Origin of the sequence: Azospirillum picis, from assembly GCF_017876115.1 — a bacterium.
Taxonomy (GTDB): Bacteria; Pseudomonadota; Alphaproteobacteria; order Azospirillales; family Azospirillaceae; genus Azospirillum; species Azospirillum picis.
This window is the reverse complement of sequence record NZ_JAGINO010000010.1, coordinates 109,690-164,749: the sequence shown is the minus strand read 5'-3', so window position 1 is coordinate 164,749 and position 55,060 is coordinate 109,690. Positions and strand designations below refer to the sequence as shown.

Sequence of the window (55,060 nt, the reverse complement as noted above, 5' to 3'; positions counted from 1 at the left end):
ATCGGTGGCTGGTAGCTTGGTGGCTGGAAGATCGGGCGCGAGCGGTGTTTTTGGGTCGGGCGGTGCCGGCGCCGCGGCGCGGCGGATGGCGGCGGCGAGCGCGGCCATTCCCAGAAGGGACAGCAGCGTCATCACGGCCACCGCGAGCGCGCCGTCGCCGGCCGCCCCGTCCCGTGCACGCACGCGGCGGGCGACGTCCTGCTCCACCGCCGCCAGATGGTCCGACACGATGATGGCCATGCGGTCCGAAATCATCCGGCTGCGGGCCGCCGACCGCTCCGCCGCACGCCGCAGCGACAGCTCGGCCGCGCGAAGGGTCGCCAGGGGGGCTTGCCCGAAGGCCGCCCCGAAGGCCGCCGCCTCCAGCCCGTCCTGGACCGGCTTCAGCCGTGACGCGCGCTCCGGCGGCAGCAGGGCCAGCTCCCGCGCCGCCGAGCCGAGGGCTCCCCGGGCGTCGGCCTGCAACCGGTCGAGCTGGGTGTCGCGCTCGGCATGCAGCACGGCCAGCAGGAGCGACGACGCGGCGTTGATCTCACGGCGCCAGCGCTCCTGCGCCGCCCGGCCCAAGCCATCCGCACCGCCGCCCCCGGCAGCGGCGGCGCCATCCCGGTCCTCCGCCGCGAGGGCGCCGAGGCTCGCCGCCACGGTGTCCAGCGACCGCGCGCGGGCATCGGCCTCGGCGGTCAGGACGAGCTGCTGCCGCACCTGGGCGTTCAGCGTCTGCAGGACGCGCACGAGTTCGTTCTTGTGATGCTCCAGCGCCTCCAGTCCCCCGCCGGGGTCGGCGGACGGCCCCGCGGCGACCCCGTCGGCGATCAGCCGCGGCACCAGCTCGTCGAGACGGGCGATCCGCTCGCCCATCCGTGCCATCTCGGCCTCGCGCGCCGTCTGGTCGGGTGCTGCGACCAGGGCGGCGGTGGCTTCGGCGATGGCGCCGCCTTGCCGCACCAGTCTTGCGGCATCGCCCAGGTCCGGCACGGCGGCTGCGATCCGCTCGATCTCCCGGCTGGAAGCGGACAGCAGCGACACGGCGACCGCGCCGGTCGCCGCGGACAGCCCGCCGATGACCGTCATTCCCGCCAGGATGCGGAACGTCACGGCCCGCCGGGGACCCCGCGTCATACCCCCTGCCCCCCTGCCCTCTGGCACTCCGTCCCCCGCTCCGGCGGGTGGCGCTTCGGCGCCATCATGCCACCAACCGCCCGGCCGCGGCACCATGGTTCGCCGCTGCCGGCCGGTGGGTGCCGGTCAGGAGGTGCGGGGCAAGGAGGCGCCGATCAGGCAACCCCGGTGGAGCCGAAGCCGCCGGTCCCGCGCGCGGTGTCGTCGAGCGCCGCGACCTCGACCAGCGCCGCCTGCGGCGCCGGCGCGATCACCGCCTGGGCGATGCGGTCGCCGCGGGCGATGGCGAAGGGCTCCTCGCCGAGATTGATCAGGCAGACGCCGACCGGCCCGCGATAGTCGCAGTCGACCGTCCCCGGCGTGTTCAGCACCGTCACGCCGTTCTTCACCGCCAGCCCGGAGCGCGGGCGGACCTGCATCTCCCAGCCGGCCGGCAGGCCGACGGCGAAGCCGGTCGGCACCAGCATCCGGCGGCCGGGGGCCAGCACCACCGGCTCGCCGGCCGGGACCGCCGCGCGCAGGTCGAACCCGGCCGCCCCGGCCGTGGCGTAGGACGGCAGCGGCAGGTCGTCGTTGCCGGGCAGGCGGAGGAAGGCGACGGTGGGGGGCATGAAGGCTCCTGGATGGACGGGAGAGGAATCCGCGCCGGTCAGCGGCGCTCGAACTGCCCGGCGATGGCCTCCGCCAGCCTCGCGGCGACGGCCTCCTTGCTCATGGTCGGCCAGGAGTCGCTGCCGTCGGCGCGGATCAGGTGGACGGTGTTGTCGCTGCCGCCGAAGGTGCCGGTGCCGGGGGAGACGTCGTTGGCGACGATCCAGTCGCAGCCCTTGCGCGCCCGCTTGGCGGCGGCATAGGCCAGGACGTCGCCGGTCTCGGCGGCGAAGCCGACCACCAGGGCCGGACGGCGCGGGCCGGCCTGCGACAGGGTGGCGAGGATGTCGGGGTTCTCGGTCAGCGCCAGCGCGGGCGGGCCGGAGCCGTCCTTCTTCAGCTTGCGGTCCGCCTCCGCGGCGACCCGCCAGTCGGCGACCGCGGCGGCGCAGACGGCGACGTCGGCCGGCAGCGCCGCCTCGCAGGCGGCCAGCATCTCGCGCGCCGTCTCGACATGGACGACGCGGCAGCCGGCCGGGTCGGGCTGCCGCGTCGGGCCGCTGACCAGCGTCACCGCGGCGCCCAGCCGGGCCAGCGCCGCGGCGATGGCGTGGCCCTGCTTGCCCGAGGACCGGTTGGCGATGTAGCGCACCGGGTCGATCGGCTCGTGGGTCGGGCCGCTGGTGACCAGCGCGTGCCGGCCCGCCAGGGGCTGCGGCCCCTCCCCCTCCGCCTGTTCGGCGAAGAAGGCGGCGACCGCGTCGACGATCTCCATCGGCTCCGCCATGCGGCCGGGGCCGTATTCGTTGCAGGCCATGACGCCGTCGTTGGGTCCGACGCGCCGCACGCCGCGGCTCTCCAGCAGCGCCATGTTGGCCCGGGTGGCGGCATGCTGCCACATGCGGACGTTCATCGCCGGTGCGACCAGCACCGGCTTGTCGGTGGCCAGCAGCACGGTTGCGGCAAGGTCGTCGGCCATGCCGGCGGCCATGCGTGCCAGCAGGTTGGCGGTGGCGGGGGCCACCACCACGAGGTCGGCCTCGCGGGACAGCCGGATGTGCCCCATCTCCGACTCGTCGGTCAGCGACCACAGGTCCTGGTAGACGGTGCCTTCGGTCAGCGCCTGCACCGACAGCGGCGTGACGAAGCGGGCGCCGGCCTCGGTCAGCACCGCGCGGACCGTCACGCCGCGCTCGCGCAGGCGCCGGATCAGGTCGAGCGACTTGTAGGCGGCGATCCCGCCGGCGATCACCAGCAGCACGCGCCGCCCTGACAGGACGGCGTGATCGGGGTTGGCCTGACCGGGCATGGCGGTTCTCCTCTTCCGGTCCCTCGTCCCCGCTGCTGATAGTTCATCGCGCCTCCCCCGGCAAGCGGCGGAATGCCCGCCCCGCCTCGCCCGACACCGCCCCGCCCGGTGCCGCGGCGCGCTCCTCCCCCGGATCGCCCGGCGCTGGTTTCCGGGAGCGGGGCTTTCAAACGGGTTTTTCGGGCCGGGCCGGGCGGCCCCTCGCTACGGGGTAGGATTTTCAGAATAATCTGTTAGAGAATGGGAGCCGTCCTTTCCCTGAATTTGCGTGCCGCCCAGCATGCCAACCGGCTCCATTCCCGTCCTTCTGATCGAGGACACCCCGTCGCTGGCCCGCGTCTATGCGGAAATCCTGAAAAAGGAATCCCACGCCGTCATCGCGGTGGAAACCGGGGCGGATGCGCTGGAACAGTTGAAGGACGGCGCCCCGAAGGTGGTGCTTCTCGACCTCCAGCTCCCGGACATGAACGGGATGGAGGTGCTGAAGCGCATCGCCGACCAGGGCCTGCCCTGCGCGGTCATCGTCATCACCGCCCACGGCTCGGTGAAGGCGGCGGTCGAGGCGATGCGTTACGGCGCCTATGATTTCCTGGTGAAGCCCTTCTCCGCCGACCGGCTGGCGGTGACCGTCCGCAACGCCATGGAGCGGCTGCGGCTGGCCCAGTTGGTCGACACCTTCGAGAAGGACCTGAACCGCGCCCGCTACCACGGCTTCATCGGCTCGTCGCTGGCGATGCAGGCGGTCTACCGCATCATCGACAGCGCCGCCTCGTCGCGGGCGACGGTGTTCATCACCGGCGAATCCGGCACCGGCAAGGAGGTGTGCGCCGAGGCGATCCACCGCCAGAGCCAGCGGGCCGCCCGCCCCTTCATCGCCATCAACTGCGGCGCCATCCCGAAGGATCTCATGGAAAGCGAGATCTTCGGCCACATGAAGGGCAGCTTCACCGGAGCGGTGTCCGACCGCGAGGGCGCCGCAGCCCGCGCCGACGGCGGCACCCTGTTCCTCGACGAGATCTGCGAACTGGCGCCCGACCTGCAGACCAAGCTGCTGCGCTTCATCCAGACCGGCACCTTCACGCCCGTCGGCGGCTCGAAGCTGGAGAAGGTCGACCTGCGCATCATCTGCGCCACCAACCGCGACCCCCTGCGCGAGGTGGAGGAGGGCCGGTTCCGCGAGGATCTCTACTACAGGCTGCACGTCATCCCCATCCACCTGCCCCCCCTGCGCGAGCGCGAGGACGACGTGCTGGGCATCGCCCGGCACTATCTCGCCGAATTCGCCCAGGAGGAGAAGAAGGGGTTCAGCCGCTTCTCGCCGGAGGCGGAACAGTCGCTGCGCCACTATCACTGGCCGGGCAACGTCCGCCAGCTCCAGAACGTGGTGCGCATCGTCGCGGTGCTGCATGACGGCGACACCGTGACGCCCGAGATGCTGCCGCCGCCGCTCGCCATGCCCCACATCGCCGCCGCCCCGCCCCAGGCGGCTGCGCCCGCCGCCGTCCCCGTCGCCCGCCCCCCCTCCCCGCCGAGGCCGGAGTCGATCAAGCCGCTGTGGGAGGTCGAGAAGGACGCGATCGAGGATGCGATCACCGCCTGCGACGGCAACATTCCGCGGGCGGCGGCGCTTCTGCAGATCAGCGCCTCGACGATCTACCGCAAGCGCCTGGCCTGGCAAGCGGAAGGCAAGCTCTAAGCCTTTATTTCGGAAGAAACTTCATTTTTCACGAAGACGAGGGATAATACCCTTTGCCGTCGAAGCGGCGCCTTGGTCGTACTTCTCCATAGATCATCGCGGTCGATAGTCCTATGCCGTGAGACGGAATTGCCTGCAACCGCAGCCTGCGGCTAGCCTCCCCGCACAATGTCTTGGTTCCGCTTGCCCGGCAGACCTCAAGGCGCGCCCGACGCCGGCGATCCGCGACCCATCGACTTCGTCAATCCAGGGGGAGGCACATGACCAACGGTACCGTGAAATGGTTCAACACCACCAAGGGATACGGCTTCATTGCGCCGGAAGCCGGCTCCAAGGACGTGTTCGTCCACATCACCGCGGTCCAGCGCTCGGGTCTCCACGCCCTGTCCGAAGGCCAGCGTGTCCAGTTCGAAGTCGCCCGCGGAACCAACGGCAAGGACGCCGCGGTGAACATCAGCCTGATGGAATAGCCTCCAGCCGGTTCAGACCGGATAGCCGGCCGCCCGATAGGCCGCGATGGCTTCCCCGGCCAGCCGGGGGATCTCGCCGCGCAGGCGGTCAGCCTCGTCCGCCGGGCCGCCCGCTTCCGCCTCGCGGCAGGCCGCTTCCAGCGTCCGGGCCGCGGCGCACAGTGCGCGGGCGCCGAATGTGCCCGCCGTACTCTTCAAGGTGTGCGCCTCGCGCATCAGGATGGCGGTATCGGCCGCCGCCGCCATGCGCTCCACCCGCTCCCGCGTCTCCGCAACGAACTGCCGCAGCACGTCCTCCAGCAGGTCGGCATCCAGATCCTGGGCAAGCTGGGCCAGCACGTCGTGGTCGAGGACCTCCCCCTCCCGCGCCGCCGGCACGGCGTTGCCGGGGCCGAAGCCGGCCGGCAGCGACGCCTGCAGCCATTTCCCCACCGTCGCCAGCAGTTGCGCCCGGTCGACCGGCTTGGCGACATGGTCGTTCATCCCGGCGCCCTGGCAGCGGGTGCGGTCGGCCTCGTCGGTGTCCGCCGTCATCGCCACCACCGGCACCCGCCCCGCCGCTCCCGGCAGGCCGCGCACCAGCCGCGTCGCGGTCAGCCCGTCCATCTCCGGCATCGACAGGTCCATCAGGATCAGGTCGTACCCCCCGGCCTGGGCCGCCATGACCGCCTCCAGCCCGTTGTTGGCGATGTCGGGACGGTGGCCGGCCTGGACCAGGATGGCGCTGACCAGCATCTGGTTCAGCGGGCTGTCCTCCACCACCAGGATGCGGCCGCCGACGGGCCGGGGCTCCGGCCGGGCTGCCGGCTGGGGGTGCGGGACGGGAGGCTGCGGCTCTGTCGGCGGCATCGGACGGGCTCTGCGCGGGGACCGAAGCCGCAGTGTAGGGGAGAGCGCACGCTCCTGCAAAGCCCCGCGCCGTCCCGCCGCCCCCGGGACGGGGTCCGGCGCGGGGAACGGCCGCCGGCCATTTCCGCCCCCCTGAATTTTCCCCCTGAATTTTCCCCGAATTCCGCCTGGCGATCTCTGCTCCGTGATTTCTGCGGCCATCCCCGCGGCCCGGCGCTTCAAATCGGCGCGGCGCACCGGTATGGTGGCGCGTTCGGCCGGTTCGCGGGCGCGCTTGCCGCCCGCGATGAGTCCGGCCCCCTCGACCCTAGGCAGTGTCGCAGACGATGACCAAACTCAACACCTACCGCTCCGGTCCCGACGAGCGCGGGCATTTCGGCATCTATGGCGGGCGCTTCGTCGCCGAGACGCTGATGCCCCTGATCCTGGAGGTCGAGAAGGCCTATCGCGAGGCGCGCGCCGACCCCGCCTTCGAAGGCGAGATGCGCCAGCAACTCAAGCAGTATGTCGGCCGCCCCAACCCGCTCTATTACGCCGAACGCCTGACGGAGCAGCTCGGCGGTGCCAAGATCTACTTCAAGCGCGAGGAGCTGAACCACACCGGCGCGCACAAGATCAACAACTGCATCGGCCAGATCCTGCTGGCCCGGCGCATGGGCAAGACCCGCATCATCGCCGAGACGGGCGCCGGCCAGCACGGTGTCGCGACCGCGACGGTGTGCGCGCTCTACAACATGCCCTGCGTCATCTACATGGGCGAGACCGACATCGCCCGCCAGCAGCCCAACGTCTTCCGCATGAAGCTGCTGGGTGCGGAGGTGCGCGCCGTCACCTCGGGCGGCCGGACGCTGAAGGACGCGATGAACGAGGCGCTGCGCGACTGGGTCACCAACGTCGCCGACACCTTCTACATCATCGGCACCGCCGCCGGCCCGCACCCCTACCCCGGCATGGTCCGCGACTTCCAGTCGGTGATCGGCGACGAGGTGCGCAGCCAGATGCAGGAGCTGGAAGGCCGGCTGCCGGACAGCCTGGTCGCCTGCGTCGGCGGCGGGTCGAACGCCATCGGCCTGTTCCACCCGTTCCTCGACGATCCCTCGGTGCGGATGATCGGCGTCGAGGCCGCCGGCCGCGGCATCGAGAAGGGGCCGCTGGACCATGCCGCCTCGATCAACGGCGGCCGCCCCGGCGTGCTGCACGGCAACCGCACCTACCTGCTGCAGGACGAGGACGGCCAGATCCTGGAGGGCCACTCGATCTCCGCCGGCCTCGACTATCCCGGCATCGGGCCGGAGCATAGCTGGCTGCACGACGTCGGCCGCGTCGAATACGCCCACGCCACCGACCAGGAGGCGCTCGACGCCTTCCAGCTCTGCGCCCGCACCGAGGGCATCATCCCGGCGCTGGAGTCCGCCCACGGGCTGGCCGAGGTCATCAAGCGCGCACCGGCTCTGCCCAGGGACCACCTGATGGTGCTGTGCCTGTCGGGCCGCGGCGACAAGGACATCTTCTCCGTCGCCAAGCATCTGGGAGTGGAACTGTGAGCGCCGATCCGTTGTCCGATGGCCGCATCGCCCGCCGGTTCAAGGCGCTGAAGGCGGAGGGCCGGGCCGGCCTGGTCACCTTCGTCACCGCCGGCGACCCCGATCCCGGGACCGCGCAGGCGCTGCTGAACGGCCTGCCGGCCGCCGGCGCCGACCTGATCGAGCTCGGCGTCCCCTTCACCGACCCGATGGCCGACGGGCCGGCGATCCAGGCCTCGTCGCTGCGGGCGCTGAAGGCCGGGATGACCGTGCGCAAGACGCTGGACCTCGTCCGCAACTTCCGCAGGCTCGACGCCGACACGCCGATCATCCTGATGGGCTATTACAACCCGATCCACGCCTACGGGGTGGAGCCGTTCCTGGCCGCCGCCCGCGAGGCCGGGGTCGACGGGCTGATCATCGTCGACCTGCCGCCGGAGGAGGACGAGGAGCTGTGCATCCCGGCGCTGAAGGCCGGCATCAGCTTCGTCCGCCTGACCACCCCCACCACCGACGACGCGCGCATGCCGGCCGTGATGCGCAACACGTCGGGCTTCGTCTACTACGTGTCGATCGCCGGCATCACCGGGACCGCCAGCGCGTCCGGCACCGCCATCGACACGGCGGTCGCGCGGCTGAAGCGCCACACCGACCTGCCGGTCGCCGTCGGCTTCGGCATCAAGACGCCGGAACAGGCCGCCGAGGTCGCCCGCATCGCCGACGCCGCGGTGGTCGGTTCCGCCATCGTCAGCCGCCTGGCCGGCGGGCTGGACGCGGCCGGCACCGTCGGGCCGGGCACCGTCGAGGACGTGCTGGGCTTCGTGCGCGAGCTGGCCGCCGGCGTCCGCGCAGCGCGGGACTGAGGGGCGGACGGTTTACAAGAACGGCAAACAGCTTTACGACACCCGCAACACGATCGCTCGCGGCGACAGACGGCCGGAAGGCCCGGCGCGGTTCCCACCGCCGCCGGGCTTCGGCCTACCGCCGTGCCGTTGAAAGGCGTTCCATGAACTGGCTCACCAACTACGTCCGTCCCAAGATCCGCGCGCTCTACGCCCGCAAGGAAGTGCCCGACAACCTCTGGCACAAGTGCCCGAGCTGCGAGTCGATGCTGTTCCACCGCGAGCTGGAGGAGAACCTCAACGTCTGCCAGCACTGCGGCTTCCACATGCGGCTGGAGCCGGTGCGGCGGCTGGAATCGATGTTCGACGGCGGCGTCTATGAAGCCGTCGAGCTGCCGAAGCCGGTGGTCGACCCGCTGAAGTTCCGCGACCAGAAGCGCTACACCGACCGCCTGAAGGAAGCCCAGACCAAGACCGGCCGCAACGACGCCATCGTCGTCGGCGAGGGCCGCATCGGCGGCCAGCCGGCGGTCGTCGCCGCCTTCGACTTCGGCTTCATGGGCGGGTCGATGGGCATCGCCGTCGGCGAGGGGCTGCTGACCGCCGCCCGGCTGGCGGTGGCCAAGCGGGCGCCGCTGATCGTCGTCCCGGCCTCGGGCGGCGCCCGGATGCAGGAAGGCATCCTGTCGCTGATGCAGATGCCGCGCACCACCATCGCGGTCGAGATGGTCAAGGAAGCCGGCCTGCCCTACATCGTCGTGCTGACCGATCCGACCACCGGCGGCGTCACCGCCAGCTTCGCCATGCTGGGCGACATCCACATCGCCGAGAAGGGCGCGCAGATCGGCTTCGCCGGCGCCCGCGTGATCGAGAGCACGATCCGCGAGACCCTGCCGGAAGGCTTCCAGCGCTCCGAGTACCTGCTGGAGCACGGCATGGTCGACATGGTGGTCCACCGCCGCGACCTGCGCCCGACGCTGGCCCGTACGCTGGGGCTGCTGATGACGCCGCGCGTCGATGCGGAGGAACCGGTGGATGTCGACCTGACCGCCGCGCCGCCCGCGGACAGCGAGCCGGCGCAGCCGGCCGCCGCCCAGCCCGTGCCCGCCGCGGCACCGGCAGCGGTGCCGGCCGCGGCACCGGTCCAGGCCGGCGACGACTGACCCGGCTCCGCCAGACGCGGCGCCCATCCCCTCCCGGCCCAGAGACGACCATGACCGACGCCCGCCCGTCCCCCGCGGCAAGCCGATCCGACCCCGTGCTGGACCGGCTGAAGGGGCTTCATCCGAAGGTCATCGACCTGTCCCTGGACCGGGTGCACCGGCTGCTGGCGGCGCTCGGCAATCCCGAGCGCAAGCTGCCGCCGGTGGTCCATGTCGCCGGAACCAACGGCAAGGGATCCACCGTCGCCTTCCTGCGCGCGATGCTGGAGGCGGCGGGCTACCGCGTCCATGTCTACACCTCGCCGCACCTCGTGCGCTTCCACGAGCGCATCCGCCTCGCCGGCCGGCTGATCGACGACGATCACCTGGCCGCCCTGCTGGAGGAATGCGAGGCCGCCAATGCCGGCGGCCCGATCACCTTCTTCGAGGTGACGACGGTCGCCGCCTTCCTTGCCTTCTCCCGCGTGCCGGCCGACGTGGTGCTGCTGGAGACCGGGCTCGGCGGCCGGCTGGACGCCACCAACGTGGTGGACCGGCCGGCGGTCACCGCCATCACCCGCATCTCCTACGACCACCGCCAGTTCCTCGGCGACTCCCTGCTGGAGATCGCCAGCGAGAAGGCCGGCATCTTCAAGCCCGGCGTCCCGGTGGTGCTGGCGCCGCAGCCGGAGGCCGACGCGCTGAAGGCGCTGACGCTGCGCGCCGGCGCCATCGCCGCCCCGATCCAGCCCTGGTCGGTGACGGAACGTCCCGGCGGCTTCCGCTTCGAAAGCGCGGCCCGCCGGATCGACCTGCCGATGCCGGGCCTTGCCGGTGCCCATCAGGTCACCAACGCCGGCGTCGCCATTGCCTGCCTCGACCATCTGCCGCTGGCGGTGGACGACGAGGCGGTGCGCCGCGGCCTTGCAAGCCCCGAATGGCCGGCGCGCCTGCAACGGCTGACCCGCGGCCCGCTGGCCGATCGCCTGCCGGCGGGCTGGGAGCTGTGGCTGGACGGCGGGCACAATGATTCCGCGGGCGAGGTTCTCGCCCGTCAGGCGGTCGACTGGTCGCATGGCTCCACGCCCGCTGCAGGGGATGGGAGCGCACCGGCCCTGCCGCTGCTGCTGATCTACGGCATGCTGTCGAGCAAGAACCCGTTCGAGTTCCTGGGACCGATCGCCCCCTTCGCCCACGCCCTGCGCGCCGTGGCGATCCCGGGCGAGGAGGCCAGCTTCAGCGCGGAGGAATCCTGCGAGACCGGACGCCTGTGCGGCATCCGCGACAGCGCCGCCGCCGACAGCGTCGATGCCGCCCTGGCCGACCTCCTGGCCGGCCGATCGGGACCGGCACGGGTGCTGATCTGCGGTTCGCTCTATCTCGCCGGCACCGTGCTGGCCCAAAACGGCTGAACCAAGAACGGCCGAACCCGGAACGGCCCCGCCTGCCGCCCGGGCGACTCCCCGGCTCCCGGCTTGTCCCAGGACCGGTTCCAGCGTTTCGGCTTGAACCGGTCAGGCTTGCACCGATCAGGCCCTACCGCTTGCGCCGGCCGTCCAGTTCGAGCATGCCGCGCAAGGCCGCGATGGTCTTGCTGAGCGGCGTGGCGTCGTCGCCGCCTGCCTTGGCCGGTGCGGTCCCGCTCTGCCCGGTCTTACCCAGCCCTGTCCTATCCGCCGGAACCGCCGCGGGATCCGCAGTGGGATCCGCCTGCAGCGCGGACGACCCGGCGGAGGGGGTGTGGCGCGTCTTGGCGGCACGCGGCCGGGGCAGGGGAGCCGCTGCGGGCGGGTCGGGATCCTCGTCCTCCTCGATGAAGCCGCGCAGCGCCCTCATCGCCTCTTCGATCTCGCGTTCCTGGGCGGAGCGGCGGCCGGACGCCGGTTCCGGTTCGGCGGCCGGCTCTTCGTCGACCTCCTCCGGCAGCGGCCCGGCGGCGGGAGCGGCCTGGGGTCCGGGATCCTTCGGAACGTCCCAATCATCGCCCGTCGAGTCATCGCCCGTCGGCGCGCCACACGCCGCCTCGCCCCCGGCACTCCGGTCGGCAGGCTTGGGCGCCGCGCCGCGTCCCTTGCGGGGGGAGGGGGAGGCCGGCTGGTCGCCTGCCGCATCCTCGATCATCGCGCGCAGGGCCGCCAGGGTCCTGTCGAACCCATCCTCCTCATCGGGCAGCGGGGCCGGGCGCTGGGCGCGCCGCTCCGCACGGTACTCGTCGAAAGCCGCCGGCGGCTCGCCTGCGGGAGGATAGGCGGCAGGCTTGTCGGGGCGGCCGGCCGAACGGTCGGGATCGCGGATGGCGAAGGACAGGATGTCGTCGTCGGAGGGGTCCTCGTCCCAGCCCCCGTCGGTCCCATGTTGGGGCTCGGGCTCGGGCCGTTCGCGGCTCCCCCCGTCCCCGTGGCGCCCGCCGGGCCCCCTTGCGAAATCACCGCGGACCATGACCCTGTGCGTGAAGACCGGCGGCTCAGGGTCGCCATCCTCGTCGTCTTCGTCCACCGGGTCCGCTGCATCGGGCCATGGCGCAGACCGTGGTGGAAAGCCGCCGTCGCCGTCCGGCCCGTCGTCGGGCCATTCCGCCTGTGCCTCCGCCCGCGCCAGGAGGCGCCGCATCGCCGTCAGCGTCTCGTCGGCCTCTCCATCCGGGTCGCCGTCGCGGTCGGCATCATAGCTGGCATCGTCCGAACCGCTGCCGACCAAACCACTATCGGCCACACCGGTGTCGACCCAGCCAGTGTTGGCGGCAACCGCGGTGCTTCGGACCGGCGCGATGTCGTCCTCGTCCTCTTCGTCGGTCCAGCCTTCGAAGCCGAGCCGGGCGGCCATGTCGACGGGCGAGACCGGTTTCCAGGGATGCCCGGCATCGTCGTCGGGCGATCTTCCGGCCCTCGGGTCAGGCATCGGCTCCGCGGAGGACCGTGCGCGGAAGGGCGACGGGCGCTCCTCATGGTCCACGGCCCGCGGGGCAGGGGCAGGGGCAGGGGCAGGGGCAGGGGCAGGGGCAGGGGCGTCGTTGCCGCCGCGCAGGGAAGCCAGCAGGCCGTGCAGTGCTGCGAGCGGCGCATCGAACGAGGAGTCGGCGCCGGCCGGGGAGCCTGCACCGGCCGCCACCGGCTCCGGCGGGACCGGCCGGCTTTCGATGTCGCGGGAGTCGCACCGGGAACACCGGTAATGCGGCGCGATCGACAGGACGGGATAATTCGGGCCGAAGCGGCGCTCCAGGACGGCGCGGGGCAGTACGCCGCCATGGCCGCAGGCGCGGCAGCGCAGTTGCACGTCGGCGTCGATATCGCGAAGGAACAGCATGCGGGCCATGGCCCGCAGTATAGCGGTGCTCCCGCGGCATTCCCAATCGATTCAGCCCGGTCCAGCCGTGCTGAACCGCTTCAGGCCCAACCGCATCCGTCCCAACCGGTTCAAGACCGGCCGGCAGGCCGATGCGGTCCGTCCGTCATTGCGGAGGCAGGACGGCCCCCGGCCCGCCGGAGCCGCTGCGGCCGTCACCCTGTGCCTGGGGGGAGAGAGGAGCCCGGCGGCACCCTGCGCCACCGCCGTGGCGCGGCGCTGGCCGGTGTGGGCCAAGGCCGTGCCGCGGCGGCGGGGAAGGGGCGATCCGCCCGGGCAGACGGCGTCACGCCGAGCGGGTGACGGTCAACCCCTGTTCGGAAAGGCTCTCGGTGAAGTCGCGGAACTTGCGCAGGTAGCGGATACGGTAGGCGTCGAAGTCGGCGGCGATCGCCGCGTCGGCATTGTCCGACTTCCTGAATTCGGAGACGCGGTGGGCGTTCTCCGCGCGATAGAGGGCGAAGGCGCCCTCGGTCACCAAGTCGTCCGAGACCGCACCGGCGGCTTTCTTGTCAATGCTCATCACTCATGTCCAATTGGGGGCTGCATCCGGCGCCGCGGGCGGCCCGGATGCACAGTGCTGTGGTAGGACCACATGACAAAGCTACGCCCCGCCAGGACACCCTTCAATGCTGCGCCGCATCATCATGCCACCACATTGCGCAAGGCGGCCATGCGGTCACGGTCGACCCGGATACGGTCCAGGTGCTGGGCGATGACCGCGGTCACCGGCAGGGGCAGTTCCTTCGCCATCGCGTCCTCATAGCGGCGCAGGCACTCGGTCTCGCCCCGTTCCACCTCGGTGATGACCGCCGCCCGGTCATGGCCGAGGACCGCCGACTTCAGCTCCAGGAAGAAGCGGTGGGCGCCCCCCAGCATGGTGCCTCCCATGTCGGGGGCGCCGCCCTGCTCGGCCACCAGCCGCTGGATTTCGCGGACGATGGCGCCGCGCTGGGCGGCAAGGTCGTTGAACAGCGCCTTCAGATCCTCCTCCTGGGCGCTCTCGGCAGCCTGCCGGTAGCCCTCGTGGCTGTCTTCGACGATGCGGATCAGGTCATTGAGGGTATCGACGATCTCGTCTTTTTCCATGGCGGCAGGTCCTCCGGTGCATCCCCGTCGTTGGCACAACCCGGCCGCCGGACCGAATGTTCCCGACGGCCCCCGGGGCCGGCCGGGAATGTTGCCTCGCGGAAAGCCGATCCTTAGGCCGGGATGGCGTTCCCGGCGTTCCGCCCCCGCAGCAGGGACCGGCCGATGCCGCCCCGCCACAGGCTGACGCCATGTCCGGTGAGCGACATCGCGTCGGACGCCAGGCCGAAGCCGGAGCCGGCCAGCAGGTTGTGCCCGGCGCCGACCAGCGTCGCCGCGATGAAGCACAGCCGCATCGGGCCGACGGCGCTCTGCCAGCGGCCGAGCGTGGCCAGCAGGAAACCGCTGGCCGACAATGCCGACATCGGCCCCTGCCACGTGAGCGCCGCCACCGCCAGCGCCGCCGGCACCGTCAGGGCGTAGGCGACGGCCAGTGCCGGACCGATGCGCCGGGGCAGGCGCAGGACCATCTGGATCAGCCCCAGCCCGCACATCAGCATGCCCGTATGGGCGCCGAGCAGCAGGAAATGGACCAGGAACAGCGAGGATGCCGTCGCCTGCGCCGCGAGGATCGCCCGCCGGTCGCCGAGCAGCGTCGACAGCACGCCTGCCAGCAGGCCGGCGACCCCGGTCGCAGCAATCGGAGAGATGGCGGTGAATGTCGGAAGATAATCCAGCAGAAAAGCCGTCATGGAACGCCTTCGCACGAAGAACATGCCGCAATGCAGCGAAGGCGGCGGACGCTAGTCCCGTCTGGTTAACTGGATATGAACACTGATGTGACCGGAAGCAGACCAAAGATGGACCTCGTCACGCCACCGAATGTCCGCGAGAGCAACCATGTCTTCATGCGGGAGTGGATGTGGCGATTATTGTGAAAACTCTGGAGCAACATTGAAGCAGACATGCTCCTGCACTCTGCGGGTATATGCCCTACCGGCAGAGTGCGCGGATTCCCGACCTGTCCATCAGTGACGTTGGCAACGGCCGCCGCTGACGTCATTCTCGCAGCGCTTCGGTTCCGCTGCTGGGTGCGGAACCTGTGACGGGGAGAGGCCGCTGGTCGGGGGAAAAGGCCGGGGAAGACCAGGAAAGGGGACAAGATGGGGGAACCGATAGCCCGGTATGGGCACCACCCGGCATCGCCCGGATGCATCGGGGCGGGAACCGCCGGAGGCGGGCTTTCCCGGCGCGAACGGCCGCTATGCTGCGCCTGCGGCCGAACGATCCGTCTGGGGGAACCGCATTGGGCCGGCCATGGCGACCAGCGCCCCTGGCATTACGGCTGTGCCGAACGGGCCGGCCTTACATGGCCGTGGACTGCCCGGCCGTCGCGCCGGGCCGCGGATCGTCCTCAAAACGCCGATTGAGCGTGCGGGCCGTCTCACCCCGCAGACCACCGGCCTCGCCGATGGCCGATGCACCGCCGACGCCGGCACGGAGATCGGCCAGCGCAGCCTCGCGGCCCCGGCGATAGGCGTCGCGCTCCGCTTCCAGGATGGTGTCGGCAAGCCGCTTTTCAAAGTCCCGCTCCACCAGGGCGGAGAACAGGTCAATGCGGAAGCGCGCCTGCAGCAACCGGCTCAGGTGGCGGGCTCGTTCGATCGGCGGCATGGCATTCCCCTTTGCTGCTTGCGGTCGACACGGCAAGCATCAGGGATCGATCCCCTCCCCGCAACCACGCGTGCGGCGACGCTGCAACGCAAAAGAGTGTGCCCATCCGCATGCCCAAGGCAGTACGGACCGTCGCAGGCTCTCTCGGAGGTGAGGCTGATTTTTTAAAAGGGAGACCGGATTTTCCGGAAGAAAGGCCACAGCCATGCGGCACTTGGAGCGGGTGAAGGGAATCGAACCCTCGTCGTAAGCTTGGGAAGCTTCTGCTCTACCATTGAGCTACACCCGCGCGCCCGCTGTTTATAGGCGACCGCCGCAGCAGATACAAGAGCGGAATCAAGCACTCCCGTGCGCGGTGTCGCCGACCGCCGGAGCGGCGGCTTGGCCGGCGGAATCGGGAGAGACGGCAGCAGTCGCGCCGGCCTCGGAAACCGCTGCTGCCGGGACGGCGGCGGCTCCGGAAGCGACCGCCGCCGGGGCATCGGCCGGCGGAGCCTTGGAGACGGTGGAAGAGGCGGCGTGGGAGGTGGCATGGGAGGTGGCGGGGGTGCCGTCGCCGGTGCGGCCGGAGATGGCGCGGGCCACCCCCTGGCCGATCGCCCGCTGGCAATGGTCGGCCAGGGCCTTGCGGCTGGTGAATTCCTCGATGGTCACCGGGCGGTGGAACTCGACCTCCACCGTCATGCCGCCCAGGCGGAAGGCCTGCCACAGGTGCGGCACGAGGTCCATGTCGCCGTACCAGGCGTAGAAGGGCCGGAAGGCGAAGCCCATCGGGATGCCGTCGAGCTGGGTAGGGGCGATGCTGACCGGCTGCACCGTCAGGGGCCGGCCGTCGATCCGGCGGGCGGCCACCGCGAACAGCGCCGTCTTGAAGGGCAGGGTGCGGTTGCCGTCGCTGGAGGTGCCCTCCGGAAACAGGATCAGCTTGTCGCCGGCGTCGAGCCGGCCGCCGATGTCGTCCCGCTGCTTCTCCACCGTCGAGCGTGCCTTGCGCTCGACGAAGACGGTGCGCTGGAGCTTGGCGAGCAGGCCGAAGAACGGCCAGGAGCCGACCTCCGTCTTGGCGACGAAGGATCCCGGGATCAGCGAGCCCAGCACCGTGATGTCGAGGTAGGAGGAGTGGTTGGAAACGAACAGCACCGGCCCGTCGACCACCCGCTCGCCCCGGACCACCACGTCCAGCCCCATCAGGTGGGTGCAGGTCCGGTGGTAGAAGGCCGGCAGCGTGCGGCACAGCCGCCAGTCGCGGGCCACCGCCAGCGCCTGCAGCGGGATCAGCAGCAAGGTCCACAGCAGGTACAGCGTCAGGCGCAGCAGGCCGCGGCCGGACGATCCCAGGGCACGCGCCGTCGGGGTCATCGGCTCAGCCGGCCTGGCCGTCGCGGCTGCGACGTTCGTAGTGCTTGTAGTATTTGTCGGTCACCAGGTCGGTCTTCACCACGATGCAGACGTCGGTGGTGTTGAACTGGTGGTCGATGACCGCCCCGTCGCCGATGAAGCCGCCGAGCCGCAGATAGCCCTTGATCAGCGGCGGCAGGATGTTCAGCGCCCGCTTCGGGTCGACCTGCTCCTTGGGCATCAGGTCGAGCGAGACGTAGCGTTCCGGCAGCGCCGTCGCCCGCAGCTCCGGCGGGGCGAGATGGTGGTGGTGCAGGTAGGACAGCGGTTCCGCCAGGGCGCCGGGGTCGGTGCCCGGCAGGCTGGCACAGCCGAACATCAGGGCGATGTCATGCTGGAAGACGTAGGCCGCGATGCCCTGCCACAGCAACTGCATGCTGCCCCGTGTGCGGTAGCCGGCGTCGACGCAGGACCGCCCCAGTTCCAGCACCTGGCCCGGATAGGCGGCAAGGGGGCCGATGTCGTATTCGTCGCTGGAATAGAAGCGGCCCATCTTCTCGGCCGCCGGGCGGCGGATCAGGCGATAGGTCCCCACCACCATGTCCGGTCCGTTGCCGCGCGCATGGTCGATGACCAGCAGATGGTCGGCGACCTCGTCGAAGCCGTCGAAGTCGCGGCGGGCAGCCTGCATGGCGGGGGTGGGGATGGCCGCCATCTCCTCGTAGAAGACGCGGTAGCGCAGGGCCTGGGCCCAGTCGATCTCCGCCGCGGACTGCGCCAGCCTGACCTCCAGGCTGCCCAGGCGGATGCCGTCCGGCATGCCTTCGCGATCTGCTTCCACGAGGGTCTCCTCGCTCCGCTCCGGGCTCGTCCGGGCCATGCCCGTCTGCTCCAAGCTTGCATCAGCCATGTCGACGGTCCGCTGCGGTGGTTCAGGACGATGCGCGGCACCGCCGCCCGTTGCCGGAAGTCTTGGCCCGGCAGGCTTCGGCCGGGCAGGTCGGAACGAGCGGCGCCGCACGCAAGGCAAGGCATAACACGACCCGACGGTTGCCGGTCAACCGACATCATGTGCGTGCATATAGGGTGAAAGCGGAACTGGCGGTGCCGCAACAGGCGCCCGCCGCAACCCATGGTCGGCCCGGGCGGCGGTCGCGGCGGCCGGTTCGGGACTCCGAGTCCGGGCCTCCGGTCCGGCGCGAAGCCATCGGACGACCTGCAAGGGGAGATGTCGGCGGACAGGCGGCGGACGGACGGGTGGACGGGATCGTGGTCGCCGAGGATCGGGCGCCTGTCCTGCGGCATGGCGTGGCGGCCCGGTGAGGGCGATCCCGAAGGGCAGCCGTGTAAGGATGGGCAGGTAAGGATCGCCCGGCCGGGCTGGCCTGGTCGGCGTGGCCCGATCCGTGGCCCGCAATCCGTGGCCCGTGGCCCGTGGCCGGTCGCTCGAACCGGAGCAGGAAAAACCGGGCAGGCGAAACTGGGCGGTCAGGCCCCGACGGTCTGGCGCCGGCATCCCTGCCAGGGTCTCCGGCAGGCGCGGCGGCCAATGCATGTCCCGCCATGGAAGCCTGCCCGGCCATCAGGCCGCCCACCGGGCGCGGCAGGCGGCAGCGGGCGGCGGGGGATCAGGCGCCGCGGCGGGCGCGGGTGCCGAGGCCGATCTGCTTGGCCAGCGAGCTGCGCTGGCGGGCGTAGTTCGGCGCCACCATCGGATAGTCGGTCGGCAGGCCCCAGCGGTCGCGGTATTCTTCTGGGGTCATATTGTACGCCGTCTTGAGATGGCGCTTCAGCATCTTCAGCTTCTTGCCGTCTTCCAGGCACACAATATAGTCCGGCGTGACCGACTTCTTGATCGGCACCGCAGGCTGCGGCCGCTCCTCCGCCACCGGCGGCTCGGTGCCGACGTTGGCCAGCGACTTGTAGACCTGCTCGATCAGGGTCGGAAGATCGGTCAGTGCCACTGTATTGTTGGAGACATGCGCCGCCACGATCTCCGTGGTCAGAGACAACAGCGCGTTGGAAGGGGACCCGTTGCTCATGTAAGCTTGCTCCGCGGCATTCGTACCTCTCCATATAAAGAGGTTTTCTGCGGCGTGCAATATCCATCCTTTGAAACAAAGAGGAATCGGTGACAGAAAAAAATTCCGCAGACTTGTTTCTCGACATCACCTCACAGGTTTGTCCGTTAACCTTCGTCAAAACCAAGTTGATGGTGGAGCGGATGGCCGCCGGGCAGACCCTCGAAGTCCGGCTGAATGCAGGCGAACCCTTGGAAAACGTACCGCGATCCTTGAGGGAGTTGGGACACAGCATTCTGTCTGTCCACCCCGAACGAACGGATGACCCGAACGGAGTCCATCGACTGGTGGTGCAGAAAAATTAACCCCTACGCTCCGTCCAGATTGCGGCGCAGGACAAGCGCCGCGACCCGGCCATCCGGGCGCTTATAGTATCCAGGCCTCCGGCCGACGGAAAAAAAGCCGCAGGCCTTGTATAGAGTCGAAGCTGCCGGGTTATCCTCGGCCACTTCAAGAAACATCGCAGTCGCGCCGAGGTCCCGTGCTCCCTCGACCGCCGCCTCGACCAGCAGGCGGCCGACCCCGCCGCGCCGGGCGTCCGGCATCACGCCGATGGCAAGGATTTCCGCATCCTCGGCGGCGACGCGGGTCATCACGAAGCCGACCGGCGCCTGCGGCCCGGCCAGCGCCAGGACCGCGAAACCGCCAGGCGGGGCGATCAGCGAGGCGACGGACGCCTCATCCCAGGGTTCCTCGGGGAAACACGCCTGCTGGAGGGCGGCCACGACGCCGGCCTCCAGCGGGCCGGCGCGGTGCAGGCCGACGGCGGCCGGGGCGTTCATGCCCCGGCTCTCGATGCCGTCCCCTGTGCAGCTCCCTGTGTAGCTCCCTGGGCAGCTCCCTTCGGCAGCGTGACGTCGGGCGGACGCAGATAGAAGGGCTCCACAGGCAGGCCGGCGGGGCGGGAGGCCCCCAGCGCCGCCACCACCGCGGCGTCGGGCAGCCCGTCGCCGGCGGCAACCGCCAGGTCGGCCCGGTCGCGCAGCAGGGGAAGCAGCGCTGCCACCCCGTCCCCGGCCAGCAGCAGCGGTCCCGCCGGGTACAGCGCCGCCAGCCAGCCGGCAACCGCCGCCGGATCGGGCATCGCCGGCTCGCCCAGCGGCGCCAGCGCCGCGTCGTAGAGCTGCAGGAAGGGCTCGGCGCGCCGGCTGTCGACGGCGACCAGCAGCGGCCGTCCGGCGCGGTCCGCCGCCGGGATGCCGTGGGCGATGGCGTCGAAGCTGGTGACGCCGACCACCGGCAGGCCATGGGCGACGGCGATCCCGCGCGCGGCGGCCAGGGCGATCCGCAGGCCGGTGAAGGCGCCCGGCCCGACGGTGACCGCGACGCGGTCGAGAGCGGCGAAGCCGGTCCCGGCCTCGGCCAGCACCTCCTGCGCCAGCGGCACCAGCACCTCCGCCTGCCCGCGCGACATCGGCGGGCTGCGCCGGACGGTGATCCGCGGCTGTCCGCCGCTCCCGTCGTCCCACAGCGCCGCCGAGCAGCCGGAGGTCGCGGTGTCCAGACCCAGAACCTTCATCTCTCCACCTTCCTCATCGTCCTCTCCGCCGGCTGTCCGGCGGGGCTCCGCCTGCGGCCGTCCCGCAAACCCCCGCGTCGCGGGCGGCATCCCCATGGCGATCATTGCGGCCACCATCACGGCCACCACCAAGGCGTCGTCACGCCATCGCAAACATGCTAGACGAGCGCTCCCGTCTCCCGTGGACAAACGATCGCCCGCCTCATGCTGACCGAAATCGCTCTTCCGGACTTCGACGTCGATCTGGAGCTTCTCTACGCCACCGCCGACAACCTGTCGGGCAGGCCGATCTACCGGGCGGCCGTCTGCCTGCTGCATCCGGAGGCGGCCCGCCGGCTGCAGGATGCCATCAGGCTGGCCCGCGGCATCGGCTGCCGGCTGCGGGTGTACGATGCCTTCCGCCCGGCCGAGGCGCAATGGAGGCTTTGGCGGGCGTTTCCCGACCCGACCTACATCGCCGATCCCCGGCTGGGCTCGAACCACACCCGCGGCGTCGCCATCGACCTGACGCTGCTGGACGCCTCGGGCCGCCCGCTGGACATGGGAACCGGATTCGACGCGATGACCGAACGGTCGCACCATGGCCGCAGCGACCTGACCGGCGAGCAACAGCGCAACCGCGCCCTGCTGCTCGGCGTGATGACCGCCGCCGGTTGGGAGCATTACGCCTCGGAATGGTGGCATTACCAGCTCCCCGACCCCGAACGCTATCCGCTGCTCACCGACGCCGCGGCGGGCGGGCGGCTGATGTAGCAGCGGGGACGGGGTCTTCGTCACGAGGACGATTGCCGTGACGGCTATTTTGCGGGGCGGTTGTTGCACGCGCGCACCGCATCGCTCCCCGTCTCCAAAAGGGCATGGTCCGTGCTTGTTCGGCTGGCGCCGGTTGTGGCACACCCTTTGCGTCGGGGCGACGGTCGCCCCGGCCAGCCGTTTCCGTAGGCCGCCATGCCGTTCCGTCGTGCCGTCAGGATCATCGCCGCCGCCGCCTTGTCGGCCTGGACCGCGTTCATTCCGGCCCTGCGGCCGGCCGCCGCCGACGGCACGGCCGGCGGCGGGCCGAGCGCCGTCGTTTTCGCCTATGACCGGTTCGGCGAGGACCAGAACCCCTCGATCAGCATCCGCCTCGACCAGTTCGAGGCGCATCTGGACGAGCTGACGGACGGCGACTACCACGTCCTGCCGCTGCCCGGAATCCTGGAGGCGCTGCGCGACGGCAGGACGCTGCCCGACCGCACCGTCGCCATCACCATCGACGAGGCCAGCCGCTCCGCCTTCACCGAGGCCTGGCCGCGGCTGAAGGCGGCGGGGCTGCCCTTCACCCTGTTCGTCGCCACGGACGCCGTCGACCGCGGCTCCCCGGCCCACATGACCTGGGCGGAAATCCGCCAGCTCGCGGCCGCCGGCGTCACCATCGGCGCGCTCGGAACCTCGACCCAGTCGATGCTGGCGCGCAGCCCCGACCAGCTCGCCGCCGACCTGCGGCGCATGGCCGAGCGGTTCCAGGCGGAACTCGGCCGTCCGCCGGCCCTGCTGGCCTATCCCCAGGGCGAATACTCGCTGGCGGTGCGCCAGCAGGTGATCGACCTCGGCTTCACCGCCGCCTTCGGCCAGCAGTCCGGCGTCCTGCATGCCGGGGCCGATCCCTGGAGCCTGCCGCGCTTCGTCATGAACGAGACCTACGGCAGCGCCGACCGCTTCGAACTGGCGGCCAACGCGCTGCCGCTTCCGGTGTCGGACCTCACCCCCGCCGACCCGCTGATCAGCGTCAACCCGCCGCCGCTGGGCTTCACCATCGACGGCAGCGTCGGCAGCACCGCCAAGCTCGCCTGCTTCGCCACCGGCCAGGGCCGCACCGCGCTGGAGCGCATCGCCGAGGACCGGGTCGAGGTCCGCATCAAGGAGCCGTTCCCGCCCGGCCGCGCCCGCGTCAACTGCACGCTCCCGGCCGACGACGGACGCTGGCGCTGGTTGGGCGTGCAGTTCCTGATCCCGGAATGACCCGCCGGACCTCGTTCCGCGCCCGCGTTTCCGGGTTGGCCCCCCGGCCGGCCGCGCCTATGGTGCCGCCCTCGGCGACATGCGCCGGGTGACCGGTCCAGGCAGGAGGGGACGACGGCGATGACGGACGGGACGAACGGAACGGATTTCGGCGGCGCGCCGGACGGCCGCGACATCGGCTGGGCGGACACGGTGCGGTTCCGCCTGCCGCCCGGCTGGGCCGTCGATGTCGAGGAGGTCGAAGGGCAGGCGGTCGGCACCTTCCGGCCACCGCCGCCGGCCGCCGGCGTGCTGCGCCTGGTCACCGACCGCGTGGTGCCACGGCCCGATGCCGGCGGCGTTGCCGGGACCCTGCGGGAAATGGCGCTGCGCTTCGTCCGGCCCCAGGATCCGCGGGCCGGCGATCGGACGGTCGAGCAGCGGGAGGACGGTGCGGTGATCGCCCAGGCGATGATGCGGACCGAGGAGGACGGCCGGGCGGAGACGCATTACCTGTGGCTGGTGGGCGCCGAACGGGACGCGGTCGCCGCGGTCGCGATGTTCAGCTTCGCGCTGCCCGACCTGATGGACGGCGACGAGTCCTGCGCCGACATGCTGGGCCGGATCGACGACGCCATCCGCTCCGCCGAGATCCTCTGAAGCCGGGTTTCCGGACCGCGCCTCCCGGGATGCCGGAGCCTTCGGAGCGGAGGCCGTCCGGCCGCCGGCGATCCTCGGACGGCCGGGATGTCCCGGCGGCGGCCCGTCAGCAGTGGCCGGCGCCGCCCGCCATCAGGGCCTTCAGCCTCACGGCCTTGGGGTCGTGCGCGACGGCCGCCTCTTCCGCCGCCAGGGCGGCAAGGCCGAGGAACCGCGCGAGATCGTCCAGGTCGCAGCGCGTCGCATCGCTCAGCAGGCTGTCCAGGCAGGATTTTATGGCCAGGGCCACGTCGCGTCGTTCATCCATCATCGCGCATCCCTTTCACAACGGTACGACCGGCTTCGCTGCGACCAGCTCTTCACGGGTCTTTCGGCGGCGGCGCGCCGCGGGCCGGCGCGACGGCATGCGCGCCATCGCTGTCTGGCTTGTCGGTGATAGCATATTTATTCCGCATTTTCACTATTAGATTTCCCGGTTCTTGAATAGACACAACAACTGTCAATTGATTGACGCGTGGTTTGCACGCCGATGCTTATTAACGGAAAGTTAATGACGGTGGTTGGTTTGGCTTCTAACGATTTTGCACTTGTAACCACGGTGACGATTTGAATCAGGATTTCTGAATACCCAGGTATTCCGTCCCTGGCGATCCTATACCCGGGTATTCTATTCCAGGACGTGGACCCGGCCCGGCGGATGCCGACGCCGGCCGGTGCCTGTGATTTTTCCCCGCTTTTGCGGAGCGAAAGCCCCGGCACCCTGTTGCAGGCCGAAACGGCTCCGCCTATATCTCCGCCAGCACGGGCCGGACCCATGGACTAGACCCCGCGGGCCGGACCCCCAAGCGCTCCACCGACGTTTCACCGACCCTATGGGGATCGCGGCGGTGCCGGACCAGACGGGCCGCCACGCATCTGCCGAACGAAAGAGGCTGAACATGAGCAAAGTGATTGGTATCGACCTCGGCACCACGAACTCGTGCGTCGCCGTGATGGAAGGCGGCAGCGCCAAGGTCATCGAGAACGCCGAGGGCGCGCGCACGACGCCGTCCATGGTCGCCTTCACGCAGGGCGGCGAGCGGCTGATCGGCCAGCCCGCCAAGCGTCAGGCGGTCACCAATCCGGAAAACACCCTCTTCGCGATCAAGCGTCTGATCGGCCGCCGCTTCGACGATCCGCTGACGAAGAAGGACCAGGGCCTCGTTCCCTACCGCATCATTTCCGGCGACAACGGCGACGCCTGGGTCGAGGCCCACGGCAAGAAGTACAGCCCGAGCCAGATCAGCGCCTTCATCCTCACCAAGATGAAGGAGACGGCGGAGAATTATCTGGGCGAGAAGGTCACCCAGGCGGTCATCACCGTCCCGGCCTACTTCAACGACAGCCAGCGCCAGGCCACCAAGGACGCCGGCAAGATCGCCGGCCTCGACGTCCTGCGCATCATCAACGAGCCGACGGCCGCCGCACTCGCCTACGGCATGGAGAAGAAGGGCTCCGGCACCGTCGCGGTCTACGACCTCGGCGGCGGCACCTTCGACATCTCGGTGCTGGAGATCGGCGACGGCGTCTTCGAGGTGAAGTCGACCAACGGCGACACCTTCCTGGGCGGCGAGGACTTCGACAGCCGGGTCATCGAGTATCTGGCCGACGAGTTCAACAAGGAGCAGGGCATCGACCTGCGCAAGGACAAGCTCGCGCTGCAGCGCCTCAAGGAGGCCGCGGAAAAGGCGAAGATCGAGCTGTCGTCCACCACGCAGACCGAAGTCAACCTGCCCTTCATCACCGCCGACCAGACCGGCCCGAAGCACCTGAACATCAAGCTGACCCGCGCCAAGCTGGAAGCCCTGGTGGACGAGCTGGTGCAGCGGACGATCGAGCCCTGCAAGGCGGCCCTGAAGGATGCCGGCCTGAAGGCCAGCGAGATCGACGAGGTGATCCTGGTCGGCGGCATGACCCGCATGCCCAAGGTCATCGAGGCGGTGAAGCAGTTCTTCGGCCGTGAGCCGCACCGCGGCGTCAACCCGGACGAGGTGGTCGCCATCGGCGCCGCCATCCAGGGCGGCGTGCTGAAGGGCGAGGTCAAGGACGTCCTGCTGCTCGACGTCACCCCGCTGTCGCTGGGCATCGAGACGCTGGGCGGCGTCTTCACCCGCCTGATCGACCGCAACACCACGGTGCCGACCAAGAAGAGCCAGACCTTCTCGACCGCCGAGGACAACCAGAACGCCGTCACCATCCGCGTCTTCCAGGGCGAGCGCGAGATGGCGGCCGACAACAAGATGCTGGGCCAGTTCGATCTGGTCGGCATCCCGCCGGCCCCGCGCGGCGTGCCGCAGATCGAGGTGACCTTCGACATCGACGCCAACGGCATCGTCAGCGTCACCGCGAAGGACAAGGCGACCGGCAAGGAGCAGCAGATCCGCATCCAGGCCTCGGGCGGCCTGTCGGACGCCGACATCCAGAAGATGGTGAAGGACGCCGAGGCCCACTCGGCCGACGACAAGAAGCGCCGCGAGCTGGTCGACGCCCGCAACCACGCCGACGCCCTGGTCCACACCACCGAGCGGACCATCAAGGAGAACGGCGACAAGATCCCGGCCTCCGACAAGAGCGCCGCGGAGGCTGCCGTTGCCGAGCTGAAGTCGGTGCTGGACGGTGATGACCTGGAGGCGATCAAGGCCAAGACCGAGGCGCTGGCCCAGGTGTCGATGAAGCTGGGCGAGGCCATGTACAAGGCCGGCCAGGGCGAGGCGCCGGGTGCCGGTGGCGAGGCCGCCGGCGGCGAGCAGCCGAACGAGCCGGGCGTGGTCGACGCCGACTTCGAGGAAGTCCAGGACGACAAGAAGAAGTCGGCCTAAGACGGTCACAGCTTCTTTTTGATACGGATCTGACGCGAGCATCGACGGCCCGCCGCCTTTTCCCGGCGGCGGGCCTTCGGTATGCTGGGGTCAGTCTCTCGGCAGCGATGCGGACAGTTAGGTCCAGAACGACTGAAAAGGCGGTCGGCCCCCATGGCGAAACAGGATTATTACGAGCTGCTCGGTGTGGCGAAGAGCGCCAGCGCGGATGAGCTTAAGAAGGCTTATCGCAAGATGGCGATGCAGTACCACCCGGACCGCAACCAGGGTGACAAGGACGCCGAGCAGAAGTTCAAGGAAATCAGCGAAGCCTACGACGTCCTGAAGGACGATCAGAAGCGCGCGGCCTACGACCGGTTCGGCCACGCCGCCTTCGAGGGCGGCCGCGGTCCGGGTCCGGGCGGCGGGGCAGGCGGCTTCAACTTCGATTTCGGCGGCGGCGGCGGTTTCGCCGACATCTTCGACGAGATGTTCGGCGAGTTCATGGGCGGGCGCCGCGGCGGCGGCGGCGCGTCGGGCCGCGGCCAGGACCTGCGCTACAATCTGGAGATCGGGCTGGAGGATGCCTTCAAGGGCACCCAGACCACCATCCGCGTCCCCACCACCGTGCAGTGCGACAGTTGCAACGGCTCGGGTGCCGCGGCCGGGACCCAGCCGATCACCTGCCCGACCTGCCAGGGCCACGGCAAGGTGCGGGCGCAGCAGGGCTTCTTCACCATCGAGCGCACCTGCCCCGGCTGCCACGGCGCCGGCAAGGTCATCAAGGACGCCTGCAAGAGCTGCGGCGGCTCCGGGCGGCTGCGCAAGGAGAAGACCCTGCAGGTCAACATCCCCGCCGGCGTCGAGGACGGGACGCGCATCCGCCTGGCCGGGGAAGGGGAGGCGGGCCTGCGCGGGGCGCCAGCCGGCGACCTCTACATCTTCCTCGCCCTGGCGCCGCACCCGATCTTCCAGCGCGACGGCGCCAACATCCACTGCCGGGTGCCGATCCCGATGACCACGGCGGCGCTGGGCGGCTCGGTGGAGGTGCCGACCATCGACGGCACCCGCACCAAGGTGACCGTGCCGCCGGGCACCCAGTCCGGCCATCAGTTCCGCATCAAGGGCAAGGGCATGTCGGTGCTGCGCAGCGCCCAGCGCGGCGACATGTACATCCAGGCGGTGGTCGAGACCCCGGTGAACCTGACCAAGCGCCAGCAGGAGCTGCTGCGCGAGTTCGAGGGCGCCGCCAAGGAAGGGTCGAACCCGCAGTCGGAAGGCTTCTTCGCCAAGGTGAAGGAGCTGTGGGAAGACCTGAAGGACTGAACGGTCCGGAGCAACCGCCGGCTTGATGGCCGGAGCGGCGGCCGGAGCCGCCAACAAACCCCGGGCGGCGTGCCGATGGCGCGCCGCCCGTTATTTTTCGTGGACGGCGGGCCGGGCGCGCGAAAGCCGTTGAAGGGCTTGTCATGCGCGTGTAATCACTCTTGATGGCTAATCCTTTGGCGACATGTCCGGCCGGTGCCGGGGGCTGGCTGACGCATGCTGGGTGACAAGCTTCATGCCGCCTTCGTCCGCGGCGACGAATTGCCCAACCTGATCAGCCCGGCCGGCCACACGCCGATCCTGCAGCGCCGCCGCGCCGCGATGATCCAGTCGCGCGTCCGCATGGTCGCGGTGGTGTTCGGCGTGCTGACGCCGCTGTGGATCGTCATCGACGTCACCGTCTTCGATTGGACGCTCGCCGTCTGGCTGATCCTCCTGCGTCTGGCCGCCAGCGCCGCCTTCCTTGCCCTGGCGCTGGACCGGCGGACCTGCGACGACCTGCCGGGTGCCTGGCGCCGGCTCGCCGCCCTGCTGGCGATCCCGACCCTGTTCTTCGGCATCTCCCATCCGCTGCTCTACAACCAGGGCGTCGACGACCTGCGCATCGCCGTCAGCGCCGGCTACGGCTACCTGCCCTTCGTGATGGTGGCGGGGCTCAGCGTCTTCCCGCTGACCGTGGTGGAGGGCGCCCTGTTCGCCGCCCCGATGCTGGCCGCGCATCTCAGCGCCGGCTTCTACGGGTCGCTGGTGATGCCCTTCCCGTCCTACATCAGCGCCCTGTGGCTGCTGGCGCTGATCGCGGTGGTGGCGACGCTGGCGGCCATCAGCCAACTGCATTTCATGATCGCGCTTCTGGAGCAGGCGGCGCACGACGCGCTGACCGGTGCCTTCTCCCGCCGCATCGGCGAGGAGCTGCTGAAGCTCCAGGTCGCCCATGCCGAGCGGACGGCCCAGCCGCTGGCGGCGATCTTCGTCGACCTCGACGACTTCAAGGCGGTGAACGACCGCTTCGGCCATGACGAGGGCGACCGCGTCCTGCGCCACGCCGCCAACACCATCCGCAGCCTGCTGCGCCAGTCCGACGCCCTGGTGCGTTGGGGCGGCGAGGAATTCCTGGTGATCATGCCGGACACTGCCGTCGACGGCGCCATGATCGCGGTGGGCCGGATGCGGCGGGCCGGCTTCGGCCGGCGGCCCGACGGCAGCCTGCAGACCGCCAGCATCGGCGTCGCCGAGCAAACCGCCGACCGGGCCGCCGATTGGGAATCCCTGGTGGAACTGGCCGACCAGCGCATGTACCGCGCCAAGCAGGACGGCAAGAACCGCGTGGTCGCGACCGGTGCAGGTGCAGGTACAGGTGCCGGTACAGGTACAGGTGCCGCCACCGCTGCTGGCGGCTCCGATGCCGACCCCTGGGACAGCATCGTCGCCTAGCGTCCGTCTGGTGCCGTTTCAAGCGATACCGCTTGAAACGATCACACTCTAACTCCGTCGAGTCCCGGCGTCCGCCGCCTCGTCCTTGGCCCTCTGAGCGACCAGGGCACGGATCCGGTCCTTGACCCTCTCGTCGAGCGGATTGTAGACCAGCAGGCCGAGGTCCGGGCGGCCGTCGACGGCGAAGGCCGAATATTCCATCTCGAAGGTGCCGAGCTGCGGGTGACGGAGGTGTTTCACCCCCTCGCTCGGCGCATACACGTCGTTCTCCTTCCAGAAGGCGGCGAAATCCGGGCTCGCCCGGCACAGCTCGTCGACGAGGTCGGCGATCTCCTTGACGGCGCCGGCGCGCGCGGCATCGACGCGGAAGGCGCCGACCAGGAACCGCGCCACTCCCTCCCAGTCCGTCTGCTTGGCGCGGATCGCCGGGTTGCAGAACACCAGGCGCAGGATGTTGCGCCGGTCGGGAGGGAGCTTGCCGTAGTCGGTCAAAACGATGGCGGCGGCGCTGTTCCAGGCGACCACGTCCCAGGTCGCGGTCTTGATGAAGGCGGGACAGGCGTCGAAGGCATCCAGCAGCCGCTGCAGCCGCGGGCTGACGCCCTGCGCCGGCCTGTACCGCATTTCCGGCGGCCGCCCGAGCGCCAGGATGAACAGGTGCTCGCGCTCCAGGTCGGTGAGCATCAGGCCGCCGGCGATCCGGTCCAGCACGTCGGCGGACGGCGCGCCGCCGCGCCCCTGCTCCAGCCAGGTGTACCAGGTCGGGCTGATGTTGGCACGCTGCGCCACCTCCTCCCTGCGCAGGCCCGGCGTGCGGCGGCGGCCGGAGAAGCCGAAGGCGGCCGGGTCGAGACGCGTGCGGCGGTCCCTCAGGAAGGCGGCAAGCGTGCTGGCATTATTGGCCTGCTTATTGGTCTGCATGGGCTCCGTCCGCACCGGCGATCCTGGTAATCATTATAATAGGAAACCGTCACTACTTTAACAGGATAGCACCGGCCGGCAGTCTGGGGGGAGACGAGATTGGAAAGGTGGTCCCCCATGCGCATTTTCCTCACCGGCGCGACCGGCTTCATCGGCTCGGCCCTGGTTCCCGAACTTCTGGACGCCGGCCATCAGGTCGTCGGCATGACCCGGTCCGAGGACGGCGCCCGCCGGCTGGCCGCCGCCGGCGCCGAGCCGCACCACGGCACGCTGGAGGACCCGGCAGGCATCCGGCGCGGCGCTGAAGGCGCCGACGCGGTGATCCACACGGCGTTCGACCACGACTTCTCGCGCTTCGTCGAGAATTGCGAGAAGGACCGCCGGGTCATCGGCGCCCTCGGCGAGGCGCTCAAGGGATCGGACCGCCCGCTGCTGATCACCTCGGGGATCGGCATGGGCGGTGCCGGCCATGGCCGGCCGGCCCGCGAGGACGTGTTCGACGACAGCCATCCCAACCCGCGCGTCGCCTCCGAACGTGCCGCCAACGCGCTGCTGGATGCCGGCGTCAACGTCGCGGTGATGCGGCTGCCGCAGGTCCACGACACGCGCAAGCAGGGGCTGATCACGCCGCTGATCGCGATCTTCCGCGAGAAGGGGGTCGCCGCTTACGTCGGCGAGGGCCGCTCCCGCTGGGCCGCCGGCCACCTGGGCGACGTCGCCCGTCTCTATCGTCTGGCGATCGAGAGGAAGGAACCGGGCGCGCGCTACCACGCGGTCGGCGAGGAGGGCGTCGAGATGCGGACGATCGTGGAGACGCTGGCGCGCGGCCTGAAGATCGAGGCGATCTCGGTCCCGCCCGACAAGGTGGCCGAACAGTTCGGCTGGATGGCGATCTTCGCGGGCATGGACATGACGGCATCCAGCGCCTGGACGCAGGCCGAGCTCGGCTGGCATCCGACGGGGCCGGGCCTCATCGCCGACCTCGAAGCGATGCGCTACGCCTGACGCGTGGCCGGTCCGACGTCCGGTGGGCGCTTTGGTGGGCGCCGCCGGGCTTCAGGCGGTTTCCGCCAGCGGGTACTCCCGCAACGCCTCGTACACCGCGCCGCCATTGCCGAGATGGCTGCGGTAGAGCGTGACGTGCTCCACCGCCATCGGACCGGCACGGAACAGGCCGCGGTCCGACAGGAAGCGGCCGACGCGGTCGGCCGGCGGATCCTTCAGCCGGGCCAGCGTGACGTGGGGCGAGAATTTCCGCTCCTCCGCCGGCAGCCCGCAGCGCACCAGCGCGGACTCGATCTTCGCCTGGAGATGGAGCAGGGCGTCGCTGCGCTCCACCCCCGCCCACAGCACCCGCGCCTTGCGGCCGCTGCCGAAGACGCCGACGCCGTCCAGCGTCAGCGGGAAGGCCGGCGCCCGGATTTCGGTAAGCGCGGCGTCGATGTCCATCGCCTGGTCGTCCGGCACCTCGCCGATGAAGCGCAGGGTGAGATGCAGGTTCTCCGCCTCGGTCCAGCGGGCGCCCGGCACCCCGCCGGCCAGCCCGGCCAGCCGCTGGCGGATCTCCGCCGTCAGGTCGAGGGCGACGAACAGGCGGAGCATCGGATGCCTCCTGGGTTGTCGGCGAGGCGGCCCCCGCCCACCCTTCCCACCCGGCGGGGCAGGCTGGGCGGGCGGGCGCGGTACGACGGGTACCGACGGCTCACGGGCAGGGATCGGGCATGCGGTTGTGGACGGCATCGATCTCCGCCAGCACCTCGGGCGCCAGGGTGAGGTCGATCGCCCCGATGTTGGAGATCAGCGTCTCCATCGTCGTCGCCCCGATCAGCGAGGAGGCGACAAAGGGCTGCTGCAGGGTGAAGGCGATGGCCATCTGGTTCGGCGCCAGCCCATGGCGGCGGGCGATGTCCAGGTACGCCTCGGTCGCCGCGTCGGCATTGACGGTGGCGTAGCGCGACGGCCGGTGGTCGAGGGCCCGGCGGCTGCCCGGCGGCACCGCGCCGTGCAGGTACTTGCCGGTCAGCGTGCCCGCCGCCAGCGGCGAATAGGCCAGCAGTCCGACATCCTCGCGCAGCGCCACCTCCGACAGCCCCTGCTCGAAGGTCCGGTTCAGCAGGTTGTAGGCGTTCTGGATCGAGGCGACGCGCGGCAGCCCGGCGACCTCGGCGGCGCGCAGGTAGCGCATCACCCCCCAGGGCGATTCGTTGGACAGCCCGACATGGCGGATCTTGCCGGCCCGGACCAGCTCGCCCAGCGCGGCCAGCGTCTCCTCGACCGGCACGCCGTCCTGGTCCGGCCTGTGGCGGTAGGTACGCACGCCGAAGCGGTTGGTGACGCGGTCGGGCCAGTGGATCTGGTAGAGGTCGATGTAGTCGGTCTTCAGCCGCGACAGGCTGGCCTCCACCGCCGCGAACAGGTTGGTGCGGTCGAGCCGCGACTTGCCCTCGCGCACCCAGCCGAAGCCGCCGGCCGGCGCGCCGATGATCTTGCTGGCCAGGATCACCCGGTCGCGCCGGCCGCGCGACTGGAACCAGCTCCCGATGATCTCCTCGGTCCGGCCATAGCTTTCGGCGACGGGCGGGATGGCGTACATCTCCGCCGTGTCCCAGAAGGTGATGCCGCGGTCGAGCGCCGCGTCCATCTGCGCGTGGCCCTCGGCCTCGCTGTTCTGGCGCCCCCAGGTCATGGTGCCGAGGCCGATGGCGCTGACCGACAGACCGGTGCGGCCGAGCGGACGATACTGCATCCCGAACGTTCCTTAATCCGTGGCGATCTCTACAGGAAAAGCGTGAGCACGCCGGTGTAGCCGTAGAGCCGGTTGTGCGACACCTCGCCGGAGGCGAAGAATCCCGCCAGCGGCACGTCGCCGAACACCTCGCGGATCATCCGCAGCTCGGCGTCGGCGGCACCGAACAGGCTCGGCCCGCGGGCGATGCAACTGACATACACCGCTCCCTTCGGGGTCGCCTTCACCCGTTTCTTGAGGCTGTCCAGCATCCGGCGCATGTCGGCGGTGGCGCTGTCGGGGTCGCGGCGGGTGAACATCACGCTCTGGCCGGCCGTCACCCGCTCGGCGATCGACAGCCAGCCGGCGCGCGGGTCGATGGCGACGAGGTCGCGGACCAGATAGTCCTGGGTGTCGGATCCGGGGATCGGCAGGCCGGCGCAGATGACCCCGGCCACCTGCCGCAGGTCGCCGGCCAGGTCCGGCCCGATGTCCTCCTTGAAGACGTCCAGCGCCGGGCGGCCGTCGATCTCCAGGATGACGTTGTCCTCGCCGGCGGTGACGGTCCGCACCGGACCGATGGGCCGGCAGCCCTGGGTGTGGGCGGTGGCGAGCCCGACCGACGGGGCGAACAGCACGCCGGAGAGGCCGCCGTCCTCCACCCCCGCGCCGCCGCCCTCCTGGTGCAGGATCAGCGGGCAGGCCCCGCGCGAGGCGGCGAGCCCGCCGACCAGGAACACCCCGATCTCGTCCGACAGGCTGGAAACCATGCCGGCGAGGTCGCCATGGTTGGGATCGGCATGGACGAGCGCCAGCGTCGCCCCGTGGCGGTCCAGCCAGCCGCCGGCCGCGCGGCGCAGCGGCTCCAGGCCGCTGGTCAGGGTGGGGAACAGGCGGAAATCCTGCTCCGGCAGGCGGGCGGTCATCACCGCCAGGCCGGGTTCGTCGAACAGCGCCTCGCCGTTCGCCATCACGCCGATGCCGACTGTGCCGGTCCAGTTCTGGATCCCGGTCACCCCGCGCAACAGGGTGAGGATGCTGGTCGCATGCTCCGCCAGCCCGTCGGTCAGGTAGAGGAAGCCCAGGTTGCAGTCGCCGACCGGCCCCAGCCGGTCGAGGCAGGCCTTGACCGCCGGTCCCCAGTCGGGACCCGTGGCGCAGGCGGCCTGGAAGCGGACGGCGGCGTCGCCGGCGGCGGAAGCGGTCATGACGGGTCTCCGCCGTGGGTCTTGGGCGCGCGCGACAGCCCGTCGAGCAGCGCGGTGACGGAGGGAAGGATGCGCTCGACGATGATCGCGACGCCCTTCGCGTTGGGATGCAGACCGTCCTGCTGGATCAGCGAGCGGTCGAGCGCCACCCCGTCGAGGAAGAAGGGATAAAGCGGCACGCCGTACTTGCCGGCGAGGTCGGGGTAGATGGCGTTGAAGCGGTCGGTGTAGGGCTTGCCCAGGCTGGGCGAGGCCAGCATGCCGGCCAGCAGCGTCGGGACCTTGCGGTCCCGCAGCGTCTTCAGGATGAGGTCCAGGTTGTCCCTCGCCTGGCCCGGATCGAGGCCGCGCAGCATGTCGTTGGCCCCGAGCTCGACGATGGCGGCATCGGGCTTGTCGGCCAGCGCCCAGTCGAGCCGCGCCCGGCCACCGGCGGTGGTGTCGCCGGAGACGCCGGCGTTGATCACGGTGACCTGGTAGCCCTTGGCGGCCAGCGCCGCTTCGAGCTGGCTGGTGAAACCCTGCGGTTGCGGCAGGCCGTAGCCGGCGGTCAGGCTGTCGCCGAGCGCCAGCAGCTTCACGGGGCCGGCGGCGGCGGCGCTGGTCGGTACGGTCATCGTCACCCCTGCGGCGAACAGCAGCGCCACGGCCGCCCCGAGCATGCCCGTCCCGAGCACGCCTGTCCTGAGCACGGCCATCCCGAGCATGCCAATGTTGAAAGCTCTGCGGACCGTGCCATATGGCGAAGGTCCGTTCCGCTGACGCGAGAGTCGCATGTCCAAGGTCCAATCCCCTGTAACGTCGTCAGACTGCATCGTCGATCTCGACGACGTCCACTTGAGATTGGACAGCGGTGCCGGACCCGTCAACATCCTGCGGGGCGTGAATCTGCGGGTGGAGCCCGGCGAGCGGGTCGGCGTGGTCGGACCCAGCGGCTCGGGCAAATCGACGATGATGATGGTGATGGCCGGGCTGGAACGGCCCAGCGGCGGCAGCGTCCGCGTCGCCGGCCAGGATCTCGGCCGGCTCGACGAGGACGGGCTGGCCCGCTTCCGCCGCCGCCATGTCGGCATCGTCTTCCAGGCCTTCCACCTCGTGCCGACCATGACCGCGCTGGAGAACGTCGCGATCCCGCTGGAGTTCGCCGGCGCCGCCGACGCCTTCGACCGTGCCCGCGCCGGGCTGGAGCAGGTCGGGCTCGGCCACCGCATCCATCATTATCCCGGACAGCTCTCGGGCGGCGAGCAGCAGCGCACCGCGCTCGCCCGCGCCTTCGTCACCGAACCCTCGCTGCTGCTGGCCGACGAGCCGACCGGCAACCTCGACATCGACACCGGCGCCACCATCGTCAAGCTGCTGTTCGACCTGGCGGAACGCCGCGGCACGACGCTGGTGCTGATCACCCACGACCCGAGCCTCGCCGCGCGCTGCGACCGCACGGTGCGTCTGGCGGATGGGCGGATCGCCGACGACGGGCTGGCGGCGCGCCGCGCCCGCATCCAGGCGGCCGGGGAGTGAGCGGGATGCAGGGGACGATGGCTGTGGGATCCCCCTCTCCCCGGGGGGGGAGAGGGGATAAGCGCGGATATGCGGGGGCCACGCGATGACCGACCTCCCCCTCGCCCTGCGTCTTGCCCGGCGCGAGCTGCGCGCCGGCCTCAAAGGCTTCTGGGTCTTCCTCGCCTGCCTGGCGCTCGGCGTCGCCGCGATCGCGGCGGTGCAGTCGGTGTCGAGCGGTCTGCTCGACGGGCTGGCCAGCGACGGCCGCGCCATCCTCGGCGGCGACGTCGCGGCGCGCCAGCTCTACACCCCGCCGGCCGGCGAGCAGATGGCGGCGCTGGAAGCCGCCGGCCGGGTATCGACCTCCGCCGAGATGCGGGCGATGGCGCGCGGCGCCGACGACACCCGCGCCTCGCTGGTCGAGTTGAAGGCGGTCGATGGCGCCTATCCGCTCTACGGCAGCGTCGACCTGCAGGGCGGCGGCGACCTCCAGGATGCGCTGTCGAAGAAGGACGGCCGCTGGGGCGCGGTGATCGAGGCGAGCCTGTCCGACCGGCTGGGCGTGAAGCCCGGCGACACCATCCATCTCGGCGAGGGCGCCTACCGCGTCGCCGCCGTGCTCGACCGCGAGCCCGACCGCGCCTCCTCCAACGCCTTCTCCCTGGGGCCGCGGCTGATGGTGGCGCTGCCGTCGCTGGAGGGCACCGGGTTGCTGCAACCCGGCAGCCTGACCTGGTGGAGCGCCAAGGTGGCGCTGCCGGCAACGACCGACCTGGCGGCGTGGCAGGACGCCCTGCGCGCCCGCTTCCCCGACGCGCCCTGGCGGCTGCGCGACTACACCAACGCCTCGCCGCAGATCGAGCGCTTCATCGACCGGATGACGCTGTTCCTGACGCTGGTCGGGCTGACCGCACTGCTGGTCGGCGGGGTCGGCGTGGGCAACGCGGTGCGCAGCCACCTGGATTCCCGCGCCCGCACCATCGCCATGATGAAGTGCATCGGCGCCCCCGGCGCCCTGGTCTTCCAGCTCTACCTGGCCCAGATCCTGGCGCTGGCACTGCTCGGCATCGTCGTCGGCCTGGTGCTGGGGGCGGTGGCGCCGCTGGCGCTCGGACGGCTGCTCGACGGCGTCCTGCCGGTGTCGGCGCACATCGGCGTCTATCCCGGCGCCCTGGCGCTCGCCGCCCTCTACGGCCTGCTGACGGCGCTGACCTTCTCGCTGTGGCCGCTGGGCCGGGCGCGCGAGGTGCCGGCGGGGGCGCTGTTCCGCGACGTGATCGCGCCGGCCGGCGGACGCCCGCGCGCCCCCTACACCGCGGCGATGGCCGCGTCCGCGCTGGCGCTCGCCGGGCTGGCGGTGCTGACCGCGCACAACAAGGTCTTCGCCCTGTGGTTCGTCGGCGGCTCCATCGCCACCTTCATCGCCTTCCGCGCCGCGGCGGCACTGGTCACCTGGGGAGCCGCCCGGGTCGGCCAGGGAGGGTTGGGCCGGGTGCGCCGGCCGGGGCTGCGGCTGGCGCTCGCCAACCTGCACCGGCCGGGCAACCCGACGGCCGCTGTGGTGCTGTCGCTCGGGCTCGGCCTGACGGTGCTGGTCGCCATCGCGCTGATCCAGGGCAACTTCGCGCGACGGGTGTCGGAAACCATCCCGCAGGACGCCCCCAGCTTCTTCTTCGTCGACATCCAGCGCGACCAGTTCGAGCCGCTGCGCGGCCTCGTCACCGGCGTTCCCGGCACCAGCGCCTTCGAGGCGGTGCCCAGCCTGCGCGGCCGGATCGAGCTGGTGAACGGGCAGGAGGCGGAAAAGGCGCTGGTCAACCCGGAGCAGACCTGGATCGTCGCCGGCGACCGCGGCATCACCTATTCGGCGGCGGTGCCGAAGCACTCGACGGTGGTCGCCGGATCCTGGTGGGCGGCCGACTATGCCGGGCCGCCGCTGATCTCGATCCACCAGAGCGTCGCCGAGGCCTTCGGCATCGGGCCGGGCGCCAAGATGACGATCAACATCCTGGGTCGCAGCATCGAGGCGACGGTCGCCAACGTCCGGTCCGCCGATTTCAGCAGCATGGCGATCAACTTCACCATGGTCTTCGCCCCCGGCACGCTGGAAGGCGCGCCCCAGACCTGGATCGCCACGGTCCGGGCCACCCCGGAGGCCGAGCTGCAGGTACAGCAGGCGGTGCTCCGCAGCTTCCCCAACATCACGCTGGTGCGGGTGAAGGACGCGCTGGACACCGTGTCGGAAATGCTCGGCCACATCGGCACCGCGGTGCGCATCGTCGCCGGCATCACGCTGGCGGCCGGCACGCTGGTGCTGGCCGGGGCGGTCGCCGCCGGGCACCGGCGCCGCGTCTACGACGCCGTCGTCCTGAAGGTGCTGGGGGCCACCCGCGGCGACGTGCTGCGCGCCTTCCTGCTGGAATACGGCCTGCTCGGGCTGCTGACCGCCGTCATCGCCGGGGCGATCGGCACGCTGACCGCCTGGGCGGTGCTGCGCTTCCTGATGCACTGGGACTGGAGCTTCCTGCCGTCCGCCGTCGTCACCACGGCCCTGCTGAGCACCGCCATCACATTGGCCTTCGGGTTCTATGGTACTTGGCGCGCTCTCGGCCAGCCGTCCGCGCCATTGCTTCGCAACGAGTGATGCCCGTGTCAGAAAGCCGCAGGAAAAGCAATTCGTGAAAGCTTTTTCATCTTGGAAAACCGTGAGCGATTCCTATTGAACCGCATGGCGGACTCGCCAATATGTCATGGCGACGGGATCACCCTATTCCACCGAGGAAACCAACATGGCAGACCCGACCTATAACCGCTTCGCGACCGCAGGCCGCGCGACAGATCGGGGATACTTCGACGAAGGCCTGCGCCAGCACATGCTGCGCGTGTACAACTACATGGGCGCCGGCCTGATCCTGACGGGCTTGGTCGCCGCGCTGGTGTCGTCCAGCCCGGCCATGCTCCAGGCGATCTTCGGCACGCCGCTGAAGTGGGTGGTGATGCTGGCCCCGCTGGCCTTCGTCATGGTGCTGTCCTTCGGCATCCAGCGCCTGTCCTTCGCATCGGCACAGCTCATCTTCTGGGCCTACTGCGCGGCGATGGGCCTGTCGATGTCGGCCATCTTCCTGGTCTTCACCGGGGCGTCGATCGCGCTGACCTTCTTCGTCACCGCTGCGACCTTCCTGGCGATGAGCCTCTACGGCTACACCACGAAGGCCGACCTGTCGAAGATGGGTTCCTTCCTGATGATGGGCGTCATCGGCCTGGTGATCGCCGGCCTGGCGAACATCTTCTTCCAGTCGCCGGCCCTGCATTTCGCGATCTCCGCCATCGGCGTGCTGATCTTCACCGGCCTGACCGCCTACGACACCCAGGCGATCAAGGAAAGCTATGCCGACGGCTACGACCGTGAGAGCACCGGCAAGCTGGCCCTGATGGGTGCCCTGACCCTGTACCTGGACTTCATCAACCTGTTCCAGTTCCTGCTGCAGTTCATGGGCCAGCGCAACAACGACTAACCCCGGCGCCCGTCGCGCGGGGGTCCGCTCCATCGGACGGGAACCGCCCGGAAGCAGCCGCTTCCGGGCGGTTTCATTTTGTGCCCGGCGCCGGCGCCGTCAGGTCGGGCCGGGCGATACCGTCACCGCATCCCCGACCGCCAGCCCGAGCAGCCGGTCGGCCCGCCCCCGGTTGACGGCGATCTCGGCCAGCCCGTTGGAGTTCTCGTACCACAGCGCCTCTCCCGGCCCGACGTCCCCGAAGGTGCGGGCGCGGGTGATGCGGGTGCCGCCGGCGGCCAGGACCGCGCCGGCCGGCAGGGCTGCGGCCCGCAGGCCGGTCATGGCATTGCCGTAGACATCGACATAGACGATGCGCGCCAGCTCGTCCGGCCAGCCGGGCCGGGCGATGCCGTTGGTGGTGGCGGCGGGCAGGGGGCCGCGCTCCACCGGCAGGCCGGTGGCCAGCCGGGCGGCGACCGGGGCGAACAGGTCGCGGCCATGGAAGCTCGCGGAGAGCCGGTCCGGACTCCAGTCGATGGTCCAAGCGTTTAGCGACGTTGCGCGGCGGGCGACCAGGGCGAAGAGGCCGTTGTCAGGCCCGACGAACCAGCGCCCGTCGGCCTCGACGATCACCGGCCGGCGGTCGGTGCCGACGCCGGGATCGACGACGCAGAGGAAGACGCTGCCGGCCGGGAAGGCCGGGGCGTAGGCGGCCAGCAGGTAGGCGGAGAGCTGCGGATCGAAGGCGGGCGCATCGGCGAACAGGTCGATCGCCGGCACGCCCGGCGCCTGCTGCGCCAGCACCGCCTTCATCTGGCCGGTGTAGGGGCCGCTGAGCCCGAAGTCGGTGAAGAGCAGGATCATGGGGGCAGTGTAGCGCGGGCCGGCGGCGGATGGCAGCGGGGCGTTGGACTGGCGGTGTACTATATTCCCCCTCCCCATCCCTCCCCCGCTTTGCGGGAGAGGGGGCAGGATCCTTGTCCGCATGAACCGATCCGCAGAGCAGCGGCAGTCCCCTCTCCCGCAAAGCGGGGGAGGGTTAGGGAGGGGGAATCCGCGGCAGACCTCACACCGACTTGGTGTCCAGCGCGTAGCCTGCCGAACGTACGGTACGGATCAGGTCCAGCTCGTCCTCCTCGTTCAGCGCCTTGCGCAGGCGGCGGATGTGTACGTCGACCGTACGCGGCTCGACGTACACGTCGTGGCCCCAGACCAGGTCGAGGAGCTGCTCACGCGAGAAGACGCGGCCGGCATGCTGCATGAAGTGGCGCAGCAGGCGGAACTCCGTCGGCCCGAGATGGACGTCGCGGCCGTTGCGGCGGACGCGGTGGGCGGCCAGATCCATGGTGACGTCGGCGAAGGTCAGCACCTCGTCGGTCATACCGGGCGAGGCGCGACGCAGCACCGCCCGCATGCGGGCCACCAGCTCGGTCGGCGAGAAGGGCTTGGTGATGTAGTCGTCGGCGCCGGAGTTCAGGCCGCGCACCCGGTCGCCCTCCTCGCCGCGGGCGGTCAGCATGATGATCGGGATGTCGCGGGTCTTGGCGTTGCGGCGAAGCTGGCGGCAGACCTCCAGCCCGCTCATCAGCGGCAGCATCCAGTCCAGCAGCACGATGTGCGGCGTCTGCTCCCCGGCGGCCAGCAGCGCCTCCTCGCCGTCGCTGGCGGTGGCCACGCGGAAGCCTTCCTTTTCCAGGTTGTACTTCAGCAGGGTCAGGATGTCGGCTTCGTCCTCGACGATCAGGACGAGCGGCTTCAGGGCCGCATTCATGGTGGCTCCGTTCACGGCGCGCGTCTCGACGTTAACCGGCATGGCACAGCCTTTTCAACACGGGAGGAATAGGGAGGACGGGAAGAAGGATTGCCGGGGCTCAGCCGTAGCGGCCGGTGATGTAGCCCTGGGTGCGCTCGTCGCGCGGGTTGGTGAAGATCTCCTCGGTGTCGTCGCACTCCACCATCTCGCCGAGATGGAAGAAGGCGGTGCGCTGCGACACGCGGGCGGCCTGCTGCATGTTGTGGGTGACGATGACGATGGTGTAGTTGGCCCGCAGCTCATCGATCAGCTCCTCGATGTGGGCGGTGGCGATCGGGTCGAGCGCCGAGCAGGGCTCGTCCATCAGGATCACCTCGGGGCTGACGGCGATGGCGCGGGCGATGCACAGCCGCTGCTGCTGGCCGCCGGACAGGCTGGTGCCGGGCTCGCGCAGCCGCTCCCGCACCTCCGCCCACAGGCCGGCGCGCTTCAGCGAGGTCTGCACCACCTCGTCCAGCTCGTCGCGGCCGGACGCCAGCCCGTGGATGCGCGGTCCGTAGGCGACGTTGTCGTAGATCGACTTCGGGAAGGGGTTCGGCTTCTGGAACACCATGCCGACGCGGGCGCGCAGTTGCACCGGGTCGATGGTCCGGCCATAGACGTCCTCGCCGTCCAGCGTGATCCGCCCCTCCACCCGGCAGCCCTCGATGGTGTCGTTCATCCGGTTCAGGCAGCGCAGGAAGGTCGACTTGCCGCAGCCGGACGGGCCGATCAGCGCCAGCACGCGGTTTTCCTGGATGTCGAGGTCGATGCCCTTCAGCGCCGGCTTGGCGCCGTAGGACACCCGGACGCCGCGCGCCACCATCTTGGCGGCAACGGGGGCGGCGGGGCGCTGGTCGGCGCGCGGGCGCAGCTTCAGTTGGGATCGGATGCTCATGGCGTTCACCACCGTCTCTCGAAAATCCGGCGCAGGATCACCGCCACCCCGTTCAGCAGGACCAGGAAGCCCAGCAGGACCAGGATCGCCGCGGAGGTGCGCTCGGTGAAGGCGCGCTCGGGGCTGTCGGCCCACATGTAGATCTGCACCGGCAGCACGGTGGCGCTGTCGGTCAGCCCGTGCGGGATGTCGACGATGAAGGCGACCATGCCGATCATCAGCAGCGGCGCGGTCTCGCCCAGGGCGCGGGCCATGCCGATGATCGTGCCGGTCAGGATGCCCGGCAGGGCGAGCGGCAGCACATGGTGCAGCACCGTCTGCAGCGGCGAGGCGCCGATGGCCAGCGCGGCGTCGCGGATCGACGGCGGCACCGCCCGCAACGCGGCGCGCGCGGCGATGATGATGACCGGCAGGGTCATCAGCGCCATCACCAGGCCGCCGACCAGCGGGGCCGAGCGCGGCAGGCCGAAGAAGCCGAGGAACACCGCGAGGCCGAGCAGGCCGAAGATGATCGACGGCACCGCCGCGAGGTTGTTGATGTTCACCTCGATCAGGCCGGTCCAGCGGTTCTTCGGCGCGAACTCCTCCAGGTAGACGGCGGCGGCGATGCCGACCGGCACCGACAGCAGCATGGTGACCAGCAGCGTCAGCAGCGAGCCGACGATGGCCCCGCCCATGCCGGCCTGCTCGGGCTCGCGGCTGTCGCCGGCGGTGAACAGCGTCGTGTTGAAGCCCTGGGCCAGCGCGCCGGCCGCCGCCAGCGCATCGGCGGCGGCGACCTTGGCGTCGCTGAGGCCGCGCTCGCCCTCCGGCAGGTCGCGGCGGTAATGGCCCTTCGCGAGCTGGTCGATCTCGTCGTCGGCGCGCACCCAGACGGTCCTCACCGTGCCGACCATCGCCGGATCGCGGGCGACCATCGCCTCCAGCTCGTAGGGCGCGCCGGAGGACAGCAGGTCGTTCAGCACGCGCCGGCCGGCGCGGTCGGTCACCTGCGGGAACTGCGCATGAAGCGCCCGGCGCAGCGGGGCGGTGTAGTTGCCGCTCGCGACCTCGGCCGGGTCCAGCGCGACCTCCAGCCGGATGCGCGTTTCCCAGAAGGCGCTCGCCCCCCTGGCGGCGATGGAGCCGATCAGCAGCACCAGCATCAGCGCCGCCACCGCCACCGCCGCGGCCCCGGCCCGCCGGAAGCGGCGCTCGGCGGCATGGCGCGCGCGCAGGCGGCGGGCGAAGGCCTCGCCCTTGTAGTGCGACCTCGGCCCGGCGGCCCGGACCGGGGCGGGCGGCACCGCCGCCGTCTCCCGCTCGATGAGGTCAGTCATAGCGTTCGCGATAGGTCCGGACCACCCGCAGGGCGACCACGTTGAGGCAGAGGGTGACGAGGAACAGCACGAGGCCGAGGCCGAAGGCCGACAGCGTCTTCGGGCTGTCGAACTCCTGGTCGCCGACCAGCAGGGCGGCGACCTGGGTGGTGACGGTGGTCACCGCCTGCAGCGGGTTGGCGGTCAGGTTGGCGGTCAGGCCGGACGCCATGGTGACGATCATCGTCTCGCCGATGGCGCGGCTGACCGCCAGCATCACCGCCGCCACGACGCCGGGCAGCGCCGCCGGCAGCACCACCTGCCTGATGGTCTCCGACTTGGTGGCGCCCAGCCCGTAGGAGCCGTCGCGCAAGGATTGCGGCACCGCGTTGATGACGTCGTCCGACAGCGAGCTGACGAAGGGGATGATCATCACCCCCATGACGATCCCGGCCGCCAGCGCCGATTCCGAACTGACGTCCAGCCCCAGTGCTTCGCCGGCGGCGCGGACGGCCGGCGCCATCGTCAGCGCGGCGAAGAAGCCGTAGACCACGGTCGGGATGCCGGCCAGGATCTCCAGGGTCGGCTTCAGCCAGGTGCGCATGCCGCGCCCGGCATATTCCGACAGGTAGATCGCCGCCATCAGCCCGACCGGCACCGCCACCGTCATCGCCACCACGGTGACCAGCAGCGTGCCGGCGAACAGCGGGAGCGCGCCGAACGAGCCGCTGGAGCCGACCTGGTCGGCCCGCATCGCCACCTGGGGACTCCAGTGCGTGCCGAACAGGAAGTCGGCCGGCGAGACGATGCTGAAGAAGCGCAGCGCCTCGAACAGCAGCGACAGCACGATCCCCACCGTGGTCAGGATGGCGACCAGCGAGCAGACGACCAGCGCCGCCCGCACCACCCGCTCCACCGCCGGCCGGGCGCGCAGGTCGGGGCCGATGCGGTGGCGCCCCCAGGCGAGGCCGGCGACGGCGAGGCTGGCGCCGACGGCGAGCAGGCTCCAGCCGGCAAGGTCGCGCAGGGCGCCGTAGCGCCGCGCCGCCTCGGCCACCGCGGGATCGGGTTCGCGTCCGGTCGAGATGCCGCGCGCGAGATTGAGGATGTCGGCCTTGAGCAGGCTCAGCGACTGCACGTCGCCGGCGGTCAGGCGGTCGGGCAGGCCGGACAGCACGAGCTGCATCGCCAGCCAGCCTTCCGAGGCCGTCCAGGCGACGAAGAGCAGCAGCGCCGGCAGCCCGGCCCACAGCGCGACGTAGAGCCCGTGGTAGGACGGCACGGAATGCAGCTCCGCCACCCGACCGCCGACGGACGCCGCCGCCCGCGACCGGCCGGCCAGGAAGCCGATCACGGTGAGCAGGACGAGGGTCAGGGCGAGGAGGGTGGGCTGCATGCGGTCGCTCGGGCTGGGGTCAGAACTGGAACGGCGTCAGGTTCACCGCCTCGACGCGGGCGGCCTCGCGCAGCGCCGTCGGCTCGGGGATCAGGCCCTTGTCGAGCAGGTAGCCGTCGTCGCCCAGCGCGCGCTCGGAGGTGTATTCGCGGATGAAGTCGCGGATCCCCGGAATGACGCCGGCATGGGCGTTCTTGACGTAGATGTAGAGCGGACGCGACAGCTCGTACCGCCCGGCGGCCACCGTCTCGGGCGTCAGCTCGACCCCGTCCATCCTGGCGGCCTGCAGCGAATCCCGGTTCTGGTCGAGGTAGCTGTAGCCGAAGACGCCGAAGGCGCCCGGGTTCGCCCCCAGCTTCTGGACGATCAGGTTGTCGTTCTCGCCGACCTCGACATAGGCGCCGTCCTCGCGGATGGTCATGCAGGCGCGCTCCCGCGCCGTCTCGTCGGCGATCAGCGCCGCCACATCGGGAAGCTTCCGACAGCCCTCCAGCATCACCAGCTCGTTGAAGGTGTCGCGCGTTCCCGAGGTCGGCGGCGGCCCCAGCACCTCGATCGGCGCCTTCGGCAGCGACGGATCGATGTCGGACCACAGCCGGTACGGGTTGGCCACCATCCGGCCGGCGGCGGCACCGGTCCCGGGGACCTCCTTCGCCAGCGCCCGCCACAGGATGGCGGTCGACAGCGGCGCCGGCGCCGTCCGCTTCGACGAGGCGAGCGCGATGCCGTCATAGCCGATCTTCAGCTCCGTGACCGCCGTCACGCCGTTGGCGGCGCACTGGTCGGCCTCGGACTTCCTGATCCGGCGCGACGCGTCGGCGATGTCGGGATGGGCGGGACCGACGCCGGCGCAGAACAGCTTCAGGCCGCCGCCGGTGCCGGTGGATTCCACCACCGGGGTCTTGTAGCGCCCGGACCGCCCGAAGGCCTCGGCGACCGCGGTGGTGAAGGGGAAGACGGTGGAGGAGCCGACGATGCGGATCTGGTCGCGGGTCTGGGCGACGGCGGCCGTCGGCACGGCGGCCGCGGCGGCCAGGCCGGCCACGACCACGGCGGCCGCCGCCACGGAGGGACCGTGGGGGCGGGCAGGGGAGCGGGCGATCGCTTGCATCCGGATGGTCACGCTTGCCCCTCCTGCGGGGAATGGTCGGCTGGGCTGGCGCGGACGATAGACCGGGAGGACGACCGATTGATTACATTTTTATGACGGTTTCATGACACCGTCATGGAACCTCCGTCAACCCGCCTTGCGCCGTTCCCCGTCGCCCGACAGCTCCGCCCCGGCGGGGCACGCCGCGGGAAGATAGACCGTGAAGGCGCTGCCGGCCCCGACCTCGCTTTCGATGGTCAGCCGGCCGCGATGCCGGTTCAGGATGTGCTTGACGATGGCGAGCCCCAGCCCGGTGCCGCCCATCGCCCGCGACCGCGCGGCGTCGACCCGGTAGAAGCGCTCGGTCAGGCGCGGCAGGTGGGTGCGGGCGATCCCGTCGCCGCGGTCGCGCACCGAGACCGACACCATGCCGGTGCCGCGCGCGCTGCGGCGATCCTTGGCGCCGGGCGCCGGCGGCAGGCCGGCGAAGCCGATCAGGGTTCCGTCCACCGCCGCCACGGTGACGGTCACCTCGGTGTCCTCCCGCGTGTATTTGATCGCGTTGCTGACCAGGTTCTGGAAGACCTGTGTCAACTGGTCCTCGTCGCCGACGACGCGCGGCACGTCCTCCGGCGCCTCCAGCCGCAGGCGGATCCGGCGCTGGGCCGCCTTCAGCTCCAGGGCGGCGATGACGTTCTCCAGCTCCTCCACCACGTCGACACGGCCGCCGGGCGGCATGTGCTCGTCCAGTTCGATGCGGGACAGCGACAGCAGGTCGTTGACCAGCCGGGTCATGCGGCTGGCCTGGTCGTGCATGATCGACAGGAAGCGGTCCTGCGCCTCCTGGTCGTCGCGCGCCGGGCCGCGCAGCGTCTCGATGAAGCCGAGCAGCGAGGACAGCGGCGTGCGCAACTCGTGGCTGGCGTTGGCGATAAAGTCGGCGCGCATCTGTTCCGAGCGGCGGGCGGCGGTGACGTCGTGCAGCGTCAGGATCGCCATGCGCGCCGGAACCGGCGGCCGCGGCTCCGGCTCCTCCTCCAGCTCACCGTCGATCAGCGAGGGATCGGGCTCCGGCACCAGCCGCTGGAACGGCTTCACCTGGGCCTCGAAGCTGCGCTCGACCGGCACCGGCAGGGTGAAGTCGATGACGCGCGAGGTGCCGCCGCGCAGGACGGAGTCCACCGCCTCCAGCACGGCGGGGGTGCGCAGGGAGCCGGCAAGGTCGCGGTCCACCACCTTCGCCCCGAACAGGTCGCGGGCGGCGAGGTTGGCGCGCACCACCTGGCGGTCGGCGTCCATCAGCAGCAGCGGGGCGGGCAGGGCGTCGATCACCGCCTCGTCGGCATCGAGTTGCAGCCGCACCCGTTCTGTCCGGCGCAGCCCGGCCCGGTGCAGCCGGCCGATGGTGGCGGCCAGCGCCCGCAGGGCCGGCGGGGTCCCGCCGGGCGGCAGCGGCCCGTCGCTCTCGGCCAGCCGGGCGGCATAGTCGGTCACCGCGTCGGCATCGCGGCGATAGGTCCGCACCACCAGGATCGCCCCGCCCAGCGCCGCAACGCCGGCGATCAGTGCCAGCCCGCCATGCAGGGCTTCGGCATGGACGGCCAGCGCGGTGACGCCCAGCAGCGGCACCAGCATCAGCAGGACGGCGATCAGCAGCGGGGTTGGCAAGGATGCCTTCGGGCGCATGGGGACGGCACCAGGGTTCGGATGGACGTGGCGGACAGGATGAACCCTTCTACACCATGGCCGGCGGCCCCGCGTGCCGGTCATAAAAGATTCACGCGGGCGATTGTGCGGGACGGCGTTGACTCCAGGAAACTGGATATGCATTCTATCTTAATGGATGAAACGCTTCCGACCATAGACAGCCGCCTAGCCGCCCGCCTGCGGGCGCTGCGCTCCGACCAGGGCCTGACGCTCGATGGGCTGGCGGAGCGCTCGGGCGTCAGCCGCTCGATGATCTCGCTGATCGAGCGGGGGGAGAGCAGCCCGACCGCGAGCGTGCTGGACCGGCTGGCCGCCGGGCTCGGGGTCACGCTGGCCTCGCTGTTCGCCGACGCCGAACGCGCCGACGCCAAGCCGGTCGTCCGCCGCGACGATCAGGTCACGTGGCAGGATCCCGCCACCCGCTACCGCCGCCGCAACCTGTCGCCACCCGGTTTCCCGTCGCCGATCGAACTGGTGGAAGTGGATCTGCCGCCTGACGCCCGCGTGACCTACGACAGCGCCGCCCGCGCCGCCGTGATCGACCAGCAGGTCTATGTGCTGGAAGGCACCATCGACCTGACCGTCGGGGACGAGACGCACCGCCTGTCGGCCGGCGACTGCCTCGCCATGCGGCTCGACCGGCCGGTCGGCTACCACAACCCGACCAGCCTGCCGGCCCGCTACATCGTGGCGCTGACCACCGAGAGTGCGCGCAAGCCAAACGCCGTTAAACGCTGAGGAGCCCGTCATGGACGAGACCTGTCTTCACGCTGCGGCGCCTGGGCCGGGCGCCGTGAAAGTTCGTGTGCTGGCGGGTGCCGAGGCGCGGGATGCCGTGCCGGCCCTGGCCGGGGTGCTGCTCGACTGCGTCGAGGGGGGAGCCTCGGTGAGTTTCATGGCGCCCTTCGACCGCGGCACCGCCGAAGGCTTCTGGCGGGAGGTGGCCGCGGGCGTTGAGCGGGGGGAACGCATCCTGCTGGTGGCGGAGGACGGGGAGGGGGTACTCGGCACCGTCCAGCTTGTCGTCCAGCAGCCGCCGAACCAGCCCCACCGGGCCGACCTGTCCAAGATGCTGGTGCACAGCCGTGCCCGGCGGCGCGGTATCGGCAAGGCGCTGATGGACGCCGCCGAGGACGCCGCCCGTGCCGCGGGCAAGACCCTGCTGGTGCTGGACACCGCATCGCCCGATGCCGAACGGCTCTACACGCGTGCCGGCTGGATCAAGGTCGGGGTCATTCCCGGCTATGCCCTGTGGCCCGGGGGCGGGTTCTGCGACACGACCTTCTTCTACAAGGCTTTGCCGTCTCCCTGACCCTCCCGCGCCCTCGGCGGACCGAAGGTCCGTCCGATCGCGGGAGAGGGATGGGGAAAGGAATGTCGTCGCCGCTCACCAAGGCAGCGAGTCATGCGCCGCCAGCGCGGCGGCGGTGACGAGGTCGTTGACGGTGGCGCCCATGGTGACGATCTGGGCGGGTTTGTCCAAGCCGATCAGCAGGGGGCCGATCATGTGGCCGCCGGCCATCTTGTTCAGCAGCTTGGCCGAGATGTCGGCCGAATGCAGGCCGGGCATGATCAGCACGTTGGCCGGACCGGACAGCCGGGAGAAGGGATAGACCCGCTTCATCAGCTCGTAGTCCAGCGCCACGTCGGCCGACATCTCGCCGTCATACTCGAAATCGACCCGGCGGCCGTCGAGGATCGCCAGTGCCTCGCGCAGCGGATCGGTGTTCGGATGCGGCGGCTGGCCGAAATTGGAGAAGGACAGCAGCGCCACCCGCGGCTCGTGCCCCATCTGCCGGGCTTTGGCCGCCGCGCCCGTCGCGATGTCGGCCAGCGCCTTGCCGTCGGGACGGAAATGGACGGTGGTGTCGGCGATGAAGACGGTGCGGTTGCGGGTGATCGACAGGTGCAGGCCGAACACCGGTTCGCTCGCCTTCGGGTCGATGACCCGGCGGATTTCCTCGTAGGCGACGCCGAAGCTGCGGGTCAGGCCGGTCACCATGGCGTGGGCGTCGCCCTGGGCCACCATGCAGGCGGCGAAGACGTTGCGGTCCTGGTTGACCATCCGCTGGCAGTCGCGCAGCAGCGCGCCCTTGCGCTGCAGCCGCCGGTAGAGATGGTCGGCATAGCGGCGGTTGGCGTCGGACAGGCGGGCGTTGTGGATTTCGAACTGGACGTTCGGCTGGCCCATGGCGGCGAGCTGCTCGCGGATCACCTCCTCGCGGCCGATCAGCACCGGCGTGCCGTAGCCGCCGGCGCGGAAGGTCATGGCGGCACGGATCGTCCGCTCCTCCTCGCCCTCGGCGAAGACGACGCGGCGGGGATTGGCCCGCACCTTCTCCAGGATCAGCTCCAGGCTGTCGGCGGTGGGATCAAGCCGGGTGCGCAGCGAGTGCTTGTAGCCGCTGAGGTCGACGATCGGCTTGCGCGCCACGCCGCTTTCCATCGCCGCCTGGGCGACGGCGGCCGGCACGGTGACGATCAGGCGCGGGTCGAACGGCACCGGGATGATGTAGTCGGCGCCGTAGCGCAGCCGGCGGCCGGAATAGGCGGCGTCGACCTCGTCCGGCACGTCCTCGCGCGCCAGCGCCGCCAATGCCTGGGCGGCGGCGACCTTCATCGCCTCGTTGATGGTGGTGGCGCGGACGTCGAGCGCACCGCGGAACAGGTAGGGGAAGCCCAGGACGTTGTTGACCTGGTTGGGGTAGTCGGACCGTCCGGTGGCGACGATGGCGTCGGCGCGCACCGCCTTCACCTCTTCCGGCGTGATCTCGGGGTCGGGGTTGGCGAGCGCGAAGATGATGGGCTTGGGCGCCATCGACTTGACCATCTCCTGGGTCATCGCTCCCTTCGCCGACAGGCCGACGAAGACGTCGGCGCCGGCGACCGCCTCCTCCAGCGTGCGCTTGTCGGTGGCGACGGCGAAGGACGACTTCCACTGGTTCATGCCGTTGGTGCGGCCGCGGTAGACCACGCCCTTGGTGTCGCACAGGATGATGTTTTCACGTGAAACACCCATCGTGCAGAACAGCTCGGCGCAGGCGATGCCCGCCGCCCCGGCGCCGTTCACCACCATCTTCACGTCTTCGATCTTGCGGCCGGTGATGTCGCAGGCGTTGATCAGGCCGGCGGCGGCGATGATCGCGGTGCCGTGCTGGTCGTCGTGGAAGACCGGGATGTCGAGCAGCTCGCGCAGGCGCTCCTCGATGATGAAGCAGTCGGGCGCCTTGATGTCTTCGAGGTTGATGCCGCCGAAGCTGGGGCCGAGGAACCGCACGCAGTTGACGAATTCATCCACGTCGCGGGTATCGACCTCCAGGTCGATGCCATCCACGTCGGCGAAGCGCTTGAACAGCACCGCCTTGCCTTCCATCACCGGCTTGCCGGCGAGCGCGCCGAGGTCGCCAAGTCCCAGGACCGCCGTGCCGTTGGAGATGATGGCGACGATGTTCCCCTTGGCCGTGTAGTCGTAGGCCAGCGAGGGATCCTCGGCGATGCGCAGGCAGGGGGCGGCGACGCCCGGCGAATAGGCCAGCGACAGGTCGCGTTGGGTGGTCAGCGGCTTGGTCGGCGTGATTTCCAGCTTGCCGGGCCGGCCGCTGGAATGGAGCAGCAGGGCTTCCTCGTCGGTGACGCGTTTGGTGTCGGACATGGATCTCGTGTTCCTCAACGGAGTACTGATGCCCGTCGGTCGTCTTTGGGCGTTCGCGCCAGGCAGTGCCGACGGTGGGGCCGCGATGGTATACGCGGGGCGCGCACTCCGCCAAGCCCCCTATGGCCCTGTTTTGTACGAATCATTCCAATTCGTGGTCACCAGGGACATATCCGGCTCGGTGTACGGTTTGTTTGCCGCGCGGCGGCCATTCCGCGGCCACTGTCGCCGATGCGGTGCCACCGGCACCATGTGACGAAATGGCCGCCCCGGCCATGGCCCGCCGCGATCCCGCAGCCGCCCCCCGGCGGCGGGGACCCCGACACCCTGCCTGGACACCATGCTTGAAGGGGGAGGGCGGAGCCGCTAGCTTGCCGCCGACCGCAATCGATTTCCTGGATGATGCCCATGCGCCCCTCCGGCCGCGCCTTCGACCAACTGCGCACCGTTTCCCTGGAGCCCGGCTTCAGCCGCTATGCCGAAGGATCCTGCATGGTGCGCTTCGGCAACACGCACGTGCTGTGCACCGCCAGCGTCGACGAGACGGTGCCCCGCTTCCTGAAGAACACCGGGCTCGGCTGGGTCACCGCCGAATACGGCATGCTGCCGCGCTCCACCCACAGCCGCACCGACCGCGAGGCCGCCAAGGGCAAGCAGTCCGGCCGCACGCAGGAGATCCAGCGCCTGATCGGCCGGGCGCTGCGCGCCGTCACCGACCGCGCGGCGATGGGCGAGAAGCAGGTCAAGATCGACTGCGACGTCATCCAGGCCGACGGCGGCACCCGCACCGCCGCGATCACCGGCAGCTACGTCGCCCTGCACCTCGCCTTCCAGCACCTGATGCGGATCGGCGCGCTGAAGACCATGCCGCTGACCGACCAGGTCGCCGCCGTCTCCTGCGGCATCTTCCAGGGCAAGTCGGTGCTCGACCTCGACTATGACGAGGATTCCAAGGCGCAGGCCGACTCCAACTTCGTCCTGACCGGCAAGGGCGGCATCGTCGAGGTGCAGGGCACCGCCGAGGAGAGCCCGTTCAGCGAAGCGCAGTTCATGGAGCTGCTGGGCCTCGCCCGCAAGGGCGTGAACGAGCTGGCGGCCTTGCAGAAGCAGGCGCTGGGGATCAAGTAACTCGGGATCAAGCAAGGGTCTTACGCCATGTCCGCTCCCCGCCGCTTCACCGGCGACACGCTCGTCATCGCCAGCCACAACAAGGGCAAGGTGCGCGAGATCGCCGACCTGCTCGGCCCCTATGTCGCCACCTTCACCTCGGCCGGGGAGCTGGGCCTGCCCGAACCCGAGGAGACCGGCACCACCTTCGTCGCCAATGCCGAACTGAAGGCGAAGGCGGCAGCCGCCGCCGGCCATGTCGCGCTTGCCGACGACAGCGGGCTGGTGGTGCCGGCGCTGAACGGCGATCCCGGCATCTACTCCGCCCGCTGGGCCGGGCCGGAGAAGGACTTCGACATGGCGATGCGCAAGGTCGAGGACGGGCTTGCCGGCCTTCCGGAAAGCGGCAAGGCCGGCCGCGGCGCCTATTTCGTCTGCGCCCTGTCGCTCGCCTGGCCGGACGGCCATGTCGAGACGGTCGAGGGCCGCTGCTACGGCACCCTGGTGTGGCCGCCGCGCGGACCCCGCGGCTTCGGGTACGACCCGATGTTCCTGCCCGACGGGTACGGCCTGACCTTCGGCGAGATGGAGCCGGCGAGGAAGCACGAGATGAGCCACCGCGCCGACGCCTTCCGCCAGCTTGTGGAGCGCTGCTTCCGGTGACCGCTGCCGATCCCGGTTTCGCCGTCTACGTCCATTGGCCCTTCTGCAAATCGAAGTGTCCGTACTGCGACTTCAACAGCCATGTCCGCGAGCGGATCGACCATGACCGCTGGCGGGCCGGGCTGCTGCGCGAACTCGACCATTATGCCGGGCTGACCGCCGGCAGGACGGTCACCTCGATCTTCTTCGGCGGCGGCACGCCGTCGCTGATGGAGCCGGCGACCGTCGGCGCGCTGATCGAGGGGGTTGCCGCCCGCTGGCCGGTCGCCGACCGGCTGGAGGTGACGCTGGAGGCCAACCCGACCTCGGTTGAGGCCGACAAATTCCGCGCCTTCCGGTCCGCCGGCGTCAACCGCGTGTCGCTCGGCATCCAGGCGCTCGACGATGCGTCGCTGCGCTTCCTCGGCCGCCAGCACAGCGCGGCCGAAGCCACCGGCGCCATCGAGCTGGCGGCGAGCACCTTCGACCGCTTCTCCTTCGACCTGATCTATGCCCGGCCGGGCCAGACCGTCGCGGCCTGGGAGGCGGAGCTGACCCGTGCGCTCGACTATGCCGTCGGCCACCTCTCGGTCTATCAGCTCACCATCGAGGAGGGGACGGCCTTCTATCCGCTGCATGCGCGCGGAGAGCTGGTGCTGCCGGACGACGAGCTGGCCGGCGACCTCTACGAGGCGACGCTGGGCCGTCTTGCCGCCGCCGGGCTGCCGGCCTACGAGATCTCCAACCACGCCCGCCCGGGCGAGGAAAGCCGCCACAACCTGACCTACTGGCGCTATGGCGACTATGTCGGCATCGGGCCGGGCGCCCATGGCCGATTGACGCTCGACGGCGGGAAGGTCGCGACCCGTGCCCACCGGGCGCCGGAGATCTGGCTGGAGCGGGTGGAGCGCGCCGGCCATGGCGCCGCAGCGCCGGAGCCGATCGGCCGCGATGCCCGCGGAACCGAACTGCTGATGATGGGGTTGCGCCTGACCGAAGGCGTCCCGCTCGCGCGGATCGCCGAGGAGGCCGGCCGGCCGTTCGAAGAGTTCGTGGATCCGGCGGCGCTGTCGCGACTGGTCGATGGCGGCTTCCTCGTTCGCGATGCCGCCAGACTGCGGGCGACGCCGGACGGGCTACAGCGACTGAACGCGGTGCTCGGCGCCCTGTTGGCGTAGACTCCGTCGCGGCGGACCGACGGGGAAGGTCCCAAGCGGGAGGGGTGAAGGCATGCGCATCAGCCTGGTGGTCGCTGCGGCCGAGAATGGCGTGATCGGCCGCGACGGCGGCCTGCCCTGGCACCTGCCGGGCGATCTCAAGCGCTTCAGGGAACTCACGCTCGGCAAGCCGGTGCTGATGGGGCGGCGGACCTGGGAGTCGCTGCCGCGGCGCCCGCTGCCTGGCCGCGACAATCTCGTTCTCAGCCGCAGCGCCGCCGGCCCGCGGCCCGGATTGCAGGACGGCTTGCGGGACGGCGCGCACTGGTTCCCGTCGATCGGGCCGGCGATCGCCTGGGCGCAGGAGTCCGGCGCCGCCGAACTGTGCGTGATCGGCGGTGCCGCGCTGTTCCGCGAAGCGCTGCCGATCGCCGACTGCGTGCGCCTGACACGGGTCCAGTGCGCCGTGGACGGCGACACCATGATGCCGCCCATCGGTGCGGAATGGACCGAAGTCTGGTCGAGCGCGCCGATGGAGGAAAACGGCCTGCTCTACCGCTACATCGACCTGGAACGGGCGCCGGCCTGACGGCGGTGGCCTGGGAAGGGCGGCAGCGAAGGACGGCGTGAACGGGGCAGGAGGATGGCGTCGCCGTCAGGCCCCCACGTCCTCCTCGCGGCCCAGGCGATGCAGCACGTCGTCGAGCTGGTCGAGCGTCTGGTAGTGGATAGTGATGGTGCCCCGCTGCCCCTGCGGATTGATCGCGACCTTCAGCCCGATGCGCGCGGAGATTTCCTCCTCGAGATTGATCAGGTCGACGTCCTTGACCGCCGGACCGCCGCCGGATTTGCCGGAGCCGCTCTTCTTCGCCTTGGGCTGGTCGCCGCGCATCAGGTCTTCGGTCTGGCGGACGTTGAGGCCGCGCGACACCACCTCGCGGGCGGCGGCGGCCGGATCCGGAGCGGTCAGCAGCGCACGGGCATGGCCGGCGGTGAGCGCACCGTCCTGCACCATCGACTTGACCGGATCCGGCAGCGCCAGCAGCCGCATCATGTTGGCGACATGGCTGCGGCTCTTGCCGATGGCGCGGGCCAGATCCTCCTGGGTGTGCTCGAACTCCTCCATCAGGCGGCGATAGCCCTCCGCCTCTTCCAGCGGGGTCAGATCCTGGCGCTGGATGTTCTCGATCAGCGCGATTTCCAACGCTTCGCGGTCGCTGAGATCGCGGATCACCACCGGCACCTCGTGCAGGCCGGCGATCTGGGCCGCCCGCCAGCGGCGTTCGCCGGCGATCAGCTCGTAGGAGTTGGCGTCGTCCGGGTCGCGACGGACCAGCAGAGGCTGCAGGATGCCCTTGTCGCGGATGGAGTCGACGAGGCCGCGGATCGCCTCCTCGTCGAACTTGCGCCGCGGCTGGTAGGTGCCGGGATGCACGAACTCGATCGGCACCTGCTTGGACTGCCGCACCTTGTCGAGCGCCGAGTAATCCTCGGTCGCCTCGCCGAACAGGGCGGAAAGGCCGCGGCCCAGGCTGGACCGGCGGGCGCTGCCTTGCTTGGTATCGTCGATCATGCGGTCAGTCTCTTCTCACGGCGCAGCACCTCGCCCGCCAGATGGATGTAGGCCTGCGATCCCGGGCAGCGCATGTCGTAGATCAGCACCGGCTTGCCGTGCGACGGTGCTTCCGAGACCTTGACGTTGCGGG

The 55,060-nt window shown here is 70.6% G+C and carries 53 protein-coding genes and 1 tRNA gene (2 of these 54 running past the window's edge); 23 read left to right on the top strand and 31 right to left on the bottom strand.

The window, feature by feature from the left end; all coding sequences use genetic code 11:
* The 3 genes from J2850_RS15660 to coaBC all read right to left on the bottom strand — a co-directional run.
* On the bottom strand, window positions 1-1,122 hold the 5' portion of the coding sequence (locus J2850_RS15660) for an Hpt domain-containing protein (protein WP_209983237.1). It extends 438 nt beyond the left edge of the window; 1,122 of the gene's 1,560 nt are visible here — the first part of the coding sequence; its start codon is at window positions 1,120-1,122; its stop codon lies beyond the left edge, outside the window.
* Window positions 1,123-1,277: 155 nt separating this feature from the next.
* Entirely contained in the window at window positions 1,278-1,733 is a 456-nt protein-coding gene (dut, locus tag J2850_RS15655) for a dUTP diphosphatase (protein ID WP_209983233.1), read from the bottom strand.
* Between the two features lie 38 nt (window positions 1,734-1,771).
* Window positions 1,772-3,022, bottom strand: a complete 1,251-nt coding sequence (gene coaBC, locus J2850_RS15650) for a bifunctional phosphopantothenoylcysteine decarboxylase/phosphopantothenate--cysteine ligase CoaBC (protein ID WP_209983231.1) — start codon at window positions 3,020-3,022, stop codon at window positions 1,772-1,774.
* Window positions 3,023-3,302: 280 nt separating this feature from the next.
* On the opposite strand from coaBC, the gene J2850_RS15645 reads away from it, so the two are divergent.
* Together J2850_RS15645 and J2850_RS15640 are read left to right on the top strand one after the other, a co-directional pair.
* Entirely contained in the window at window positions 3,303-4,718 is a 1,416-nt protein-coding gene (locus tag J2850_RS15645; protein WP_209983230.1) for a sigma-54-dependent transcriptional regulator, read from the top strand.
* A 260-nt stretch (window positions 4,719-4,978) separates the two neighbouring features.
* Window positions 4,979-5,188 (top strand): cold-shock protein, encoded by a 210-nt coding sequence (locus J2850_RS15640; RefSeq protein WP_209983228.1) that lies wholly within the window; start codon window positions 4,979-4,981, stop codon window positions 5,186-5,188.
* Window positions 5,189-5,200: 12 nt separating this feature from the next.
* Here J2850_RS15640 and J2850_RS15635 read toward each other — a convergent pair whose 3' ends face one another.
* Complete coding sequence (locus J2850_RS15635) at window positions 5,201-6,037, bottom strand: response regulator (protein ID WP_209983226.1); 837 nt, start codon at window positions 6,035-6,037, stop codon at window positions 5,201-5,203.
* A 326-nt stretch (window positions 6,038-6,363) separates the two neighbouring features.
* On the opposite strand from J2850_RS15635, the gene trpB reads away from it, so the two are divergent.
* The 4 genes from trpB to J2850_RS15615 all read left to right on the top strand — a co-directional run bounded on the left by trpB (window position 6,364) and on the right by J2850_RS15615 (window position 10,956).
* Complete coding sequence (trpB, locus tag J2850_RS15630) at window positions 6,364-7,581, top strand: tryptophan synthase subunit beta (protein WP_209983224.1); 1,218 nt, start codon at window positions 6,364-6,366, stop codon at window positions 7,579-7,581.
* Window positions 7,578-8,423, top strand: coding sequence for a tryptophan synthase subunit alpha (gene trpA, locus J2850_RS15625; RefSeq protein WP_209983222.1), 846 nt, complete (start codon window positions 7,578-7,580; stop codon window positions 8,421-8,423). The genes trpB and trpA overlap by 4 nt, the downstream gene beginning before the upstream one ends.
* A 143-nt stretch (window positions 8,424-8,566) precedes the next feature.
* Window positions 8,567-9,565, top strand: a complete 999-nt coding sequence (gene accD / locus J2850_RS15620) for an acetyl-CoA carboxylase, carboxyltransferase subunit beta (protein ID WP_209983220.1) — start codon at window positions 8,567-8,569, stop codon at window positions 9,563-9,565.
* 50 nt (window positions 9,566-9,615) lie between these two features.
* Window positions 9,616-10,956 carry a bifunctional folylpolyglutamate synthase/dihydrofolate synthase gene (locus J2850_RS15615; RefSeq protein WP_209983218.1) on the top strand — a complete coding sequence of 447 codons (1,341 nt, stop codon included), beginning with the start codon at window positions 9,616-9,618 and terminating at the stop codon, window positions 10,954-10,956.
* Window positions 10,957-11,080: 124 nt separating this feature from the next.
* On the opposite strand, the gene J2850_RS15610 is transcribed toward J2850_RS15615, so the two are convergent.
* The 9 genes from J2850_RS15610 to J2850_RS15570 all read right to left on the bottom strand — a co-directional run bounded on the left by J2850_RS15610 (window position 11,081) and on the right by J2850_RS15570 (window position 18,969).
* Window positions 11,081-12,847, bottom strand: coding sequence for a hypothetical protein (locus tag J2850_RS15610; RefSeq protein WP_209983217.1), 1,767 nt, complete (start codon window positions 12,845-12,847; stop codon window positions 11,081-11,083).
* Window positions 12,848-13,172: 325 nt separating this feature from the next.
* Entirely contained in the window at window positions 13,173-13,409 is a 237-nt protein-coding gene (locus J2850_RS15605) for a hypothetical protein (RefSeq protein ID WP_209983215.1), read from the bottom strand.
* A 122-nt stretch (window positions 13,410-13,531) separates the two neighbouring features.
* Window positions 13,532-13,975, bottom strand: a complete 444-nt coding sequence (locus tag J2850_RS15600) for a ferritin-like domain-containing protein (RefSeq protein ID WP_209983214.1) — start codon at window positions 13,973-13,975, stop codon at window positions 13,532-13,534.
* Between the two features lie 113 nt (window positions 13,976-14,088).
* The gene (locus tag J2850_RS15595) at window positions 14,089-14,667 is read right to left on the bottom strand and encodes a YgjV family protein (RefSeq protein WP_209983212.1); all 579 of its coding nucleotides are present in this window, start codon (window positions 14,665-14,667) and stop codon (window positions 14,089-14,091) included.
* Window positions 14,668-15,280: 613 nt separating this feature from the next.
* Window positions 15,281-15,589: a hypothetical protein gene (locus J2850_RS15590; protein ID WP_209983211.1), complete on the bottom strand. Its 309-nt coding sequence runs from the start codon at window positions 15,587-15,589 to the stop codon at window positions 15,281-15,283.
* 215 nt (window positions 15,590-15,804) lie between these two features.
* Window positions 15,805-15,878: transfer RNA gene (locus tag J2850_RS15585), tRNA-Gly, on the bottom strand.
* A 47-nt stretch (window positions 15,879-15,925) separates the two neighbouring features.
* Window positions 15,926-16,948, bottom strand: coding sequence for a lysophospholipid acyltransferase family protein (locus J2850_RS15580; protein WP_209983209.1), 1,023 nt, complete (start codon window positions 16,946-16,948; stop codon window positions 15,926-15,928).
* A 4-nt stretch (window positions 16,949-16,952) separates the two neighbouring features.
* The gene (locus J2850_RS15575) at window positions 16,953-17,837 is read right to left on the bottom strand and encodes a GNAT family N-acetyltransferase (protein WP_209983208.1); all 885 of its coding nucleotides are present in this window, start codon (window positions 17,835-17,837) and stop codon (window positions 16,953-16,955) included.
* A 718-nt stretch (window positions 17,838-18,555) separates the two neighbouring features.
* Window positions 18,556-18,969, bottom strand: a complete 414-nt coding sequence (locus J2850_RS15570; RefSeq protein ID WP_209983206.1) for a Ros/MucR family transcriptional regulator — start codon at window positions 18,967-18,969, stop codon at window positions 18,556-18,558.
* Window positions 18,970-19,058: 89 nt separating this feature from the next.
* Between J2850_RS15570 and J2850_RS15565 the strand changes: the two genes are divergently transcribed.
* On the top strand, window positions 19,059-19,313 hold the full coding sequence (locus J2850_RS15565) for a sulfurtransferase TusA family protein (protein WP_209983204.1): 255 nt from the start codon (window positions 19,059-19,061) through the stop codon (window positions 19,311-19,313).
* A 3-nt stretch (window positions 19,314-19,316) separates the two neighbouring features.
* Here J2850_RS15565 and J2850_RS15560 read toward each other — a convergent pair whose 3' ends face one another.
* On the bottom strand, window positions 19,317-19,790 hold the full coding sequence (locus tag J2850_RS15560; RefSeq protein ID WP_209983202.1) for a GNAT family N-acetyltransferase: 474 nt from the start codon (window positions 19,788-19,790) through the stop codon (window positions 19,317-19,319).
* The gene (tsaB, locus tag J2850_RS15555) at window positions 19,787-20,527 is read right to left on the bottom strand and encodes a tRNA (adenosine(37)-N6)-threonylcarbamoyltransferase complex dimerization subunit type 1 TsaB (RefSeq protein WP_209983200.1); all 741 of its coding nucleotides are present in this window, start codon (window positions 20,525-20,527) and stop codon (window positions 19,787-19,789) included. Before tsaB ends, J2850_RS15560 begins: the two co-directional genes overlap by 4 nt.
* A gap of 204 nt (window positions 20,528-20,731) precedes the next feature.
* On the opposite strand from tsaB, the gene ddpX reads away from it, so the two are divergent.
* From ddpX to J2850_RS15540, 3 genes are all read left to right on the top strand, one after another.
* Window positions 20,732-21,280 (top strand): D-alanyl-D-alanine dipeptidase, encoded by a 549-nt coding sequence (gene ddpX, locus J2850_RS15550; RefSeq protein WP_209983198.1) that lies wholly within the window; start codon window positions 20,732-20,734, stop codon window positions 21,278-21,280.
* A gap of 195 nt (window positions 21,281-21,475) precedes the next feature.
* Window positions 21,476-22,528: a polysaccharide deacetylase family protein gene (locus tag J2850_RS15545; RefSeq protein ID WP_209983196.1), complete on the top strand. Its 1,053-nt coding sequence runs from the start codon at window positions 21,476-21,478 to the stop codon at window positions 22,526-22,528.
* 120 nt (window positions 22,529-22,648) lie between these two features.
* Window positions 22,649-23,167, top strand: a complete 519-nt coding sequence (locus tag J2850_RS15540) for a hypothetical protein (RefSeq protein WP_209983195.1) — start codon at window positions 22,649-22,651, stop codon at window positions 23,165-23,167.
* Between the two features lie 106 nt (window positions 23,168-23,273).
* Here the strand turns inward: J2850_RS15540 and J2850_RS15535 are convergent, their stop codons facing one another.
* Window positions 23,274-23,477 carry a hypothetical protein gene (locus tag J2850_RS15535; protein WP_209983193.1) on the bottom strand — a complete coding sequence of 68 codons (204 nt, stop codon included), beginning with the start codon at window positions 23,475-23,477 and terminating at the stop codon, window positions 23,274-23,276.
* A 628-nt stretch (window positions 23,478-24,105) separates the two neighbouring features.
* Here J2850_RS15535 and dnaK point away from each other — a divergent pair.
* The 3 genes from dnaK (at window position 24,106) to J2850_RS15520 (ending at window position 28,764) form a co-directional block, all read left to right on the top strand.
* A complete protein-coding gene (gene dnaK / locus J2850_RS15530) occupies window positions 24,106-26,025 on the top strand; it encodes a molecular chaperone DnaK (RefSeq protein WP_209983191.1) in 1,920 nt (639 codons plus the stop codon).
* Between the two features lie 153 nt (window positions 26,026-26,178).
* Entirely contained in the window at window positions 26,179-27,330 is a 1,152-nt protein-coding gene (gene dnaJ, locus J2850_RS15525) for a molecular chaperone DnaJ (protein WP_209983188.1), read from the top strand.
* A 216-nt stretch (window positions 27,331-27,546) separates the two neighbouring features.
* Window positions 27,547-28,764: a GGDEF domain-containing protein gene (locus tag J2850_RS15520; protein ID WP_209983186.1), complete on the top strand. Its 1,218-nt coding sequence runs from the start codon at window positions 27,547-27,549 to the stop codon at window positions 28,762-28,764.
* 48 nt (window positions 28,765-28,812) lie between these two features.
* Here the strand turns inward: J2850_RS15520 and J2850_RS15515 are convergent, their stop codons facing one another.
* Window positions 28,813-29,685 carry a helix-turn-helix transcriptional regulator gene (locus J2850_RS15515; RefSeq protein WP_209983184.1) on the bottom strand — a complete coding sequence of 291 codons (873 nt, stop codon included), beginning with the start codon at window positions 29,683-29,685 and terminating at the stop codon, window positions 28,813-28,815.
* Between the two features lie 117 nt (window positions 29,686-29,802).
* Here J2850_RS15515 and J2850_RS15510 point away from each other — a divergent pair, with 117 nt between their 5' ends.
* Window positions 29,803-30,690: an SDR family oxidoreductase gene (locus J2850_RS15510; RefSeq protein WP_209983182.1), complete on the top strand. Its 888-nt coding sequence runs from the start codon at window positions 29,803-29,805 to the stop codon at window positions 30,688-30,690.
* Between the two features lie 51 nt (window positions 30,691-30,741).
* On the opposite strand, the gene thpR is transcribed toward J2850_RS15510, so the two are convergent.
* The 4 genes from thpR to J2850_RS15490 form a co-directional block, all read right to left on the bottom strand.
* On the bottom strand, window positions 30,742-31,287 hold the full coding sequence (gene thpR, locus J2850_RS15505; RefSeq protein ID WP_209983179.1) for an RNA 2',3'-cyclic phosphodiesterase: 546 nt from the start codon (window positions 31,285-31,287) through the stop codon (window positions 30,742-30,744).
* Window positions 31,288-31,387: 100 nt separating this feature from the next.
* Window positions 31,388-32,431, bottom strand: coding sequence for an NADP(H)-dependent aldo-keto reductase (locus tag J2850_RS15500; RefSeq protein ID WP_209983177.1), 1,044 nt, complete (start codon window positions 32,429-32,431; stop codon window positions 31,388-31,390).
* Window positions 32,432-32,460: 29 nt separating this feature from the next.
* Window positions 32,461-33,618 carry an FIST signal transduction protein gene (locus J2850_RS15495; protein ID WP_209983175.1) on the bottom strand — a complete coding sequence of 386 codons (1,158 nt, stop codon included), beginning with the start codon at window positions 33,616-33,618 and terminating at the stop codon, window positions 32,461-32,463.
* Entirely contained in the window at window positions 33,615-34,316 is a 702-nt protein-coding gene (locus J2850_RS15490; RefSeq protein ID WP_370878934.1) for an arylesterase, read from the bottom strand. The genes J2850_RS15495 and J2850_RS15490 overlap by 4 nt, the downstream gene beginning before the upstream one ends.
* Before the next feature lie 76 nt (window positions 34,317-34,392).
* On the opposite strand from J2850_RS15490, the gene J2850_RS15485 reads away from it, so the two are divergent.
* From J2850_RS15485 to J2850_RS15475, 3 genes are all read left to right on the top strand, one after another.
* Window positions 34,393-35,136 carry an ABC transporter ATP-binding protein gene (locus tag J2850_RS15485; protein ID WP_209983174.1) on the top strand — a complete coding sequence of 248 codons (744 nt, stop codon included), beginning with the start codon at window positions 34,393-34,395 and terminating at the stop codon, window positions 35,134-35,136.
* An 85-nt stretch (window positions 35,137-35,221) separates the two neighbouring features.
* On the top strand, window positions 35,222-37,762 hold the full coding sequence (locus J2850_RS15480; protein ID WP_209983173.1) for an ABC transporter permease: 2,541 nt from the start codon (window positions 35,222-35,224) through the stop codon (window positions 37,760-37,762).
* A gap of 145 nt (window positions 37,763-37,907) precedes the next feature.
* Complete coding sequence (locus J2850_RS15475) at window positions 37,908-38,633, top strand: Bax inhibitor-1/YccA family protein (protein ID WP_209983171.1); 726 nt, start codon at window positions 37,908-37,910, stop codon at window positions 38,631-38,633.
* Window positions 38,634-38,732: 99 nt separating this feature from the next.
* On the opposite strand, the gene J2850_RS15470 is transcribed toward J2850_RS15475, so the two are convergent.
* From J2850_RS15470 to J2850_RS15440, 7 genes are all read right to left on the bottom strand, one after another.
* On the bottom strand, window positions 38,733-39,479 hold the full coding sequence (locus J2850_RS15470) for an SAM hydrolase/SAM-dependent halogenase family protein (RefSeq protein ID WP_209983170.1): 747 nt from the start codon (window positions 39,477-39,479) through the stop codon (window positions 38,733-38,735).
* Between the two features lie 202 nt (window positions 39,480-39,681).
* The gene (gene phoB / locus J2850_RS15465; protein ID WP_209983168.1) at window positions 39,682-40,386 is read right to left on the bottom strand and encodes a phosphate regulon transcriptional regulator PhoB; all 705 of its coding nucleotides are present in this window, start codon (window positions 40,384-40,386) and stop codon (window positions 39,682-39,684) included.
* 100 nt (window positions 40,387-40,486) lie between these two features.
* On the bottom strand, window positions 40,487-41,233 hold the full coding sequence (gene pstB / locus J2850_RS15460) for a phosphate ABC transporter ATP-binding protein PstB (protein WP_417281588.1): 747 nt from the start codon (window positions 41,231-41,233) through the stop codon (window positions 40,487-40,489).
* Window positions 41,234-41,310: 77 nt separating this feature from the next.
* On the bottom strand, window positions 41,311-42,624 hold the full coding sequence (gene pstA / locus J2850_RS15455; RefSeq protein WP_209983165.1) for a phosphate ABC transporter permease PstA: 1,314 nt from the start codon (window positions 42,622-42,624) through the stop codon (window positions 41,311-41,313).
* A complete protein-coding gene (pstC, locus tag J2850_RS15450) occupies window positions 42,617-43,999 on the bottom strand; it encodes a phosphate ABC transporter permease subunit PstC (RefSeq protein WP_209983163.1) in 1,383 nt (460 codons plus the stop codon). Before pstC ends, pstA begins: the two co-directional genes overlap by 8 nt.
* 19 nt (window positions 44,000-44,018) lie before the next feature.
* A complete protein-coding gene (locus J2850_RS15445) occupies window positions 44,019-45,110 on the bottom strand; it encodes a PstS family phosphate ABC transporter substrate-binding protein (RefSeq protein ID WP_209983334.1) in 1,092 nt (363 codons plus the stop codon).
* Between the two features lie 126 nt (window positions 45,111-45,236).
* On the bottom strand, window positions 45,237-46,757 hold the full coding sequence (locus tag J2850_RS15440; RefSeq protein WP_246513107.1) for an ATP-binding protein: 1,521 nt from the start codon (window positions 46,755-46,757) through the stop codon (window positions 45,237-45,239).
* A gap of 156 nt (window positions 46,758-46,913) precedes the next feature.
* Here J2850_RS15440 and J2850_RS15435 point away from each other — a divergent pair, with 156 nt between their 5' ends.
* Both J2850_RS15435 and J2850_RS15430 read left to right on the top strand, forming a co-directional pair.
* A complete protein-coding gene (locus tag J2850_RS15435; protein ID WP_246513106.1) occupies window positions 46,914-47,534 on the top strand; it encodes a helix-turn-helix domain-containing protein in 621 nt (206 codons plus the stop codon).
* 10 nt (window positions 47,535-47,544) lie between these two features.
* The gene (locus J2850_RS15430; RefSeq protein ID WP_209983158.1) at window positions 47,545-48,108 is read left to right on the top strand and encodes a GNAT family N-acetyltransferase; all 564 of its coding nucleotides are present in this window, start codon (window positions 47,545-47,547) and stop codon (window positions 48,106-48,108) included.
* Window positions 48,109-48,183: 75 nt separating this feature from the next.
* Here J2850_RS15430 and J2850_RS15425 read toward each other — a convergent pair whose 3' ends face one another.
* A complete protein-coding gene (locus J2850_RS15425) occupies window positions 48,184-50,448 on the bottom strand; it encodes an NADP-dependent malic enzyme (protein WP_209983156.1) in 2,265 nt (754 codons plus the stop codon).
* A gap of 408 nt (window positions 50,449-50,856) precedes the next feature.
* Between J2850_RS15425 and rph the strand changes: the two genes are divergently transcribed.
* From rph to J2850_RS15405, 4 genes are read left to right on the top strand one after another with little or no spacing between them, the layout of a single operon-like run.
* Window positions 50,857-51,576, top strand: a complete 720-nt coding sequence (gene rph / locus J2850_RS15420) for a ribonuclease PH (RefSeq protein WP_209983153.1) — start codon at window positions 50,857-50,859, stop codon at window positions 51,574-51,576.
* A 27-nt stretch (window positions 51,577-51,603) separates the two neighbouring features.
* The gene (gene rdgB, locus J2850_RS15415; RefSeq protein ID WP_209983151.1) at window positions 51,604-52,218 is read left to right on the top strand and encodes an RdgB/HAM1 family non-canonical purine NTP pyrophosphatase; all 615 of its coding nucleotides are present in this window, start codon (window positions 51,604-51,606) and stop codon (window positions 52,216-52,218) included.
* On the top strand, window positions 52,206-53,375 hold the full coding sequence (gene hemW, locus J2850_RS15410; protein WP_209983330.1) for a radical SAM family heme chaperone HemW: 1,170 nt from the start codon (window positions 52,206-52,208) through the stop codon (window positions 53,373-53,375). The genes rdgB and hemW overlap by 13 nt, the downstream gene beginning before the upstream one ends.
* 52 nt (window positions 53,376-53,427) lie before the next feature.
* Entirely contained in the window at window positions 53,428-53,943 is a 516-nt protein-coding gene (locus tag J2850_RS15405) for a dihydrofolate reductase (RefSeq protein WP_209983149.1), read from the top strand.
* 66 nt (window positions 53,944-54,009) lie between these two features.
* On the opposite strand, the gene J2850_RS15400 is transcribed toward J2850_RS15405, so the two are convergent.
* Window positions 54,010-54,927 carry a ParB/RepB/Spo0J family partition protein gene (locus J2850_RS15400; RefSeq protein WP_209983147.1) on the bottom strand — a complete coding sequence of 306 codons (918 nt, stop codon included), beginning with the start codon at window positions 54,925-54,927 and terminating at the stop codon, window positions 54,010-54,012.
* Window positions 54,924-55,060: the 3' portion of a ParA family protein gene (locus J2850_RS15395; protein WP_209983145.1), read on the bottom strand. Its footprint extends 661 nt past the window's final position; 137 of the gene's 798 nt are visible here — the last part of the coding sequence; the start codon falls outside the window, past its right edge; its stop codon occupies window positions 54,924-54,926. Before J2850_RS15395 ends, J2850_RS15400 begins: the two co-directional genes overlap by 4 nt.

What these genes read in the sequence shown, in the direction of transcription:
- dut (WP_209983233.1), bottom strand. Translation starts at nt 1,733, where the DNA reads ATGCCCCCCACCGTCGCCTTCCTCCGCCTGCCCGGCAACGACGACCTG.
- coaBC (WP_209983231.1), bottom strand. Translation starts at nt 3,022, where the DNA reads ATGCCCGGTCAGGCCAACCCCGATCACGCCGTCCTGTCAGGGCGGCGC.
- J2850_RS15645 (WP_209983230.1), top strand. Translation starts at nt 3,303, where the DNA reads ATGCCAACCGGCTCCATTCCCGTCCTTCTGATCGAGGACACCCCGTCG.
- J2850_RS15640 (WP_209983228.1), top strand. Translation starts at nt 4,979, where the DNA reads ATGACCAACGGTACCGTGAAATGGTTCAACACCACCAAGGGATACGGC.
- J2850_RS15635 (WP_209983226.1), bottom strand. Translation starts at nt 6,037, where the DNA reads ATGCCGCCGACAGAGCCGCAGCCTCCCGTCCCGCACCCCCAGCCGGCA.
- trpB (WP_209983224.1), top strand. Translation starts at nt 6,364, where the DNA reads ATGACCAAACTCAACACCTACCGCTCCGGTCCCGACGAGCGCGGGCAT.
- accD (WP_209983220.1), top strand. Translation starts at nt 8,567, where the DNA reads ATGAACTGGCTCACCAACTACGTCCGTCCCAAGATCCGCGCGCTCTAC.
- J2850_RS15615 (WP_209983218.1), top strand. Translation starts at nt 9,616, where the DNA reads ATGACCGACGCCCGCCCGTCCCCCGCGGCAAGCCGATCCGACCCCGTG.
- J2850_RS15610 (WP_209983217.1), bottom strand. Translation starts at nt 12,847, where the DNA reads ATGCTGTTCCTTCGCGATATCGACGCCGACGTGCAACTGCGCTGCCGC.
- J2850_RS15605 (WP_209983215.1), bottom strand. Translation starts at nt 13,409, where the DNA reads ATGAGCATTGACAAGAAAGCCGCCGGTGCGGTCTCGGACGACTTGGTG.
- J2850_RS15600 (WP_209983214.1), bottom strand. Translation starts at nt 13,975, where the DNA reads ATGGAAAAAGACGAGATCGTCGATACCCTCAATGACCTGATCCGCATC.
- J2850_RS15595 (WP_209983212.1), bottom strand. Translation starts at nt 14,667, where the DNA reads ATGACGGCTTTTCTGCTGGATTATCTTCCGACATTCACCGCCATCTCT.
- J2850_RS15590 (WP_209983211.1), bottom strand. Translation starts at nt 15,589, where the DNA reads ATGCCGCCGATCGAACGAGCCCGCCACCTGAGCCGGTTGCTGCAGGCG.
- J2850_RS15580 (WP_209983209.1), bottom strand. Translation starts at nt 16,948, where the DNA reads ATGACCCCGACGGCGCGTGCCCTGGGATCGTCCGGCCGCGGCCTGCTG.
- J2850_RS15575 (WP_209983208.1), bottom strand. Translation starts at nt 17,837, where the DNA reads ATGGCTGATGCAAGCTTGGAGCAGACGGGCATGGCCCGGACGAGCCCG.
- J2850_RS15570 (WP_209983206.1), bottom strand. Translation starts at nt 18,969, where the DNA reads ATGAGCAACGGGTCCCCTTCCAACGCGCTGTTGTCTCTGACCACGGAG.
- J2850_RS15560 (WP_209983202.1), bottom strand. Translation starts at nt 19,790, where the DNA reads ATGAACGCCCCGGCCGCCGTCGGCCTGCACCGCGCCGGCCCGCTGGAG.
- tsaB (WP_209983200.1), bottom strand. Translation starts at nt 20,527, where the DNA reads ATGAAGGTTCTGGGTCTGGACACCGCGACCTCCGGCTGCTCGGCGGCG.
- ddpX (WP_209983198.1), top strand. Translation starts at nt 20,732, where the DNA reads ATGCTGACCGAAATCGCTCTTCCGGACTTCGACGTCGATCTGGAGCTT.
- J2850_RS15545 (WP_209983196.1), top strand. Translation starts at nt 21,476, where the DNA reads ATGCCGTTCCGTCGTGCCGTCAGGATCATCGCCGCCGCCGCCTTGTCG.
- J2850_RS15540 (WP_209983195.1), top strand. Translation starts at nt 22,649, where the DNA reads ATGACGGACGGGACGAACGGAACGGATTTCGGCGGCGCGCCGGACGGC.
- J2850_RS15535 (WP_209983193.1), bottom strand. Translation starts at nt 23,477, where the DNA reads ATGATGGATGAACGACGCGACGTGGCCCTGGCCATAAAATCCTGCCTG.
- dnaK (WP_209983191.1), top strand. Translation starts at nt 24,106, where the DNA reads ATGAGCAAAGTGATTGGTATCGACCTCGGCACCACGAACTCGTGCGTC.
- dnaJ (WP_209983188.1), top strand. Translation starts at nt 26,179, where the DNA reads ATGGCGAAACAGGATTATTACGAGCTGCTCGGTGTGGCGAAGAGCGCC.
- J2850_RS15520 (WP_209983186.1), top strand. Translation starts at nt 27,547, where the DNA reads ATGCTGGGTGACAAGCTTCATGCCGCCTTCGTCCGCGGCGACGAATTG.
- J2850_RS15515 (WP_209983184.1), bottom strand. Translation starts at nt 29,685, where the DNA reads ATGCAGACCAATAAGCAGGCCAATAATGCCAGCACGCTTGCCGCCTTC.
- J2850_RS15510 (WP_209983182.1), top strand. Translation starts at nt 29,803, where the DNA reads ATGCGCATTTTCCTCACCGGCGCGACCGGCTTCATCGGCTCGGCCCTG.
- thpR (WP_209983179.1), bottom strand. Translation starts at nt 31,287, where the DNA reads ATGCTCCGCCTGTTCGTCGCCCTCGACCTGACGGCGGAGATCCGCCAG.
- J2850_RS15500 (WP_209983177.1), bottom strand. Translation starts at nt 32,431, where the DNA reads ATGCAGTATCGTCCGCTCGGCCGCACCGGTCTGTCGGTCAGCGCCATC.
- J2850_RS15495 (WP_209983175.1), bottom strand. Translation starts at nt 33,618, where the DNA reads ATGACCGCTTCCGCCGCCGGCGACGCCGCCGTCCGCTTCCAGGCCGCC.
- J2850_RS15490 (WP_370878934.1), bottom strand. Translation starts at nt 34,316, where the DNA reads ATGGCCGTGCTCAGGACAGGCGTGCTCGGGACGGGCATGCTCGGGGCG.
- J2850_RS15485 (WP_209983174.1), top strand. Translation starts at nt 34,393, where the DNA reads ATGTCCAAGGTCCAATCCCCTGTAACGTCGTCAGACTGCATCGTCGAT.
- J2850_RS15480 (WP_209983173.1), top strand. Translation starts at nt 35,222, where the DNA reads ATGACCGACCTCCCCCTCGCCCTGCGTCTTGCCCGGCGCGAGCTGCGC.
- J2850_RS15475 (WP_209983171.1), top strand. Translation starts at nt 37,908, where the DNA reads ATGGCAGACCCGACCTATAACCGCTTCGCGACCGCAGGCCGCGCGACA.
- J2850_RS15470 (WP_209983170.1), bottom strand. Translation starts at nt 39,479, where the DNA reads ATGATCCTGCTCTTCACCGACTTCGGGCTCAGCGGCCCCTACACCGGC.
- phoB (WP_209983168.1), bottom strand. Translation starts at nt 40,386, where the DNA reads ATGAATGCGGCCCTGAAGCCGCTCGTCCTGATCGTCGAGGACGAAGCC.
- pstB (WP_417281588.1), bottom strand. Translation starts at nt 41,233, where the DNA reads ATGGTGGCGCGCGGCGTCCGGGTGTCCTACGGCGCCAAGCCGGCGCTG.
- pstA (WP_209983165.1), bottom strand. Translation starts at nt 42,624, where the DNA reads ATGACTGACCTCATCGAGCGGGAGACGGCGGCGGTGCCGCCCGCCCCG.
- pstC (WP_209983163.1), bottom strand. Translation starts at nt 43,999, where the DNA reads ATGCAGCCCACCCTCCTCGCCCTGACCCTCGTCCTGCTCACCGTGATC.
- J2850_RS15445 (WP_209983334.1), bottom strand. Translation starts at nt 45,110, where the DNA reads ATGCAAGCGATCGCCCGCTCCCCTGCCCGCCCCCACGGTCCCTCCGTG.
- J2850_RS15435 (WP_246513106.1), top strand. Translation starts at nt 46,914, where the DNA reads ATGCATTCTATCTTAATGGATGAAACGCTTCCGACCATAGACAGCCGC.
- J2850_RS15430 (WP_209983158.1), top strand. Translation starts at nt 47,545, where the DNA reads ATGGACGAGACCTGTCTTCACGCTGCGGCGCCTGGGCCGGGCGCCGTG.
- J2850_RS15425 (WP_209983156.1), bottom strand. Translation starts at nt 50,448, where the DNA reads ATGTCCGACACCAAACGCGTCACCGACGAGGAAGCCCTGCTGCTCCAT.
- rph (WP_209983153.1), top strand. Translation starts at nt 50,857, where the DNA reads ATGCGCCCCTCCGGCCGCGCCTTCGACCAACTGCGCACCGTTTCCCTG.
- rdgB (WP_209983151.1), top strand. Translation starts at nt 51,604, where the DNA reads ATGTCCGCTCCCCGCCGCTTCACCGGCGACACGCTCGTCATCGCCAGC.
- J2850_RS15405 (WP_209983149.1), top strand. Translation starts at nt 53,428, where the DNA reads ATGCGCATCAGCCTGGTGGTCGCTGCGGCCGAGAATGGCGTGATCGGC.
- J2850_RS15400 (WP_209983147.1), bottom strand. Translation starts at nt 54,927, where the DNA reads ATGATCGACGATACCAAGCAAGGCAGCGCCCGCCGGTCCAGCCTGGGC.